The 57,082-nt window shown below is 57.0% G+C and carries 48 protein-coding genes, 1 tRNA gene, 3 rRNA genes and 5 pseudogenes (2 of these 57 running past the window's edge); 36 read left to right on the top strand and 21 right to left on the bottom strand.

Annotation, left to right across the window (positions count from 1 at the left end; genetic code table 11):
* Positions 1-1,963: pseudogene (locus AAHB66_RS19790) on the top strand (YgiQ family radical SAM protein); it begins 213 nt to the left of the window's first position.
* 101 nt (positions 1,964-2,064) lie between these two features.
* On the opposite strand, the gene dkgA reads toward AAHB66_RS19790, so the two are convergent.
* Both dkgA and yqhD read right to left on the bottom strand, forming a co-directional pair.
* Positions 2,065-2,892, bottom strand: a complete 828-nt coding sequence (gene dkgA, locus AAHB66_RS19785) for a 2,5-didehydrogluconate reductase DkgA (protein ID WP_347114201.1) — start codon at positions 2,890-2,892, stop codon at positions 2,065-2,067.
* A gap of 105 nt (positions 2,893-2,997) precedes the next feature.
* On the bottom strand, positions 2,998-4,161 hold the full coding sequence (gene yqhD, locus AAHB66_RS19780) for an alcohol dehydrogenase (protein ID WP_347114200.1): 1,164 nt from the start codon (positions 4,159-4,161) through the stop codon (positions 2,998-3,000).
* A gap of 183 nt (positions 4,162-4,344) precedes the next feature.
* On the opposite strand from yqhD, the gene AAHB66_RS19775 reads away from it, so the two are divergent.
* On the top strand, positions 4,345-5,241 hold the full coding sequence (locus AAHB66_RS19775) for an AraC family transcriptional regulator (protein WP_347114198.1): 897 nt from the start codon (positions 4,345-4,347) through the stop codon (positions 5,239-5,241).
* Between the two features lie 21 nt (positions 5,242-5,262).
* On the opposite strand, the pseudogene AAHB66_RS19770 reads toward AAHB66_RS19775, so the two are convergent.
* From AAHB66_RS19770 to metC, 3 genes and pseudogenes are all read right to left on the bottom strand, one after another.
* Positions 5,263-6,482 (bottom strand): annotated as a pseudogene (locus AAHB66_RS19770) (IS481 family transposase).
* A 145-nt stretch (positions 6,483-6,627) separates the two neighbouring features.
* Positions 6,628-7,287 (bottom strand): DedA family general envelope maintenance protein YghB, encoded by a 660-nt coding sequence (gene yghB, locus AAHB66_RS19765; protein WP_032614124.1) that lies wholly within the window; start codon positions 7,285-7,287, stop codon positions 6,628-6,630.
* Between the two features lie 141 nt (positions 7,288-7,428).
* The gene (metC, locus tag AAHB66_RS19760; RefSeq protein ID WP_347114195.1) at positions 7,429-8,616 is read right to left on the bottom strand and encodes a cystathionine beta-lyase; all 1,188 of its coding nucleotides are present in this window, start codon (positions 8,614-8,616) and stop codon (positions 7,429-7,431) included.
* A 250-nt stretch (positions 8,617-8,866) separates the two neighbouring features.
* On the opposite strand from metC, the gene exbB reads away from it, so the two are divergent.
* Positions 8,867-9,598 (top strand): tol-pal system-associated acyl-CoA thioesterase, encoded by a 732-nt coding sequence (exbB, locus tag AAHB66_RS19755; RefSeq protein WP_347114194.1) that lies wholly within the window; start codon positions 8,867-8,869, stop codon positions 9,596-9,598.
* A gap of 6 nt (positions 9,599-9,604) precedes the next feature.
* Positions 9,605-10,030, top strand: coding sequence for a TonB system transport protein ExbD (gene exbD, locus AAHB66_RS19750; protein ID WP_337017852.1), 426 nt, complete (start codon positions 9,605-9,607; stop codon positions 10,028-10,030).
* Positions 10,031-10,148: 118 nt separating this feature from the next.
* On the opposite strand, the gene AAHB66_RS19745 is transcribed toward exbD, so the two are convergent.
* The 3 genes from AAHB66_RS19745 to AAHB66_RS19735 all read right to left on the bottom strand — a co-directional run bounded on the left by AAHB66_RS19745 (position 10,149) and on the right by AAHB66_RS19735 (position 12,019).
* Positions 10,149-11,045 carry an SDR family oxidoreductase gene (locus AAHB66_RS19745; RefSeq protein ID WP_347114192.1) on the bottom strand — a complete coding sequence of 299 codons (897 nt, stop codon included), beginning with the start codon at positions 11,043-11,045 and terminating at the stop codon, positions 10,149-10,151.
* Positions 11,046-11,169: 124 nt separating this feature from the next.
* Entirely contained in the window at positions 11,170-11,622 is a 453-nt protein-coding gene (locus AAHB66_RS19740; protein ID WP_347114191.1) for a cytoplasmic protein, read from the bottom strand.
* Positions 11,615-12,019 (bottom strand): hypothetical protein, encoded by a 405-nt coding sequence (locus AAHB66_RS19735; RefSeq protein WP_347114189.1) that lies wholly within the window; start codon positions 12,017-12,019, stop codon positions 11,615-11,617. Before AAHB66_RS19735 ends, AAHB66_RS19740 begins: the two co-directional genes overlap by 8 nt.
* Before the next feature lie 105 nt (positions 12,020-12,124).
* Here AAHB66_RS19735 and AAHB66_RS19730 point away from each other — a divergent pair, with 105 nt between their 5' ends.
* On the top strand, positions 12,125-12,628 hold the full coding sequence (locus tag AAHB66_RS19730) for an RNA helicase (protein ID WP_337017859.1): 504 nt from the start codon (positions 12,125-12,127) through the stop codon (positions 12,626-12,628).
* An 81-nt stretch (positions 12,629-12,709) separates the two neighbouring features.
* Positions 12,710-13,198: a TIGR00645 family protein gene (locus tag AAHB66_RS19725; protein ID WP_333854031.1), complete on the top strand. Its 489-nt coding sequence runs from the start codon at positions 12,710-12,712 to the stop codon at positions 13,196-13,198.
* A gap of 40 nt (positions 13,199-13,238) precedes the next feature.
* Here the strand turns inward: AAHB66_RS19725 and AAHB66_RS19720 are convergent, their stop codons facing one another.
* Complete coding sequence (locus tag AAHB66_RS19720) at positions 13,239-14,279, bottom strand: aldo/keto reductase (protein WP_347114188.1); 1,041 nt, start codon at positions 14,277-14,279, stop codon at positions 13,239-13,241.
* A gap of 83 nt (positions 14,280-14,362) precedes the next feature.
* Here AAHB66_RS19720 and yghX point away from each other — a divergent pair, with 83 nt between their 5' ends.
* Entirely contained in the window at positions 14,363-15,250 is an 888-nt protein-coding gene (gene yghX / locus AAHB66_RS19715) for a YghX family hydrolase (protein WP_347114187.1), read from the top strand.
* A 393-nt stretch (positions 15,251-15,643) separates the two neighbouring features.
* A complete protein-coding gene (locus AAHB66_RS19710; RefSeq protein WP_347114185.1) occupies positions 15,644-17,191 on the top strand; it encodes a methyl-accepting chemotaxis protein in 1,548 nt (515 codons plus the stop codon).
* Here the strand turns inward: AAHB66_RS19710 and fucR are convergent.
* Together fucR and AAHB66_RS19700 are read right to left on the bottom strand one after the other, a co-directional pair.
* Positions 17,188-17,904, bottom strand: coding sequence for an L-fucose operon activator (gene fucR, locus AAHB66_RS19705; RefSeq protein WP_347114183.1), 717 nt, complete (start codon positions 17,902-17,904; stop codon positions 17,188-17,190). The two genes, AAHB66_RS19710 and fucR, sit on opposite strands and share 4 nt — an antisense overlap.
* Positions 17,901-18,885, bottom strand: a pseudogene (locus AAHB66_RS19700) (sensor domain-containing diguanylate cyclase). Before AAHB66_RS19700 ends, fucR begins: the two are co-directional and overlap by 4 nt.
* Positions 18,886-19,099: 214 nt before the next feature.
* On the opposite strand from AAHB66_RS19700, the gene AAHB66_RS19695 reads away from it, so the two are divergent.
* The 3 genes from AAHB66_RS19695 (at position 19,100) to AAHB66_RS19685 (ending at position 21,249) form a co-directional block, all read left to right on the top strand.
* The gene (locus tag AAHB66_RS19695; RefSeq protein WP_347114182.1) at positions 19,100-19,360 is read left to right on the top strand and encodes a hypothetical protein; all 261 of its coding nucleotides are present in this window, start codon (positions 19,100-19,102) and stop codon (positions 19,358-19,360) included.
* Between the two features lie 114 nt (positions 19,361-19,474).
* Positions 19,475-20,527: an ABC transporter substrate-binding protein gene (locus tag AAHB66_RS19690; RefSeq protein ID WP_347114180.1), complete on the top strand. Its 1,053-nt coding sequence runs from the start codon at positions 19,475-19,477 to the stop codon at positions 20,525-20,527.
* Entirely contained in the window at positions 20,527-21,249 is a 723-nt protein-coding gene (locus AAHB66_RS19685; RefSeq protein WP_347114179.1) for a molybdate ABC transporter substrate-binding protein, read from the top strand. The genes AAHB66_RS19690 and AAHB66_RS19685 overlap by 1 nt, the downstream gene beginning before the upstream one ends.
* 39 nt (positions 21,250-21,288) lie before the next feature.
* Here AAHB66_RS19685 and yghU read toward each other — a convergent pair whose 3' ends face one another.
* Entirely contained in the window at positions 21,289-22,158 is an 870-nt protein-coding gene (yghU, locus tag AAHB66_RS19680; RefSeq protein ID WP_347114178.1) for a glutathione-dependent disulfide-bond oxidoreductase, read from the bottom strand.
* A gap of 256 nt (positions 22,159-22,414) precedes the next feature.
* Between yghU and AAHB66_RS19675 the strand changes: the two genes are divergently transcribed.
* The 12 genes and pseudogenes from AAHB66_RS19675 to cobT all read left to right on the top strand — a co-directional run bounded on the left by AAHB66_RS19675 (position 22,415) and on the right by cobT (position 33,057).
* Positions 22,415-24,004, top strand: a complete 1,590-nt coding sequence (locus AAHB66_RS19675; protein WP_347114176.1) for an ABC transporter substrate-binding protein — start codon at positions 22,415-22,417, stop codon at positions 24,002-24,004.
* Positions 24,005-24,063: 59 nt separating this feature from the next.
* Positions 24,064-25,017: an ABC transporter permease gene (locus AAHB66_RS19670; protein WP_347114175.1), complete on the top strand. Its 954-nt coding sequence runs from the start codon at positions 24,064-24,066 to the stop codon at positions 25,015-25,017.
* 6 nt (positions 25,018-25,023) lie between these two features.
* Positions 25,024-25,731 (top strand): ABC transporter permease, encoded by a 708-nt coding sequence (locus tag AAHB66_RS19665; protein WP_347114174.1) that lies wholly within the window; start codon positions 25,024-25,026, stop codon positions 25,729-25,731.
* A complete protein-coding gene (locus AAHB66_RS19660; protein WP_347116526.1) occupies positions 25,616-25,870 on the top strand; it encodes an ABC transporter permease subunit in 255 nt (84 codons plus the stop codon). Before AAHB66_RS19665 ends, AAHB66_RS19660 begins: the two co-directional genes overlap by 116 nt.
* Positions 25,863-26,840 carry an ABC transporter ATP-binding protein gene (locus tag AAHB66_RS19655; protein WP_347114172.1) on the top strand — a complete coding sequence of 326 codons (978 nt, stop codon included), beginning with the start codon at positions 25,863-25,865 and terminating at the stop codon, positions 26,838-26,840. The genes AAHB66_RS19660 and AAHB66_RS19655 overlap by 8 nt, the downstream gene beginning before the upstream one ends.
* Positions 26,837-27,815 (top strand): annotated as a pseudogene (locus AAHB66_RS19650) (ABC transporter ATP-binding protein). The gene AAHB66_RS19655 and the pseudogene AAHB66_RS19650 overlap by 4 nt, the downstream one beginning before the upstream one ends.
* A gap of 174 nt (positions 27,816-27,989) precedes the next feature.
* Entirely contained in the window at positions 27,990-28,541 is a 552-nt protein-coding gene (locus AAHB66_RS19645; RefSeq protein WP_347114171.1) for a peroxiredoxin, read from the top strand.
* Positions 28,542-28,572: 31 nt separating this feature from the next.
* Entirely contained in the window at positions 28,573-30,096 is a 1,524-nt protein-coding gene (locus AAHB66_RS19640; protein WP_347114170.1) for a cobyric acid synthase, read from the top strand.
* Positions 30,093-30,638 (top strand): bifunctional adenosylcobinamide kinase/adenosylcobinamide-phosphate guanylyltransferase, encoded by a 546-nt coding sequence (gene cobU / locus AAHB66_RS19635; RefSeq protein WP_347114169.1) that lies wholly within the window; start codon positions 30,093-30,095, stop codon positions 30,636-30,638. The genes AAHB66_RS19640 and cobU overlap by 4 nt, the downstream gene beginning before the upstream one ends.
* On the top strand, positions 30,635-31,393 hold the full coding sequence (gene cobS, locus AAHB66_RS19630; protein ID WP_347114167.1) for an adenosylcobinamide-GDP ribazoletransferase: 759 nt from the start codon (positions 30,635-30,637) through the stop codon (positions 31,391-31,393). Before cobU ends, cobS begins: the two co-directional genes overlap by 4 nt.
* Positions 31,394-31,395: 2 nt before the next feature.
* Positions 31,396-31,905 carry a histidine phosphatase family protein gene (locus AAHB66_RS19625; protein ID WP_347114166.1) on the top strand — a complete coding sequence of 170 codons (510 nt, stop codon included), beginning with the start codon at positions 31,396-31,398 and terminating at the stop codon, positions 31,903-31,905.
* A 102-nt stretch (positions 31,906-32,007) separates the two neighbouring features.
* Positions 32,008-33,057: pseudogene (gene cobT / locus AAHB66_RS19620) on the top strand (nicotinate-nucleotide--dimethylbenzimidazole phosphoribosyltransferase).
* Here the strand turns inward: cobT and AAHB66_RS19615 are convergent.
* Both AAHB66_RS19615 and AAHB66_RS19610 read right to left on the bottom strand, forming a co-directional pair.
* Entirely contained in the window at positions 33,047-33,676 is a 630-nt protein-coding gene (locus AAHB66_RS19615; protein WP_347114165.1) for a DUF2238 domain-containing protein, read from the bottom strand. The pseudogene cobT and the gene AAHB66_RS19615 overlap by 11 nt on opposite strands.
* A 119-nt stretch (positions 33,677-33,795) precedes the next feature.
* Positions 33,796-36,777, bottom strand: a complete 2,982-nt coding sequence (locus tag AAHB66_RS19610; protein WP_347114163.1) for an autotransporter domain-containing protein — start codon at positions 36,775-36,777, stop codon at positions 33,796-33,798.
* 224 nt (positions 36,778-37,001) lie between these two features.
* Here AAHB66_RS19610 and AAHB66_RS19605 point away from each other — a divergent pair, with 224 nt between their 5' ends.
* The 3 genes from AAHB66_RS19605 to AAHB66_RS19595 all read left to right on the top strand — a co-directional run bounded on the left by AAHB66_RS19605 (position 37,002) and on the right by AAHB66_RS19595 (position 38,562).
* Positions 37,002-37,220, top strand: a complete 219-nt coding sequence (locus tag AAHB66_RS19605; RefSeq protein ID WP_347114161.1) for a hypothetical protein — start codon at positions 37,002-37,004, stop codon at positions 37,218-37,220.
* A 169-nt stretch (positions 37,221-37,389) separates the two neighbouring features.
* The gene (locus tag AAHB66_RS19600) at positions 37,390-37,806 is read left to right on the top strand and encodes a hypothetical protein (RefSeq protein ID WP_347114159.1); all 417 of its coding nucleotides are present in this window, start codon (positions 37,390-37,392) and stop codon (positions 37,804-37,806) included.
* Between the two features lie 36 nt (positions 37,807-37,842).
* Entirely contained in the window at positions 37,843-38,562 is a 720-nt protein-coding gene (locus tag AAHB66_RS19595) for a GntR family transcriptional regulator (RefSeq protein WP_347114158.1), read from the top strand.
* Here AAHB66_RS19595 and AAHB66_RS19590 read toward each other — a convergent pair.
* The gene (locus tag AAHB66_RS19590) at positions 38,550-39,749 is read right to left on the bottom strand and encodes an enolase C-terminal domain-like protein (protein ID WP_347114156.1); all 1,200 of its coding nucleotides are present in this window, start codon (positions 39,747-39,749) and stop codon (positions 38,550-38,552) included. The two genes, AAHB66_RS19595 and AAHB66_RS19590, sit on opposite strands and share 13 nt — an antisense overlap.
* Before the next feature lie 274 nt (positions 39,750-40,023).
* On the opposite strand from AAHB66_RS19590, the gene AAHB66_RS19585 reads away from it, so the two are divergent.
* The 6 genes from AAHB66_RS19585 (at position 40,024) to AAHB66_RS19560 (ending at position 48,013) form a co-directional block, all read left to right on the top strand.
* The gene (locus tag AAHB66_RS19585) at positions 40,024-41,397 is read left to right on the top strand and encodes a PTS transporter subunit EIIC (protein ID WP_347114154.1); all 1,374 of its coding nucleotides are present in this window, start codon (positions 40,024-40,026) and stop codon (positions 41,395-41,397) included.
* A gap of 442 nt (positions 41,398-41,839) precedes the next feature.
* Positions 41,840-43,381 (top strand): 16S ribosomal RNA (locus AAHB66_RS19580).
* Between the two features lie 224 nt (positions 43,382-43,605).
* Positions 43,606-46,512: ribosomal RNA gene (locus tag AAHB66_RS19575) — 23S ribosomal RNA — on the top strand.
* A 94-nt stretch (positions 46,513-46,606) separates the two neighbouring features.
* Positions 46,607-46,722: ribosomal RNA gene (rrf, locus tag AAHB66_RS19570) — 5S ribosomal RNA — on the top strand.
* The 16S, 23S and 5S rRNA genes sit together here, the layout of an rRNA operon.
* Positions 46,723-46,931: 209 nt before the next feature.
* Positions 46,932-47,273, top strand: a complete 342-nt coding sequence (locus AAHB66_RS19565) for a DUF1971 domain-containing protein (RefSeq protein ID WP_032614074.1) — start codon at positions 46,932-46,934, stop codon at positions 47,271-47,273.
* Between the two features lie 104 nt (positions 47,274-47,377).
* A complete protein-coding gene (locus AAHB66_RS19560; protein ID WP_347114152.1) occupies positions 47,378-48,013 on the top strand; it encodes a deoxynucleoside kinase in 636 nt (211 codons plus the stop codon).
* Positions 48,014-48,067: 54 nt separating this feature from the next.
* On the opposite strand, the gene AAHB66_RS19555 is transcribed toward AAHB66_RS19560, so the two are convergent.
* Positions 48,068-48,143: transfer RNA gene (locus AAHB66_RS19555), tRNA-Phe, on the bottom strand.
* A gap of 95 nt (positions 48,144-48,238) precedes the next feature.
* Complete coding sequence (locus tag AAHB66_RS19550) at positions 48,239-48,949, bottom strand: DUF554 domain-containing protein (RefSeq protein ID WP_142487062.1); 711 nt, start codon at positions 48,947-48,949, stop codon at positions 48,239-48,241.
* A 398-nt stretch (positions 48,950-49,347) separates the two neighbouring features.
* On the opposite strand from AAHB66_RS19550, the gene AAHB66_RS19545 reads away from it, so the two are divergent.
* Positions 49,348-51,483 carry an ornithine decarboxylase gene (locus tag AAHB66_RS19545; RefSeq protein WP_347114151.1) on the top strand — a complete coding sequence of 712 codons (2,136 nt, stop codon included), beginning with the start codon at positions 49,348-49,350 and terminating at the stop codon, positions 51,481-51,483.
* Positions 51,484-51,521: 38 nt separating this feature from the next.
* On the opposite strand, the gene AAHB66_RS19540 is transcribed toward AAHB66_RS19545, so the two are convergent.
* From AAHB66_RS19540 to mutY, 4 genes are all read right to left on the bottom strand, one after another.
* Positions 51,522-52,778, bottom strand: coding sequence for a nucleoside permease (locus tag AAHB66_RS19540; protein ID WP_347114150.1), 1,257 nt, complete (start codon positions 52,776-52,778; stop codon positions 51,522-51,524).
* A gap of 238 nt (positions 52,779-53,016) precedes the next feature.
* Entirely contained in the window at positions 53,017-54,096 is a 1,080-nt protein-coding gene (gene mltC / locus AAHB66_RS19535; protein WP_347114149.1) for a membrane-bound lytic murein transglycosylase MltC, read from the bottom strand.
* Between the two features lie 124 nt (positions 54,097-54,220).
* Positions 54,221-54,493, bottom strand: a complete 273-nt coding sequence (locus AAHB66_RS19530; protein WP_103176936.1) for an oxidative damage protection protein — start codon at positions 54,491-54,493, stop codon at positions 54,221-54,223.
* A 25-nt stretch (positions 54,494-54,518) separates the two neighbouring features.
* Positions 54,519-55,571, bottom strand: coding sequence for an A/G-specific adenine glycosylase (mutY, locus tag AAHB66_RS19525; RefSeq protein ID WP_347114148.1), 1,053 nt, complete (start codon positions 55,569-55,571; stop codon positions 54,519-54,521).
* A 144-nt stretch (positions 55,572-55,715) separates the two neighbouring features.
* Here mutY and trmB point away from each other — a divergent pair, with 144 nt between their 5' ends.
* The 3 genes in view from trmB to AAHB66_RS19510 are tightly spaced (at most 52 nt apart) and all read left to right on the top strand, a layout consistent with a single transcriptional unit that may run on beyond the window.
* On the top strand, positions 55,716-56,435 hold the full coding sequence (gene trmB / locus AAHB66_RS19520; protein WP_347114147.1) for a tRNA (guanosine(46)-N7)-methyltransferase TrmB: 720 nt from the start codon (positions 55,716-55,718) through the stop codon (positions 56,433-56,435).
* Complete coding sequence (locus AAHB66_RS19515) at positions 56,435-56,761, top strand: YggL family protein (RefSeq protein WP_142487055.1); 327 nt, start codon at positions 56,435-56,437, stop codon at positions 56,759-56,761. Before trmB ends, AAHB66_RS19515 begins: the two co-directional genes overlap by 1 nt.
* 52 nt (positions 56,762-56,813) lie before the next feature.
* Positions 56,814-57,082, top strand: the 5' portion of a protein-coding gene (locus AAHB66_RS19510) for a DUF2884 domain-containing protein (protein ID WP_347114146.1). It continues 451 nt past the right edge of the window; 269 of the gene's 720 nt are visible here — the first part of the coding sequence; it begins with the start codon at positions 56,814-56,816; the stop codon falls past the right edge of the window.

Genomic DNA, 57,082 nt, shown 5'->3' with positions numbered 1-57,082 from the left:
GCCCAGGGCTTCCGCGTCGGGATCATTGCCCAGCCGGACTGGAACAGCAAAGAGGACTTTATGCGCCTCGGCAAACCGAACCTGTTCTTCGGCGTCACCGCGGGCAACATGGACTCGATGATCAACCGCTACACTGCCGACCGCAAACTGCGTCACGACGATGCCTACACTGCGGATAACGTGGCGGGCAAGCGTCCGGATCGCGCCACTCTCGTTTACACCCAACGATGCAAAGAAGCATGGAAAGACGTGCCGGTCATCCTGGGGGGGCATCGAGGCGAGCCTGCGCCGTACCGCCCATTACGACTACTGGTCTGATACCGTGCGCCGTTCGGTGCTGGTGGACTCTAAAGCCGACATGCTGATCTTCGGCAACGGCGAGCGTCCGCTGGTGGAAGTGGCGCACCGTCTCTCCCAGGGCGAGCCGGTAGGCAACATCCGCGACGTGCGTAACACCGCAATCATGGTGAAAGAGGCGCTGCCGGGCTGGAGCGGGGTGGACTCCCGCATCATCGATATGCCGGGCAAAATCGACCCAATCCCGCATCCGTACGGCGAAGATCTGCCGTGTGCGGATAACAAACCTGTTGAGCCGAAGAAAGCCGAAGCCAAAGCCATCACCGTTCAGCCGCCGCGTCCAAAGCCGTGGGAAAAGACCTACGTGCTGCTGCCGTCCTTTGAGAAAGTCAAAGCCGACAAAGTGCTTTACGCTCATGCCTCCCGAATTCTGCACCACGAAACCAACCCGGGCTGCGCCCGTGCGCTGATGCAAAAGCACGGCGAGCGCTATATCTGGGTCAACCCGCCGGCGATCCCGCTCTCCACCGAAGAGATGGACAGCGTGTTTGCGCTGCCTTACAAGCGCGTGCCGCACCCTTCATACGGTGACAGCCGCATTCCGGCGTACGAGATGATCCGCTTCTCGATCAATATCATGCGCGGCTGCTTTGGCGGCTGCTCTTTCTGCTCCATTACCGAGCACGAAGGTCGCATCATTCAGAGCCGTTCCGAAGAGTCGATTGTTAACGAGATCGAAGCCATTCGCGACACGGTTCCGGGCTTTACCGGCGTGATCTCCGATCTGGGTGGCCCGACGGCCAACATGTACATGCTGCGCTGTAAGTCGCCGCGTGCGGAGCAGACCTGCCGTCGTCTCTCCTGTGTCTATCCGAGCATTTGCGAGCATATGGACACCAACCACGAGCCGACGATCAACCTGTATCGTCGCGCCCGCGACCTGAAGGGCATCAAGAAGATCCTCATCGCTTCCGGCGTGCGTTACGACATCGCGGTGGAAGATCCGCGCTACATCAAAGAGCTGGCGACCCATCACGTGGGCGGCTATCTGAAGATTGCCCCTGAGCATACCGAAGAAGGCCCACTGTCGAAGATGATGAAGCCGGGGATGGGCAGCTACGACCGCTTCAAAGAGCTGTTCGATACCTACTCCAAACAGGCCGGGAAAGAGCAGTATCTGATCCCGTACTTCATCTCCGCGCACCCGGGTACGCGCGATGAGGACATGGTGAACCTGGCCCTGTGGCTGAAACAGCGCCGCTTCCGTCTGGATCAGGTGCAGAACTTCTATCCGTCACCGCTGGCGAACTCGACCACCATGTATTACACCGGCAAGAACCCGCTGAGTAAGATTGGTTATAAGAGTGAAGATGTGGTGGTGCCGAAGGGGGACAAACAGCGTCGCCTGCATAAAGCCCTGCTGCGTTATCACGATCCGGCTAACTGGCCGCTGATCCGCCAGGCGCTGGAAGAGATGGGTAAAAAGCACCTGATCGGCTCACGTCGCGACTGCCTGGTGCCTGCGCCAACGCTGGATGAGATGCGCGAAGCGCGTCGCCAGAACCGCAATACGCGTCCGGCACTGACCAAGCACACGCCGATTGTGCACCAGCGTTCGAACGCGGGCGCGACGGCGAAGAAAAATGTAAAACGTAAGATCGGTTAAACCTGTAAAAATGCCCGGTGGCGCTGCGCTTACCGGGCCTACAACACCCTGAATCGTAGGCCGGGTAAGGCGAAGCCGCCACCCGGCTTTTTTAAACGCAATTAACCGCCAAACTGGTCCGGATCCGGGCCTAAACGCTTGCCTTTATCCAACTTCGCAATTTCACTCAGCTCATCTTTATCCAGACGGAAATCCCACACCTTGAAGTTCTCCGCGATACGCGATGGGGTGACGGATTTCGGGATCACCACCAGGCCGCAGTCCAGATGCCAGCGAATGACAATCTGTGCCGGGGTTTTGCCGTACTTATCGGCCAGGTCGCGGATAATTTTCTGATCGAAGACCCCTTCACCGCCCTGTGCCAGCGGGCTCCAGGATTCGGTCTGGATCTTGTGGGTCGCATTCCACGAGTGGAGCTGGCGCTGCTGCATCAGCGGGTGCAGTTCAATCTGGTTGATAACCGGGGCGACGCCCGTCTCATCAATCAGGCGCTGCAGATGGTGGACCTGGAAATTACAGACCCCGATGCTCTTCACCAGCCCGGCTTTTTGCAGCTCAATCATCCCTTTCCAGGCGTCGACATAGTGGTCGATGGCCGGCACCGGCCAGTGCATCAGATAGAGATCGACGAAGTCGAGTTGCAGCTTGTCCAGGCTCTCCTGAAGGGCTTCCGCCGGACGTTTCTGGTCATCGTTCCACAGCTTGGTAGTGATGAATAACTCATCGCGTGATACACCGGCGCTGGCCAACGCTTTGCCCACGCCGTCCTCATTTTTGTAGGCGGCTGCGGTATCAATGGAGCGATAGCCGACTTCCAGTGCTTTATGAATGGCGGACACGACCTCGTCGTTACCGGCTTTCCATACGCCGAGCCCCAACTGGGGCATTACGTTGCCGTCCTGAAGCTTGATTACGGTTTGGTTTGCCATTTTTCCTCCTTCATTGGACATCCACCAGGGGTACTCCTCTGGTGGCGTATGTGCATTAAGCCTGGCCTAAATGCCGAAAAACGAAAGGTAAGCGTGCAAAATCGCTTAGCGAGCGGCCTCGTAAATACGGCGGCTCACGTCGAGGGTAATGTCGTGATGCTCACCGATTTGGGTCATGCCGTGCTCTTCGAGTTTCGCCAGCAGGGCAGGGATGGAGCTCCCGTCCAGGCCGTAGCCGGAGAGGCGCGTAGGCACGCCCAGCTGCTCGAAGAAGTTGCGGGTCGCGGCGATAGCGGCATCGATACGATCGTCGTCAGAACCCTCGGTAATACCCCAGACGCGCTCAGCGTACTGCAGCAGTTTGCCGCGCTTGGTGTCGCGTTTTTCATTCCACAGCGCGGGCAGCACCACCGCCAGGGTCTGGGCATGATCGAGGCCGTGCATCGCGGTCAGCTCGTGGCCCAGCATGTGGGTGGCCCAGTCCTGCGGCACGCCAGCACCGATCAGGCCGTTCAGCGCCTGAGTCGCGGCCCACATCACGTTGGCACGCACTTCGTAGTTTTCTGGCTCTTTCAGCGCCAGCGGGCCGTCTTCGATCAGGGTCAGCAGAATGCCCTCGGCGAAACGATCCTGGATTTTGGCGTTCACCGGGTAGGTGACGTACTGCTCAACGGTATGGACAAAGGCGTCCACCACGCCGTTCGCCACCTGACGCGGCGGCAGGGTGTAGGTGTAAACCGGATCCAGTACCGCAAACACCGGCTGTACGTGCTCGTTCATAAAGGCCTGCTTGTCGCCGGTGGTTTTACGGGAGATCACCGCACCTTTGTTGGATTCGGAGCCGGTAGCAGGCAGGGTCAGAACGGAGCCCATCGGGATGGCGCTTTTGATGTCGCTGCCGCCGGTCTGCAGGATGTGCCACGGGTCGATACCGTCAGCATAGTGGGCCGCTGCGGCGATAAACTTGGTGCCGTCCAGCACGGAGCCACCGCCGACGGCCAGCAGGAAGGTGATCTTCTCGTCGCGGGCGATTTTCACCGCGTTCATCAGGGTTTCGTAAGAGGGGTTCGGCTCGATGCCGCCAAACTCACGCACGTCCAGACCGTCCAGCGCGCTGTAGACCTGATCCAGCACGCCGTTTTTCTTCACGCTGCCGCCGCCGTAGGTGATCAGCACGCGGGCGTCGGCCGGGATCTGCTCGCGCAGATCGGCGATAGCGTCTTTACCAAACAGAATGCGGGTCGGGGTATGCAGATTGAAATTGTTCATGGTTCGTTCCCTTAGGTGGGTGAAAATACCGGGCTAACTGATGGTGCCCATTGTGGCGAGCGCAGGCTCTCCTCTCAATGCACATTCCTGCCGTTGTCTTGCCCATTTCTACACCGTGCTGGAGAAACTGTGAAAAACCGCGCACACTGCAAACGTCGGAAACCCTGGACGGATTGAGCAAAGATGAACCGCGATGAAACCTGCCTGCACCTGACGGCACAAATTAAAAGACTGAAAGATAAAGCAAATAATCTCGAAGCGCTGCTGCCGGACGTGCGCCTGCTGTACGGCACCCAGCCCGGCACGCGCACGCCGGTGATGTATCAGCCGGGTATCATTTTTCTCTTTTCCGGGCATAAAATTGGCTATATCAACGAGCGGGTATTCCGTTACGACCCGCGTGAATACCTGCTACTGACAGTACCTTTACCCTTTGAATGTGAAACCTTCGCGACAGAAGCCGTGCCGCTGGCAGGGATCCGTTTAAATGTGGATATCCTGCAGCTGCAGGAGCTGCTGATGGACATTGGCGAGGACGAGCTGTTTTGCCCGTCGATGGCGGCAAGCGGGATCAACTCCGCCACGCTGACGGATGAGATCCTCTGCGCCATTGAGCGCCTGCTGGACGTGATGGAGCGCCCGCTGGACGCGCGCATCCTCGGAAAGCAGATAGTGCGTGAGATCCTCTATCACGTGCTGCTGGGGCCGGGGGGCGGGGCGCTGCTGGCGCTGGTCAGCCGTCAGACCCATTTCAGCCTGATCAGCCGGGTGCTGAAGCGCATCGAGAGCCAGTACACCGAAAACCTGAGCGTCGATCAGCTGGCGGCTGAGGCCAACATGAGCGTCTCGGCGTTCCACCATAATTTCAAATCGGTGACCAGCACCTCGCCGCTGCAATATCTCAAAAGCTATCGCCTGCACAAGGCGCGGATGATGATGATCCACGACGGTATGAAAGCCAGCGCGGCCGCGCTGCGGGTGGGGTATGAAAGCGCGTCGCAGTTCAGCCGGGAGTTCAAACGTTACTTCGGGGTCACTCCAGGGGAAGATGCGGCGCGGATCAGGATGATGCAGGGGTAGTGATGGTGCGGGCTGTTGCCCTCACCCTCTCCCTGTACGGTCCGGGGACATGGTAGACAGATGTTCGGGGACATGGTGAACACTTTTTAACATCCTTTACCCATGGTGATCGACTTTTTCTTCAGGTCGATCACCCCCACTTTCATGCTGTACCACCAGACCTCATAGCCTCCATCATCTGCCGTTTCCCGCAGACCAACCCGCTCTCCCCTGAACGCCTTGCCTGCCATCAGACTGACGCCGCGGATTGTCAGCTTCCCGCTGATATCCACCTTCCGGACCTGCACGTCCTCGTCGTATTCCGGTGGCCTTGTGTGGCCGCTGTACTGCCGTGCAGACGGCTGGTAGCGGGAGGCCGGCACCGCCATACCCAAGGCCTCATGCGGGCGTTCAAGGTTATAGACCGTCCGCCAGTGATCGAAGGCGCGCTGCAGTTCACCGCTGTCCGTGAACCACTTACCCTGCAGGACTTCCGCCTTCAGGCTGCGGTGAAAACGCTCCAGCTTGCCCTGGGTCTGCGGATGGTAAGGCCTCGAGTGGCTCACCCGGATCCCCTGACGCATCAGCCACAGCTCCAGTGCCGTCCAGATGCCGGTGGTGTCGCCCCAGGGCGCGCCGTTATCCATGGTCATCCGGTCCGGCAGGCCGTAGCGTTCAAACACCCCGACCAGCTGCTGCTGCACGGTCTCACGCCGTTCATCGGGACAGTGCATCAGGCACAGGGAAAAACGGGAGTGGTCGTCCAGCAGGGTGAGTGGATGGCAGCGTCCGCCGCCAAAGGGAAAGTGGCCCTTGAAGTCCATCTGCCAGAGCTGGTTGGGGGCCGAATGTTCGAAGCGCCCTGTTGCGGGCACTCCTGGCGCACCACCCGGCAGCAGGCCATGGCGGGCCATCAGGTTATGGACGGTGCTGAAGGCAGGCATGCGGTGGCCCTGGTCTTCCAGCCAGCGCTTGATCTTGCGCGCGCCCCAGCGTTAGTGACGGACATGTGCCATACGCAACAGGTCAGTGATGTCGTCGGACGACCGGTTCGGGGAATGATGAGGAATGCGGGGGCGGTCCTGAAGACCGGGAGCGCCTTCCTCAGCCCAGCGGCGAAGCCACTTGTAGCCGGTGGCAGGTGAGATGCCGTAGTGACGGCACAGTGCGCGGGCGTTCGCCCCGTCCTGCGAGGCGAACAATACAAACTCGGTACGTAGTGACATGGTATCTCTCGCATCCCACGGCATAAGCGACTCCACAGACGGGTTCTTATGCCTTAGTTGTAAGTGTCTACCATGTCCCCGAACAAGTGTTCATGATGTCCCCGGACCGTACATCCCAAGGGGAGAGGGAACCGTTTCTCCCTCTCCCTTTGGGAGAGGGCAGGGGTGAGGGGATTAACAATCAGGCGCTACAGTACTTCTTACGAATCACCACCACGATAGTCCCCACCAGCCCGGCCACCAGCAGGAACAGCGGCAGGATCATCAGGAAGGTCATCACCTGATCTTCGTGGCGTTTCACAAACGGGATCATGCTCAGGGCATAGCCGAAGGTGGTCACTACGCCGACCCACAGCAGCGCGCTCAGCCAGTTAAAGAACTGGAAGCGGCGGTTAGAGAGCCCGGAGATGCCCGCCATGGTTGGCAGCAGGGTGCGCACAAAGGCGAGGAAACGCCCGGCGAGCAGCGCCAGCAGACCGTGGCGATCGAACATGCAGGTCGCCCGCTGATGGTATTTATGGGGCAACTGCGCCAGCCAGCTTTTCACCACCCGCGTATTGCCCAGCCAGCGGCCCTGCAAATAGCTGAGCCAGCAGCCCAGGCTGGCGGCGGAGGTCAGGATCACCATCGTCGGCGCAAAGTCCATCACCCCTTTACCGATTAACGCGCCTGCCAGCAGCAGCAGGCTGTCGCCCGGTAAAAATGAAGCAGGGAGTAACCCATTTTCCAGAAACAGCGTGGCGAACATCACCAGATAAACAATCCCCACCACGTGCGGATCCGCCAGTGCTGCAAAATCGTGTTGCCAGAGTGCAGCGATAATATCTTGAATAACAGCCATGGGCTTTCCTGTGGAACAGCATATATAGGGCTATTGTACTCCCTATTTCGCCTGCGGGCTTTGATCGCAGGCGCAACAAATCAGACTTTTCTGCAAGTAATGTAGAGAAAAGTGTCCGCAGCGTGTTTATCTGACCTCGTGCTATTCGATACGGGCAAATCCGGCCTCTAAATCGGCAATTAAATCCTCGACGTTTTCCAGGCCGATATGCAGACGGATCAGGGTACCGGTAAAGTCCACTTCACCACCCGGACGCAGGGCGGCAATCTGCTCTGGCTGGTTCGGCAGGATCAGCGACTCAAAGCCGCCCCATGAGTAGGCCATGCTGAACAGCGAGAAGTTATCGAGGTAGTTTGCCAGCTCGTCATTGCTCAGCCGTTTGTTAAGCACAAACGAGAACAAACCGCTGCTGCCCGTAAAGTCACGTTGCCAGAACTCATGTCCGATGCTGCCCGGCAGCGCCGGATGGTTCACGCGCGCCACCTGCGGGTGCTGCGCCAGCCACCGGGCGACCTGCAGGCTGCTTTCATGATGCTGGCGCAGGCGTACGCTCAGGGTGCGCAGGCCGCGGCTGGTCATGTAGGCGGTATCCGCATCCACCATCTGCCCCATCAGATAGGCATTTTCACACAGCTGCTCCCAGCAGCGGGCGTTGGAAACCGCCGTGCCGATCATGCCGTCCGAGTGGCCAATCAGGTATTTGGTTGCCGCCTGGATAGAGATGTCGATACCAAAATCGAGAGCCTTAAACAGCACGCCTGCCGCCCAGGTGTTGTCGATCATGATGATGGCATCCGGCGCTTTGCTGCGTACCGCCTGCACAATGGCCGGGACATCATGCACTTCCATGGTAATGGAGCCCGGCGATTCCAGGAACACCACCCGGGTATTGGGCTGGATCAGATCGGCAATGTTCGCGCCGATCTGCGGATCGAACCAGCCGGTGGTCACGCCCAGCTTGCTGAGAATTTTGGTGCAGAAGTCCTGGCTGGGTTCATAGGCGGTGTTGGTCATCAGGATATGATCGCCCTGCTCGACAAAGGCCAGAATGGTATTGGCCACCGCCGCCGCGCCGCAGGGGAACAGCGCACAGCCGGCGCCGCCTTCCAGCTCGCACATCGCTTCCTGGAGTGAGAAGTGGGTCAGCGTGCCGCGACGCCCGTAAAACAGCTCGCCCTTCGCCCGGTTACGTGTGGCGTGCTTTTTCGCCTCGACGGTCTCAAACACCAGCGACGAGGCGCGCTGAATCACGCTGTTTACCGAACCGAGGGTGTATTTCTTGCTGCGTCCCGCCTGGACAAGGGTGGTATCAAGATGCTTCTCTTTCATGTCTGCCAACCTGTTTTTATACGTCTGGACGTCCAGACTACCATGAAAGTAAAAATGGTCACGAGAAGGGTGGCGCATTAAGACGAAAATTTTTTAAAATTTATGTCCGGGAAATTTTTCCTGCGTAAGCGCAAGGAAAATGAAACGAATTTACGGCACTATGTAAATACTAATGAGAACTACTATCAATTCGACGCTGTTTTGATATTATTATGCTCAGATTTTGTGATTTGCGTCCTGGAGATACCGAGTGGGTAATAATTTGATGCAGACGGATCTCTCCGTCTGGGGTATGTATCATCATGCCGACATCGTAGTGAAGATTGTGATGATCGGCTTGATTCTGGCGTCTGTCGTCACCTGGGCTATTTTCTTTAGCAAGAGCGTGGAGCTTATCTCGCACAAGCGCCGTCTTAAGCGCGAACAGCAGCAACTGGCCGAGGCCCGCACCCTGAATCAGGCGAGCGATATGACCTCTTCCTTCCAGGCCAAAAGCCTGACCACCCAGTTAATCAACGAAGCCCAGAACGAGCTTGAACTCTCGGCAGGCAGCGAAGACAACGAAGGGATTAAAGAGCGTACCGGCTTCCGCCTCGAGCGTCGCGTTGCGGCCATTGGCCGTCATATGGGCCGCGGTAACGGCTACCTGGCGACCATCGGTGCGATTTCGCCGTTCATTGGTCTGTTCGGTACGGTCTGGGGCATCATGAACAGCTTCATCGGCATCGCCCAGACCCAAACCACCAACCTCGCGGTTGTGGCCCCCGGCATCGCAGAAGCCCTGCTGGCGACGGCGATTGGTCTGGTTGCGGCTATCCCGGCGGTGGTTATCTATAACATCTTCGCCCGTATGATCGGCAGCTATAAAGCCACCCTTGGCGACGTTGCCGCTCAGGTTCTGCTGCTGCAAAGCCGCGATCTGGACCTCAGCGCCAGTGCTGCGAAGCCGGTCCGTTCTGCTCAGAAATTACACTTAGGTTGATTCGCCATGGCAATGCGTCTTAATGAAAATCTGGACGATAACGGCGAAATGCACGAAATCAACGTGACGCCGTTTATCGACGTCATGCTGGTTCTGCTGATTATCTTCATGGTTGCTGCGCCGCTGGCGACGGTGGACGTGAAGGTCAATCTGCCTGCGTCATCCAGCCAGCCGCAGCCGCGCCCGGAAAAACCGATTTATCTGTCCGTGAAAGCGGATAAATCCATGTTCCTGGGTAACGATCCGGTGACGGATGAGTCGGTGATCCCGGCGCTGAATACCCTGACCGACGGCAAGAAAGACACCACCGTCTTCTTCCGTGCCGACAAGACCGTCGACTACGAAACCATGATGAAGGTAATGGACACGCTGCATCAGGCGGGTTACCTGAAGATTGGTCTGGTAGGCGAAGAGAAGACTGTGGCTAAATAAACAAAAGCGGCACCCCTTGAGGTGCCGCTTTTGTATTTGCCCGGTGGCGCTACGCTTACCGGGCCTACGCTCAACATGTAGGCCGGGTAAGGCGAAGCCGCCACCCGGCACTGCACAACTACCCCAGATGCTCCCCGCCGCACACCCCGTGCACTTCCGCGGTCACATAGCTTGACTCCTGACTCGCCAGATAGACATACACCGGTGCCAGCTCCGCAGGCTGCCCTGCGCGCTTCATCGGGGTCTGCTGACCAAACTGCGGGATTTTCTCCTGAGTCTGACCGCCGGAAATCTGCAGCGCGGTCCAGATAGGCCCTGGGGCCACCACGTTAACGCGCACACCGCTCTCGGCCACCTGTTTCGCCAGCCCGCGGCTGTAGTTAAGGATGGCCGCTTTGGTGGAGGCATAGTCCAGCAGATGGGCGCTCGGCTGATAGGCCTGAATCGACGAGGTAGTAATGATGCTCGCCCCGGCCGGCAGCAGCGGCAGCGCCTCCTGAGTTATCCAGAACAGCGCGAATACGTTGACGGTATAGGTCTGTTTAAACTGCGCCGTCGTCAGGTCGGCAATCTTCTCTACCGCAACCTGCTTACCGGCCACCAGCGCCAGCACGTCCAGCCCGCCCAGTTCCTGATGAGCTTTATGCACCAGTGAACGGGCAAATTTTTCATCGCTCAGGTCGCCGGGGATCAGCACCGCTTTGCGTCCTGCTTCTTCTATCAGCTGCTTAACCTGCTGCGCATCCTCTTCTTCGGCGGGCAGGTAGTTAATGGCGACGTCTGCTCCTTCACGCGCGTAAGCGATGGCGGCAGCGCGTCCAATCCCTGAATCGCCCCCTGTCACCAGCGCCTTACGATCCTGTAGTCTGCCGCTGCCTTTGTAGCTCTTCTCGCCGCAGTCCGGCACCGGCTCCATCTTGCTCTGCACGCCAGGAGCGGGCTGTTTCTGCTGCGGATATTCGCCGGTATGATACTGGGTTTTAGGATTCTGAATTTTGCTCTGGGAATTTGCCATTGAGGTTCTCCTTGAGTGGGTGATCAGGCTTTAAGCTTAGGAGAATCAACCGGCAAGTGAGGATCATTCAGGATAATCCTTAAATAACAGCAACAGGCGGAGCGGTGTGAACTGGCGGGGGGGATTACGGCTTTGGCGCAGAAGGTGTTGTTTTAGCGGCCAGCACGTCTTCATTCAGCGCGACGGTAGTCACGCTGGTGGTGCGATAGCCTTCATCAGCCAGTTTACGGGTGACGCGCAGGGTGGCGGTTTCACGTGCCCGCAAATACTGATAATTGGTTTCCAGACGAGCCAGTATTTTATCTTTTAAGTCTGGTCGCTGCGCCATGATGGCGTTAATTGTCGCGCCGTAGATCTCTTCTTTAACCTGTAACGGATAAATTTCACGGCGGTTTTGCCATTTCAGGCGGACCAGACCGGCAGGGATGGAGAGCAGTTCTTTCGCAATGCGTTGTATTTCCGCATTTTTAATCTCTTTCAGCGCCGCCAGGTTTTGCTCTAAGATAAATTCATCGCTCTTTTTATCATCTAAAGCTAAATAAACGTTGTTGTTATCAACATCCTTCACGTTATTCATCCTCTAGCTTATAGAAAATAGGCGTGTTTTTTTCGCAAGTAATTAGATTGAGCCAGATGTCATTACCGGCTTCGTTAATCTCATCGGTTTTTTCCGCCAATATTTGACTTAGTGCCTGCGCATCTATTTCTCCCTCCGCCTGCAGGTCATTGAGCAGGCGGGCGAACACCTCGATTTTAACCACCCGGAATAATCGGTCCTTTATATGCCGGTCATGCTCTTCGAGCAACATATTGCGGGAGTTACCGGTACGGGTAACACCAATTAATATATCAGGCGCGTAATCCGCGAGTGTTCTTTTCCCCTTAGTGAAATTTGCATTGCTTTCTGCTTCTGGTGGTGTCGGTTCCACGGTAGAAATGTGAAACTTAGCCGGAACCAGATTGTCGGGCAACATTTTATATTTCCTTTAATTTCAACAGGGTGGGGTTGTCTGGAGTGTGAGATTCGTTGACAATAACATGAGGCAAATTTAAAATCAAAAAAAATGGAGCCTGCCTATATGAACAGCATTTTTTATACTGTCATTACTTTGTTATTGCTTACCGCCGTGGTTCTTTTATTGATGAAAGAGTTCAATAAAAGCAGCGACGCGGAGAATGCGCACAACCCTGCCCAGCCAGAGCGGATGTCAAAAGAAGAGGGCGAAGACCATTTTTCAGTGTTAATGAATGCGATTACGCCGGTTTGGTACTGGCGCGTTAATCATGAATATATTGATTTCCTCCACGCCACAATTAAACGAATGAATATGGTGGAAATAAATAGCATTCCTGACCTGTTTGAGGCGCAGCGTCGTTGCAGCGACCTTAACTCGGCGGTGTACAAATATTACGACAATATCAAGAAGCGCTGCCTTAATGGTGAGAAAGTGTCGCATTCCGATCTGGAGGTCATGAACCTGCGCCAGTGTTTTCGCGAGTTCAGTCTTGAGGCTTATCCGTCGCTGGTGGTGCTGGTTTGGCCGGAATATCAACGGCCTGTCGTTAAGCCGGAGCAGGTATAGGTTCTGTGTTGTTGAGTTGTTGCAAACACTTTGTCTCGTTGCGATATACTGTGCGCTGGTTTCGTTTGCAGACAGGACTCTATGGAACGCTTTTTTGAAAACGCAATGTATGCCTCCCGCTGGCTGTTAGCCCCGGTCTATTTTGGCCTTTCGCTGGCGCTGGTGGCCCTCTGTATTAAATTCTTCCAGGAAATTTATCACGTCCTGCCGCATATTTTCAGCGTCGCGGAATCCGACCTGATTCTGCTTCTGCTGTCGCTGGTGGATATGACCCTGGTAGGCGGCCTGCTGGTGATGGTGATGTTCTCTGGCTATGAAAACTTTGTCTCACAGCTGGATATTTCGTCCGATAAAGAGAAGCTGAGCTGGCTGGGCAAAATGGACGCCTCGTCGCTGAAAAACAAAGTGGCCGCCTCGATCGTGGCCATCTCGTCGATTCACCTGCTGCGGGTGTTTATGGACGCCAAAAACATCCCGGATAACAAGCTGATGTGGTACGTAATCATTCACCTGACGTTTGTGCTGTCGGCGTTTGTGATGGGGTATCTGGATAAGCTGAGCCGTAAGTAATAAAAAAGCCGGGTAAGCGCAGCGCCACCCGGCATTTTAACTACTTATCTGACGACGCCTGCCACAGATTCAACTGTCCGTCGGCCACGTGCTGATCGATCCGCTGCAGTTCTTCTTCGCTAAAATGCAGATTATTCAGCGCCTGCACGTTCTCCTCCAGCTGCTCGGTCCGGCTGGCACCAATCAACACTGAGGTCACGCGCTCGTCCTTCAGCAGCCAGCTCAGGGCCATCTGCGCCATTGTCTGACCGCGCGCCTGCGCCATCCTGTTCAGTAAACGCAAACTGTTGAGGTTGGCCTCGGTGAGCATATTCTCGGTCAGGCCGCGCACCTTTTTGCCTTCGCGCTGCATGCGTGAGCCGTCAGGAATGCCGTTCAGGTACTTCCCGGTCAGCAGCCCCTGCGCCAGCGGCGTAAAGGCGATACAGCCGATGCCATTGGCCTCCAGGGTATCCAGCAGGCCGCTCTTGTCCACCCAGCGGTTGAGCAGGTTGTAAGAGGGCTGATGGATAAGCAGCGGGATCTTCCACTCGCGCAGCAGCTCGGCCATTTTCCGGGTCCGTTCCGGTGAATAAGAGGAGATGCCGACGTACAGCGCCTTTCCGCTCTGCACCGCCTGCGCCAGCGCAGAGGCGGTCTCTTCCATCGGCGTGTTTTCGTCCACCCGGTGGGAATAGAAGATATCCACGTACTCCAGCCCCATGCGCTTCAGGCTCTGGTCGAGACTGGCGAGCAGATACTTACGCGAGCCGCCCGCACCGTACGGACCCGGCCACATGTCATAGCCCGCTTTGGTGGAGATAACCAGCTCATCGCGATACGCCGCGAAATCATCCCGCAGCAGGCGGCCAAAATTTTCCTCCGCGCTGCCCGGCGGTGGGCCATAGTTATTGGCGAGATCAAAATGGGTGATGCCGCAGTCAAAGGCTTTGCGCAGCAGGGCGCGCTGGGAGTCGAGGGCGTGGACATGGCCGAAGCTGTGCCACAAACCTAGTGACAGGGCGGGTAGACGCAGGCCGCTTTTCCCACAGTAACGATACTGCATCGTCTCGTAGCGGTCCGGAGAGGCGTTCCAGGGCATGATGTCTCCTTTCTTGGTGTTTGATTTTCGAAACAGCGTTTCTATTCTATCCTTAGTTCGTTCACAATTCATGGAGATATGCGATGACGCGTATGACCGCCAAAGACTTTCCTCAGGAATTGCTCGACTACTACGATTATTACGCTCACGGCAAAATCAACAAACGTGAGTTCCTCAATCTGGCTGCCCGCTACGCCGTCGGTGGCGTTACCGCGCTGGCGCTGTTCAATATGCTCAAGCCCAATTACGCCCTCGCCGAGCAGGTGAAGTTTACCGATCCCGATATTCTGCCCGAGTACATCACCTATCCCTCGCCGGACGGCCACGGCCAGGTGCGCGGCTATCTGGTGAAACCGGCCAAAGCCACGGGCAAAGTCCCGGCGGTGGTGGTGGTGCATGAAAACCGCGGGCTCAACCCCTACATTGAGGACGTGGCGCGTCGGGTGGCGAAGGCGGGCTATATCGCCCTGGCGCCGGATGGCTTAAGTTCGGTGGGGGGTTATCCCGGCAACGATGAAGAGGGGAAGGTCCTGCAGCAGAAGGTTGATCCCACGAAGCTGATGAACGACTTCTTTGCCGCCGTTGGGTTTATGCAGAAACACCCGGACGCTACGGGCAAGGTGGGGATCACCGGCTTCTGCTATGGCGGCGGGGTATCTAACGCTGCGGCGGTCGCCTGGCCGGAGCTGGCCTGCGCGGTGCCTTTCTATGGCCGCCAGCCTCCGGCGGCGGACGTCGCCAAAATCAAGGCTCCCTTGCTGCTGCATTACGCCGAGCTCGACAAGAATGTTAACGAGGGCTGGCCGGCTTATGAAGCGGCGCTTAAATCTAACGGCAAGGTGTATGAAGCATGGATCTACCCTGGCGTAAACCACGGATTCCACAACGATTCTACTCCGCGATACGATGAACCCGCTGCGGAATTAGCCTGGAAAAGAACCCTGGGATGGTTTGAAAAATATTTGAGTTAATCCGCCTGAACATGTCCGGCAGACATCCCACTGCCGGGCACATATTTATATCTGCTGATAACAATACCCCTGTTTATTTCACTGGTACTTGCCATGTAATTCCATGACACTTTTATTACGGCGTAATGGCAAAAAAAAGCGGGCTTTCGGTTCCGTTAATTATGAGGGTGCTAATTAAAAATATGCTTTATTTCTGCATCTTTATGAATTCTAAGGCCGGATTATTTTAAGGGCTATTTGACCCCGGTCTGTTTCTAATATCTCTGTTCATTAAACGGAAATGAAAAGTTTTATAAAATTAACCAATAAAAGGTACCGCTTCGCATTTTATTGCCGATAACGAGGGTAGTACTCGCCTCCGGGCGATATCTCCCTTATTGCAAGGAAATAAATATGCAAGTGTTTCGTAATTTCACGATCCGGTTCGTCATGCTGACGATTCTGGGGATTTTCTGTTTAATGTGGGCGGGGGTCGGGCTTTATGGCTCCTGGGCGCTGTCGCGCGTTGCGGATGGCAATGACGTCGATCGTCAGTTGGTCAAACAGATGACGGTGCTCAGCCAGGGTAACGATCAGTACTTCCGCTTTGTCACCCGTCTGACCCGGGCGATGGACGTACAGGCCGCAGGCGGTACGGCGGATCTTACTTCCGTGCAGCAGGCGCTGGACACCATGAGCAAAAAGCTTGATGAGATGAAAGCCATGTCACCCGGGCCGATGGATGCCCAGATCTCCTCTCAGGTGATCGCCAGCTGGCAGGCGCTGCTGGATAACGGCGTAAAGCCCCAGATGCAGCTCGCGCAGCAGGCTAACCTCGACGCCTATCGCCAGCAGGCGAATACTGTCACTCCGCCGCTAAGCCGTGCCTTTGGCGAAAGTGCCGGGCAGTTCAATAAAGCCGCGGACAGCATTCTCGACCGCACCCGCGTGACGGTGGACGGCCTCACCAGCTTCACCCGCACGGTGATCATCACCGCGACCCTTATCGGGCTGCTGATCCTGCTGTTCGCCGATCGCTACCTGGTCGCGATGCTGGTGAAACCGCTGGATCAGCTCCGCTACCACTTTCGTCAGATTGCCCAGGGCGATCTGAGCCAGCCGATTGTGCCCTTTGGCCGTAACTGCGTGGGCCAGCTGGTGCCGCTGCTGACGGCGATGCAGGACAGCCTGCGCGAAGCGGTCAGCACCATCCGCGCCGGCAGCGAGAATATCTGGCGCGGCGCCACGGAGATCTCCAGCGGCAATAACGATCTTTCGTCGCGTACCGAAGAGCAGGCGGCCGCCCTGGAAGAGACGGCCGCCAGCATGGAGCAGCTCACCGCCACGGTGAAGCTGAATGCCGATAACGCCCGTCAGGCCAGCGAGCTGGCGGATGTAGCCTCTACCACCGCCAGCCGTGGCGGGGAGCTGGTGGAAAACGTGGTCCACACCATGACCGGGATCTCCGTCAGCTCGAAGAAAATCGCCGAGATCACCAGCGTCATCAACAGCATCGCCTTCCAGACCAATATTCTGGCCCTTAACGCGGCGGTGGAAGCGGCGCGTGCGGGTGAGCAGGGGCGTGGCTTTGCAGTGGTGGCGGGTGAGGTGCGTAATCTCGCCAGCCGCAGCGCGAATGCGGCAAAAGAGATCGAAGGGCTGATCGCCGACTCCGTCTCCCGCGTGGAAGAGGGGGCCCGGCTGGTGAACGATACCGGTATTACCATGGAGGCGGTGCTGCGCGATATCACCGGCGTGACCACCATCATGAAGCAGATTGCCGCCGCCTCGGAAGAGCAGAGCAAAGGCATTTCACAGGTGGGAGTGGCGATCACCCAGATGGACGGCGTGACCCAGCAGAACGCCTCGCTGGTGGAGCAGGTGTCGGCCGCGGCCTCCGCGCTGGAGCGTCAGACCGAGGAGCTGCAACGCTCGGTGCAGAAGTTCCGCCTGGCGAGCTAACGGCGGGCGAGCTGCACGTCGCTGATCAATTGGGTCACCTGTGACAGGTGGCCTATTTTCACTTCGCTGGAGCGCTGAAACTTGCTTTTGTCGATCAGCAGCAGCGACTGGCTGGCACGGCTGAGCAGCTGCGACTTAAATCCGGCACTGTGCGGGGTGGGATCCCACATCACCCCCTGCTCATCCACTCCTTCGCACGAGAAAATAAACAGGTCGATCTCCAGCGCCTTTAGCTGCGTTACGAGGGCCGGATTCACATAGCAGCGATACTTGCGCTCCAGCGTCCCGCCCGAACAAATCAGGGTGATGCGTTCGCGCTTCGCCATCTCATGGCAGATCGGCAGGCTGTTGGTGAACACCGTCAGGGAGATATCCGGCAGCTGCCGCGCCAGGTGAAAGCAGGTTGAGCTGGCATCGAGGGCCAGGGTCATCCCCTCGCTGACCCAGTCGAGGGCGTGGCGGGCAATGTCGGCTTTATCGGCGTAATGGCTTTTCAGCCGCGCGCCAAAGGGTTCCCCGCCGTCGCGGTGGTCCGGGTGGATGGCCCGCGCCCGCCCGTGGTGGCGCACAATCTTGCCCTGCTGCTGCAGCTGTTTCAGATCGCGGCGAATCGTCTCTTTGCTGACGTTAAGCCCGGCGGCAAGGGCGTCGGTCGTCAGCCAGTCGGACGCCGCCAGCAGGCGGATAAGATCCTGATGACGGGTGCTTTTCATGGATGCGTTCCGCTGCGGGAGAGGGAGATCAGCGTCTGACCAATCGCCACGCCATTCTTGCCGGTGTGCTTAATCTGGTACATCGACCGATCCGCGCGGCGCAGGGCATTGACGAAATCATCCTGCTCCTGCACCTCATCGATCCCCACCGAGGCACCCACCTGCGCCTGGCCGTTATCCAGCTCGAACGGCGTCAGGGCCGCATTCAGGCAGTGGTGCGCGGTGCTGTTCACCAGCAGACTGGTAAGCGGGAAGGGCAGCAGCAGCACAAATTCGTCCCCGCCCAGACGCCCGACCACGGCGCCCGGCGGGCAGGTGTCGCGCAGACGCTGGCTGAGCTGGATCAGCAGCTCATCGCCGCTGCGGTGACCAAAGGTGTCGTTCACCGTTTTAAAGTCATCCAGATCGATAAAGGCAATGCACAGCGGGCCCTGGGCTTTGAGCTGTGCGAAGTGCGTGAGCAGCGCATGGCGGTTAGCGAGTCCGGTGAGCGGATCGTGGTTGGCCAACTGGGCAAGCTGCTCCTCGTACTGCTTCTCTTTGGTCATGTCGATGTGGGTGCCGGTCACCTTCAGGGGGGTTGCCTTGCTCATCCCATTCGGTAACGCGGCCGCGATCCAGCACCCAGGTGACGGTGCCATTTTTGTGCTGCATCCGGTGCAGCGCTTCGTAGAAGGGGGTTTTGCCGTGCAGATGATCGTAGAAGGCATCCAGCACGTTCTGCCTGTCATCGGGGTGCAAATGCTCGCGCCAGATCTCAAACTGCGCGCTCAGCTCCTTGGGCTGATAGCCCAGCATCGAGCCCCAGCGGCGGTTGTAGATAATCAGCTTCCCGGTCGGCACGTCGAGCTGCCATAAACAGAGACCCGTCCCGTCGAGCGCAGCGCTGAGCTTGCTGCGGGCGTCACGCGCCAGCCTGGCAAGCCGGGCATTGTGCTTTTTGAGAATCTGAATCTGGTGTTCCAGCGCCTTTTCTGACATGCGAATAATCTGAAGAAAGAAATTATTGATGCCAGTTTACCGGATGGTTGTAAATACGCTGTTGAAAAAAGAGAAAGATTTGCGTTAGGGCGGAAATATCACCGAAAAGGGTGAGCCGATAATATACCGGGTCAGGAATGGCTAAAACCGTGCGGGCAGAATATACCTGGATCGTGAATACCACGTTTGTATCATCTATACAGAGAAGGTCAACATGCGCCCTTATTTTCAAACCGTTATCGCGGTTATTTCCGCAGCGCTTCTGAGCCTGGTCTTTGCCTCTGCGGCGAATGCCACCCGGCAGTCACAGCAGCGCCAGCAGGCGAGAGATACCCGCCAGGATACCCGCGAACAGGCGCGGAGCACGAAGCAGAATTGTGTGGTGAATAATAACCAGAGTAATTCTGAATGCCGCCAGGATAAACGCCACTCGAAACAGGAAGGACGCCAGCAGGCGCGGGACATTAAATATTAATTCACAAGCTGAACGCGGGTTTTCGCCCGGCGTTTAGCCTGCCTCCAAAGCACAGCAGGACTTCACAGGCGTATCGTTATATAATCTTTTGCATAACGAAAATGTGAGGATCTTATGAAACAGCGCTTTTGGCAGGCAGTCGCGTTCAGCGGACTGATTTTACTCCCGTTATCATCTCAGGCATCCCGCCAGATCACCGACCAGATTGGCCGTCAGGTAACCATCCCTGATGAGGTTAACCGCGTGGTGGTGCTTCAGCACCAGACCCTGAACTTACTGGTGCAAATGAACGCCACCGACAAAATCGTCGGGGTGATGGCGAACTGGAAACAGCAGTTGGGCGACGGCTACGCGCGTCTGGCCCCCGCGCTTAACCAGAAAGCGGCGCTTGGCGATCTCACCCACGTCGACCCGGAAAAGCTGGTGGCCCTGAAGCCAGATGTGGTGTTTGTTACCAACTACGCGCCGCAGGAGATGATCGAAAAAATCAGCAGCCTCGGTATTCCGGTAATTGCCATCTCGCTGCGTCACGATGCCGCAGGTGAAAAAGCGAAAATGAACCCGACGTTGGCCGATGAAGAACAGGCTTACGATCTGGGGCTGCGCGAAGGGATCGCGCTGATCGGCGAGATCGTCAACAAGCAGCCGGAAGCGAAGGCGCTGATCGAAGCGACCGACAAAGGCCGCAGAATGGTCAGCGATCGTCTGAAAGCTATCCCGGCGGAAAAACGGGTTCGCGCCTACATGGCTAACCCGGAACTGACCACCTACGGCGCCGGGAAATATACCGGCCTGATGATGGCCCATGCGGGGGCGGTTAACGTGGCGGCGGCGACCCTTCAGGGCTTCAAAACCGTGGCGATGGAGCAGGTGATTGCCTGGAACCCGCAGGTGATTTTCGTCCAGGACCGGTATCCTTCCGTGGTCAACGAGATTAAAACCGGCGCGCAGTGGCAGACCATTGACGCGGTGAAAAATCAGCGCGTCTACCTGATGCCGGACTACGCCAAAGCCTGGGGCTACCCGATGCCGGAGGCGATGGGCATCGGCGAGCTGTGGATGGCGAAAAAGCTCTACCCGGAGAAATTTAAGGACGTGGATATGCGCAAAGTGGCCAACGACTGGTATCAGCGCTTCTATCGCACGACGTATCAGGGGATCGACTGATGCGCGCGCTGGCGGCAGGCAGCCTGCGCAGGGTGTGGCCGCAATTAATGGCGGACTTCCCGGAACCGGTGGAGACGCAGTTCGGCCCGGCAGGTCTGTTACGGGAGCGTATTGAATCGGGCGAGGCCTGCGATCTCTTTGCCTCGGCCAATCTTGCCCACCCGCAGGCGCTGCTGGCTGCCGGACGGGCGCAATCCGTGGCGTCGTTTGCCAGCAACAGACTCTGTCTGACCCTGCGCAGCGAGGTGCTGCGCGACGACGATGACTGGCGTTCTGTGCTGATCCGGGAAGATTTACGCGTTGCCACCTCGACGGCGGGGGCCGATCCGTCCGGGGATTACGCGCAGACGCTCTTTACCCGGATGGGTGACGCTGGCGAGGCGGTAAGAAAACGGGCGATAGCCCTGGTGGGTGGGCGAAGTTCTGCGCCCGTTCCGGCGGGCAGGCTGGCGGCCGAGTGGATTATTCAGGGCGGGCAGGCGGAGGTCTTTATCGGTTACGCCAGCTACGCGGCAACATTGCGCGAGATCGCAGGGCTGACGGTCATCGACATCCCGGAACCCTTCAACCCGCGCGCGGAGTATGGCTGCGCGGTAATGACGGCGCAGGGGCAAAGGCTGGCGGATTTTTTACAGTCAGATCGGGCAAAAGCGATCCTGCAAAATGAGGGTTTTTTGCCGGGTGGCGCTGCGCTTACCCGGCCTACAAAACCCAATCCGTAGGCCCGGCAAGCGTAGCGCCGCCGGGCATTTGCCAGCGCATTAACCCTGACGTTTGTCTTCCGTATTGTTCTCAAAATCGCTCGCTGCATGGCGCTCATGCAGCTGTTCGTTCAGCTCGCCGTTGGTGCGGTTGACGATACGCCCACGCTTCACCGCCGGACGGCTGGCGACATCTTTCGCCCAGCGCTGGACGTTCTTGTAGCTCTCCGCGTCGAGGAATTCCGCCGCGCCATAGACCTGGCCGAGCGCCACGCTGCCGAACCACGGCCAGATAGCGATATCCGCGATGCTGTACTCTTCTCCCGCCACGTAGCGGCCGCGCGCCAGCTGTTTATCCAGCACGTCGAACAGACGTTTGGCTTCCATGGTGAAGCGGTCGATTGCGTACTCAATTTTCACCGGGGCATAGTGATAGAAGTGACCAAACCCGCCGCCGAGGAACGGGGCGGAGCCCTGCAGCCAGAACAGCCAGTTCAGGGTTTCTACCCGGCCCGCCGGATCTTTTGGCAGGAAGTGACCGAATTTCTCCGCCAGATAGAGCAGGATATTGCCGGATTCAAACACGCGGGTTGGCGGCGTGGTGGAGTGGTCGCGCAGGGCCGGGATCTTGGAGTTCGGGTTAACGTCGACAAAGCCGCTGGAGAACTGATCCCCCTCGCCGATGCGGATCAGCCAGGCGTCATATTCCGCACCGGTCACGCCCAGCGCCAGCAGCTCTTCCAGCAGGATCGTCACCTTCTGGCCATTCGGCGTGCCCAGGGAGTAAAGCTGCAGCGGATGCGAACCGACCGGCAGCTCCTTGTCATGCGTGGCGCCCGAGATCGGACGGTTGATGCTGGCGAACGCGCCGCCGTTGGGGTTCTGCTTCCATTCCCAGACTTTCGCTGGCTGGTAGTTGTTGTCGGACATGTTGATCTGCCTTTTTGGGATGTGTTGAGGCAGTTTAGCAGGCATTCCGTGAACGGTTTAACGAAGTGAGCGCATAAGCATATGCACTATTCCTTCTGGCGCTTATATATATAAATTGCGCATAAGCTTAATCAAAAATGGCATTTTCATTGTTAATGCGAAAGGGCTTAAAGCTGAATATGATGCGCAAACAGATATCTGTGAAAAATAAAAATGAGCAGTTAAAAAAACTTTCAAGGCAAGGAGTTAGTGAGATATGTGTAAGCCATTAGTATCTGCTGTTCTGGTCGCGCTGGCGCTGGTTGCCGCAGGCTGTGATGATGCCAAAAATAAAGAGACTGCGTCGGCCCCGGCGGCCAAAAGCGATGCGCCGAAAGAGGGCGGTTCACTGATTATCGGCATTACTTCCGGCGACCCGCTGGCGGTTAACCCGCTGTATGCCAGCGACCGTACCACCCTGACCATCATGCAGGCGCTCTATGCTCCGCTCTACAGCTTTAACGATGGCAAAATCGAATGGGGTCTGGCCGAGAGCCTGACGCCATCCGCCGATAACCTCAGCTACACCCTGACCTTAAAACCGAATCTGAAATGGCAGGACGGCCAGCCGCTGACCGCCGATGATGTGGTCTTCACCTTTAATAAACTGCTGGAGGAGAAACAGCACAGCTTCTTCCGCAGCATGTTCACCTACGGCGGCAAGCCGGTGGCGGTGAGCAAGGTTGACGATCGCACCGTTAAGTTCACCCTGCCGCAGGTGAGCGCCGCCTTTACCGGCACCCTGGTGCAGATCTACCCGATCCCGCAGCACGTCTTCGCCAATGAAGCCGATCTGGAAAAGAGCACCAAAAACGATGCGCCGGTCGGTTCCGGGCCGTTCAAGTTTAAAGAGTACCGCGCCGGGCAGTATTACGCCTTGACCCGCTTTGACGACTACTGGAACGGCAAAGCGAAGCTCGACTCCGTGACCTACCGTTTCGCCAAAGACAGCAACTCCGCCAACCTCGCGCTGCAAAACGGCGAGATCAACCTCAAGATGGTCGATCCGCAGGATGTGTCGCGCCTGAAAAACACCAGCAAGTTTGATTTCGTGGTCTATCCGGAAGGGCGTCTGGCCTACATGACCTTCAACCAGAACGTGCCGGTGATGAAGAGCAAGGCGCTGCGCCAGGCTATCGCCTACGCCATCAATAAGGACGAGCTGACGCAGACCGCGTTCACCTCGCTGGACTACGCCAAACCGGCCACCTCGTTCCTGACCCCGGATACGCTGTACCAGACTAACGACGTCGAGCAGTACAAGTTCGACCAGCAGAAGGCCAAAGATCTGCTGAAAGCCTCCGGCGCGCCGGCAAACCTCAAGCTGCGTCTGGCCTACGTGAACACCAACAAAACCCAGGAGAGCCAGGCGCTCTACATTCAGCAGGCGCTGAAAGGGGTAGGGGTGAACGTGGAGCTGATGCCGCTTGACTCTAACGCCATGTCCCAGCGCAGCCTCGACATGAACAACACCGCCTGGGAGCTGAACCTCGGCGGCTACATCATGGGTGCCGAGCCGGATGGCTACAAATCGCTGTTCATGAGCAACGAAGCCTACAACTACGCCCACTATAAAAACCCGCAGTTCGATGCCCTGTGGGATAACGGTGCCGTGGAGACCGACGCCGGCAAACGTGCGGAGATCTACAAGCAGATCCAGCAGACCGTGGCCAACGACATGACTTACTACCCGATCGCCTACACCAACGCTACCGTGGCCGTGGATAAACGCTTTGGCGGCACCCAGGAAGCGGAACCGAAGCCGGTGTATCTGTTCCAGGACCTGTCAAAAATCTACCAAAAATAAGCTGTCGCCCCGGTCAACCGATCGGGGCTTTTTTGTTGGGTAAGTCGTAAGGGTATGTCGTGAACACATTACTGATGCGTCGGCTGCTGCAACTGGTGCCGATGCTGTTCTTTATCTCGCTGGTGGCGTTTTTGCTGGTCAAACTCGCCCCGGGCGATCCGGTGGCCGCGTACATCACCCCGCGCATGGCGCCAGAGGATATCGAGCGTATCCGCCAGAGTCTGGGGCTGGATAAGCCGCTGGTGACGCAATATTTTCTGTGGCTGAAAAACATTCTGCAGGGCGATCTGGGCTATTCGCTGATCTACCACCGCCCGGTGCTGGTGATGATTGCCGAGCGCATTCCGGCCACCCTTGGGCTGATGGGGGCCTCGCTGCTGATGGCGATTATCCTCGCCATTCCGCTGGGGCTGCTGGCCGGGGCGTTTAAGCACCGCTGGCTGGATCATGTTCTGAACCTGTTCGCCTATATTGGCATCTCGGTGCCGATCTTCTGGTTTGGTATTCTGCTGATCACCGTTTTTGCCGTGCAGCTCAACTGGTTCCCCAGCATGGGGATGCGCACCATCGGCATGGAGGATAACTGGCTGGATGTGGTGCGCCACGGCGTACTGCCGTGCATTGCGCTCACCTTCTATAACCTCTCCAGCTACGTGCGCTACATCCGCTCCAATACCATTTCGCAGCTCTCGGCCGACTACGTGCAGACCCAACTGGCCTACGGGGCCACCCGTTCCAGCATCCTGTTCCGTCATGTGCTGAAAAACGTGCTGCTGCCGGTGATCACCCTGTTTGGCCTGTCATTTGGCGAGCTGGTGGTGGGGGCGTACGTTACTGAGAGCGTCTTCTCCTGGCCGGGTATGGGATTACTGGGGATCCAGGCGATCGCCTCCCTCGACTACCCGCTGATTATGGCGATCATCATGCTCTCGTCGCTGATGCTGATTGTCGGCAACCTGATTGCCGACCTGTTATATCGCTTCGCCGATCCCCGCATACGTACCCTGAGGTAACCCCGGATGAGCAGACGCTGGCAACAGGTTCGTCACCAGCTGTGCCGCAATCGTCCGGCGCAGTTCTCACTTTTTGTCCTCTTTATTTTTATCGTCGCCGCGCTTTGTGCCGGGCTGAGTCCTTACGATCCGGATCAGATGTCGCTGGGGGCGCGCACCCTGCCGCCGGATAGTGCCCACTGGTTCGGCACCGACGAGTACGGACGCGACTACTTTACCCGCGCCCTGTACGGCGGGCAGATCTCGCTGATGGTCGGCTGCCTGGCGATGGTCTTTTCGACGCTGATCGGCACCGTGGTCGGCACGGTGAGCGGCTACTTCGGCGGCTGGCTGGATAATCTGATGATGCGCGCGGTGGATATCCTGATGGCGATTCCGGCCTTCTTCCTGCTGCTGGTGCTCAACGCCTACCTGAAGCCGGGCGTGGATAACATCATCATGATCATCAGCCTGCTGACGTGGATGAACATGTCCCGACTGGTGCGTGCCGAAACGCTCTCCGTTAAAGAGCGCGAGTATGTGCTCTATGCCCGCGCTTCGGGGGGAGCATCCGCTGCGGATTATTCTGCGCCATATCATCCCCGGCGTGCTGCCGACCATTATTGTCGCCGCCACCCTGAATATCGCTTCGGCCATTCTGATGGAGTCGACCCTCAGCTTCCTCGGACTTGGGGTGCAGGCGCCTGCCGCGTCCTGGGGCAGCATGCTCAATAACGCCCAGTCGTATATCGGCGAGGCCTCCTGGCTGGCGATGTTCCCCGGCATTCTGATCCTGCTGACGGTGTTCAGCTTTAACGTGTTAGGCGACGTGTTCCGCACCGCCTTTGAGCCGGGAGCGAACCGCGATGAATAACTTACTTGAACTCGACAACCTGCAAACTACCTTCCGCACCCGGGATGGTGATGTCCACGCGGTGCGCGGGGTGAGCTTTCACGTTCAGCCGGGCGAGCTGGTGGGCATTGTCGGAGAGTCCGGCTGCGGCAAGAGCGTCACCTGCAAATCCATTATCCAGCTGCTGGGCAGCAACGGGCGCATTACCGGGGGACAGATCCGTTTCGACAATGACGATCTGGCGCAGAAAACCCCGGAGCAGATGCGCGCCATTCGCGGAAATGAGATCGCGATGATTTTTCAGGATCCGATGACCGCGCTTAATCCGGTGGTGACTATCGGCAGGCAGATGTCCGAGATCCTGATGCGTAATAAAGGTCTGAATAAAAAAGCGGCCCGCGCGGCGAGCATCACCATGCTGGAGCAGGTGGGCATTGCCGAAGCGGAGCGCCGTTACGACCAGTACCCGCACGAGTTCAGCGGCGGGATGCGCCAGCGGGTGATGATCGCCATCGCGCTCTCCTGCGATCCCAAACTGCTGATCGCCGATGAACCCACCACCGCGCTGGACGTCACCATTCAGGCGCAGATCCTGCGGCTGCTGAAAAGCCTGCAGCAGAAAACCCATACCGCCATTCTGCTGATCACCCACGATCTGGGGGTCGTAGCCCAGGTGTGCAGCCGGGTGGTGGTGATGTACGGCGGGCTGGTGATGGAAGAGGGCAGCGTGGAGGATATCTTTTATCGTCCGGCACACCCCTACACCCAGGGGCTGCTGGCGTCCCTGCCGCACCCGGAGCAGAGCAGCCATCGCCTGTCGCCCATCGAAGGATCGCCGCCGGGCCTGCTCAATCCTCCCCCGGGCTGCCCCTTTGCCGAACGCTGTCCGCATCGGTTGCCCCAGTGCGAGCGTCAGCCGGCGTTTTACCGCCCCGAACCGGGGCACCGCGCGGCCTGCTGGCTGCTGGCCGATAAGGAGGCTCAGGCATGAGCGAACAACATTCCCCCCTGGTCAGCGTGCGGGACCTGCATAAGCATTTCACCCTCAACGGCGGCCTGCTGCGCAAAGGGGTAGCGGTGAAAGCGGTGGACGGCGTCAGCTTTGATATCCGCCAGGGGGAGACCTTTGGCCTGGTGGGCGAATCCGGCTGCGGCAAATCGACCCTCGGGCGCGCCATTCTGCGCCTGTTTGATATCACCTCCGGCGAGATTGATTTTGCCGGGCAGGCGATTGCTCAGGCCAGAGAAAAGCAGCTCAAGCCGCTGCGCAAGCGGATGCAGGCCATTTTCCAGGATCCCTATTCATCGCTGAATCCGGGTATGACCGTCCAGCAGCTGGTGGCGGAACCGATGCAGATCCACGGCTACAGCCGCGAGGAGCAGCGGGAGCGTACCGAAACCCTGCTCTACAAAGTGGGGCTCAAGCAGGAACATCTTCAGCGCTTCCCGCACGAGTTCAGCGGCGGCCAGCGCCAGCGCATCAGCATTGCCCGGGCGCTGTCGGTGCGTCCGGAGTTTGTCCTGTGCGATGAGCCGCTGTCGGCGCTGGACGTCTCGGTGCAGGCGCAGGTGGTGAACATTCTCCAGGATCTGCAGCAGGAGCTGGGGCTGACCTACCTGTTTATCGCCCACGATCTGTCGATGGTGCGCCATATCTCGACCCGCATTGGGGTGATGTACCTCGGCAAGCTGGTGGAGGTGGCGCCTGCCGACACGCTGTATCAGCATCCGGCACACCCCTATACCCGGGCCCTGTTAGCCTCGGTGCCACAGCCCGATCCGCGGATCCGCAACCTGGAGCAGGCGACCCTGCGCGGGGAGATCCCCGGCCCGACCTCGGTGCTGCCGGGCTGTAAGTTCTGCAGCCGCTGCCCGCACGTGATGCCGGTATGCCGACGCGAAACCCCCCGCAATGCAGGAGATCGCCCCGGGTCATTTCACGGCCTGTTGGTTGTTTAAGGTGTGAGAGACAGGTGCCAACATCCGCCGGGTGGCGGCTTTGCCTTACCCGGCCTACAAAACCTGTAACCCGGTGCAAAATCGTAGGCCCGTGCAAGCGCAGCGCCGCCGGGCAATGGCCGCCGGGCCAGCCGTTTCGGGCTATCCTTCAGAGAGCCCCTTCATTCTGCCGGAGTTGACCATGAAACCTCTCTCGATCCTGTCCGTGGCCGTCGTGCTTTCCCTCTCTCTGTTTACCACCCACGCTGGCGCTGCCCTCGAGGCGGGCAGCAAAGCGCCCAATTTCACGCTGCAGGGGGCGCTGGCGGGAAAACCCCTGACCTTCTCCCTGCAACAGGCGCTGCAAAAAGGGCCGGTGGTGCTCTACTTCTTCCCGGCGGCATTCAGCAAGGGCTGCAACATCGAAGCCAACGCCTTTGCTGACGCCACCGACGAATTTAACAAGCTCGGTGCCAGCGTGGTGGGCGTCACCGCCGGGAACGTCGAACAGGTGGATGAGTTTTCCAAAAAAGAGTGCCGGGATAAATTCACCGTCGCCGCCGATCCCGGGGCGAAGGTGGCTGCACAGTACCAGACGCTGATGCAGCTGAACGGCAAAACCCTCTCCGAACGCACGTCGTTTGTCATTGCGCCCGATGGTAAAATCCTGCTGAGCTACACCGACCGTAGCCCCGAAGCGCACATTCAGAAAACGATGGCGGCCGTTAAGCAGTACGCCGATTCGCATTCGTAGCGCCGTGGGGGTGTCATAAACAGGAGAGGGCATGACCCAGGCAATAATGCTGCAGGGAACCGCGTCCGATGTGGGAAAAAGCGTACTGGCCGCCGGCCTGTGCCGCATTTTTTATCAGGATGGCTGGCGCACCGCGCCGTTTAAATCACAGAACATGGCGCTCAATTCTGGCATCACGCCGGACGGCAAAGAGATGGGCCGGGCGCAAATTATGCAGGCCGAAGCGGCCGGCATTGCGCCGGATGTACGGATGAATCCGGTCCTGCTCAAACCCTCCGCGGGCAGCCAGGCCCAGGTGGTGCTGATGGGGGAGGTGGTAAGCCAGATGGATGCGGCCCGCTACCACGACCTCAAGCCGCGCCTGCGGGAGCAGATTACCGGGGTGTATCAGAGCCTGGCCCGGGAGTATCAGATCCTGGTCCTGGAAGGCGCCGGGAGCCCGGCGGAGATCAACCTGCGCGATCGCGATATCGCCAACATGGGGATGGCGGAGATCGCCGGCTGCCCGGTGATCCTGGTGGCCGATATCGATCGCGGCGGGGTGTTTGCCGCCATCTATGGCACCCTGGCGCTGCTGCAGGATCATGAGCGCTGGCGGGTCAAAGGGGTGATCATCAATAAGTTTCGCGGCGATGTGGCGCTGCTCTACTCCGGGTTACAGCAGATTGAGTCCTTAACCGGCGTGCCGGTGCTGGGGGTGATGCCGTGGCTGGATCTCGATCTGGAGGAGGAGGATGGCGTGGCGCTCCAGCGGGGCAATGCGCGCCCTCGTCAGGCGCGCGATATCGACATCGCCGTGGTGCACCTACCGCATATCGCCAACTTCACCGATTTTAACGCCCTGTCGGCGCAGCCGGACGTGCGCGTGCGTTACGTCAGCCAGCCGCACGAGCTGGACGGTGCCGATCTGCTGATCCTGCCGGGGAGCAAAAACACCCTTCACGATCTGAGCTGGCTACGGGACAGCGCGATGGCGCACGCCCTGCTGCAGCTAAACCGCGACGGCGTGCCGCTGCTCGGGATCTGCGGCGGGTATCAGATGCTGGGCGACACCCTGATTGATGAGGTCGAATCCGGTCTCGGGCGCATGCCCGGTCTGGGGCTGCTCGATACCGTGACGCAGTTTGCCCGCCACAAAACCACTACCCAGGTCAGCGCCCGGATGGCGTCGTCGTTGCCCGGCTGGCTGGCGCCCCTCGCCGGTATGGCGGTGCGCGGGTATGAGATCCACATGGGGCAAACCGCGCGGGCCGACGGGGCGCAGCCGGCGCTGTGGCTGGAAAAAGAGCAGGCGCAGGTTGCCGATGGCGCGGTGAGCGACGACGGCCTGGTGTGGGGCACCTATCTGCACGGCCTGTTCGACAGCGATGCCTTTACCCGCGCGCTGGTCGACAGCCTGCGGGCACGTAAAGGGTTACTTCCTCTCGAAAACGCGCCAGACTACGCCAGCTACAAAGCCCGGCAGTTTGACCAGCTGGCGCAGGCGATGCGCCAGCATATTGATATCGCCAGAATCTATCAGATCATGCGTGAGCATCAGGAGTGCAAGGAATGATTGTCGTGACCGGAGGGGCGCGCAGCGGTAAGAGCGCCCACGTTGAGGGGCTGGTCGCCCGCCACTATCCGCAGGTTTTATATATCGCCACCTCCACCGTCACCGACGATGAGATGGCGGCGCGTATTGCCCGGCATCGCGCCCAGCGGCCCGCCCACTGGCGTACCCTGGAGCGTTATCGCGATCTGGGGGAGGCTATCCACCAGCAGGTTCAACCCGGGGAAGCGGTGGTGATCGAGTGCATCACCACCCTGCTGGCGAACCTGCTGTACGACGCCTCGGGCGGGGCCGATCCCGATACGCTGGACTTTGCGGCGCTGGAGTCTGGATTGCAGCAGCAGATCGACGATCTGATTGCCGCCTGCCTGGCGACCCGCGCCCCGGTGTACATCGTGACTAACGAGCTGGGGATGAGCATCACTCCGGAAAATCGTCTGGCGCGGCATTTTGTCGATATCGCCGGGCGGGCAAATCAGAAACTGGCTCAGGCGGCAGAAGAGGTCTGGCTGGTGGTGTCAGGGATTGGAGTCAAAATTAAATGAGCTTAGCGATGTTATGGGCGACGCTGCGCCTGATGTCACGTATTCCGGTGCCGGAAAAATGGGCCGATGGGGTGGAGTTCCGCCAGCTGGCCCGCGGGGTGCCGTGGTTTGTGCTGGTTGGTGCGACGATCGGCGCGCTGGCCGGGCTGCTGGCGCTGGTGGTGAGCCAGACCGGCGGCGGGATTTATATCGGCGCTGCCGCCTACGTGCTGGCGCTGGTGCTGCTGACCGGCGGCTTCCATCTTGACGGGCTGGCCGACACCTGCGACGGCATCTTCTCGGCCCGCAGCCGGGAGCGGATGCTGGAGATCATGAAGGACAGCCGGCTGGGCACCTTTGGTGGTCTGGCACTGGTGTTCGCCATTTTGCTTAAAGTCCTGGCGGTGATTGGCCTGGCGCATCTTCCCGCCAAAGAGTGGTTTGCGCTGCTGGTGTGTGCCCCCATTGCCGGACGCGCCGCGCTGGTGCTGGGGATGTACGGTCAGCGCTACGCCCGCGAAGGTGAAGGGATGGGCAGCCTCTATATCGGCCAGGTGAGCTTCCGTAATGCGGCGCTGACCCTGCTGGGCGGGGCGCTGGTGGTGGCGCTCATCGCCGGCCTGCACGGGCTGGCGGCGATGCTGGTCACTTACGTCGTGATTTATGGTCTGGTGCACTATCTCCGCCGTCGTCTCGGCGGGCATACCGGGGATACCCTGGGGGCGCTGGCCGAAACCGCAGAGATCGTCTTTCTGCTGGCACTATTGTGGGTCTGAACATGCGATTTTTTCTGGTTCGTCACGGACAAACCGCAGCCAACGCCAGCGGCCTGTTCTACGGCAGCACCGATGTGCCCCTGACGCCGTTGGGGATTGAGCAAAGCACGCGGGTGGGCGCTTTACTGGCGGAGGTGTCGTTCAGCGAGGCGATTGCCAGCCAGCTGCTGCGCGCGCAGCAGACCGCGGAGCTGATCGTCCCGGTCACCGGATACGATGCGCGACTCAACGAGATGGATTTTGGCCGCTGGGAGATGCGCCATTTCAGCAGCATTGCCGAAGAGGAGCCCGAAGCCTGGCAGACCTGGCTGGATGACTGGCAAAACGCCACCCCCAGCGGCGGCGAGCCCTTCCCGCACTTTGCCGGGCGGGTGAAGGCCGTGGCCGACGAGTTAGCCCTGCGCCAGGAGCCGGGCGACATGCTGATCGTGGCGCACCAGGGGGGTACTCAGCCTGCTGCTGGCCCACTGGTTAAAGATGCCGACAGGCTCCTTGTGGCATTTTCCCTTTAAGCAGGATGCTTACACCATGGTGGAAAATCGCGGCGGATTTATGCTGTTACGCGCCTTTAACGACCGGAGCCCGTTCCGGGAAGAAGAATGAGAACCATACCGATGCAGACAATACAGGAACTGCTGGCCGCTATTCAGCCGCTGGATAAGAACAAACAGGCGCAGGCGGCGCAGCATATCGACGGCCTGGTGAAGCCGCTTAACAGCCTGGGACGGCTGGAAACGCTGGCCATCCAGCTGGCGGGGATGCCGGGCTTAACCCGGCTCGACGAGCTGCAAAAAGAGATCATCGTGATGTGCGCCGATCACGGCGTCTACGAAGAGGGAGTGGCCATCAGCCCGCAGCAGGTGACGCACCTGCAGGCGCTCAACATGTTGAAAGGCACCTCCGGCGTCTGTGTGCTGGCGAAAAACAATGGCGCTTCGGTGCTGCCGGTGGATATCGGCATCGACTGCGAGCCCATCGAGACCATGCTGAGCCTGAAGGTGGGGCGCGGCAGCGGCAACATCGCCCGCGGCCCGGCGATGAGCCGTTTTGATGCCGAGGCATTGCTGCTGCGCAGCGCCCGGCTGGTGCAACAGCGTGCCGCAGAGGGGATCGCGGTGTTTGGCACCGGCGAGTTGGGTATCGCCAACACCACACCCGCCTCGGCGATTATCAGCGTCCTCAGCGGCTGCGATCCGCACGAGGTCGTGGGGATCGGCGCTAACCTGCCGGCGGATCGGATCCAGCATAAAGAGGCGATTGTCCGTCAGGCGATTGCCGTCAATCAGCCCGATTCCGCTGATGCCATCGATGTGCTGGCGAAAGTGGGCGGCTACGATCTGGTGGGAATGACCGGGGTGATCCTTGGGGCGGGGGCGTGCGGACTGCCGGTGGTGCTGGACGGTTTCCTCTCCTATGCCGCGGCGATGGCCGCCTGCCAGCTGGCGCCTGAGGTGAAAAATTACTGCATCCCGTCGCATTTCTCGGCGGAGAAAGGATCCTAGCGGGCGCTGGAATATCTCGGCTTAACCCCGTATCTGTACCTGGATCTGCGCCTGGGCGAGGGGAGCGGGGCAGCGCTGGCGATGTCGATCGTCAGCGCCGCCGGGGCGATGTATTGCCAGATGGGCGTCCTGGCAGAGAGTGGGATCAGCCTTAAAGCGTAATCTGGCGCAGGCGTCCCAGCTGGCGCTGATGGGGTCGTCCCAGCAGCAGTACCGTGGTGAGCGCGCCGAGCAGGGCGCAGAACATATCGGACTGCGTATCCCAGGGATCGCCCTGAGTGCCGAGGAAATCGTCCGCCCCCTGGCCCATCGCCAGCGCCGCCCACCACTCGATCAGCTCATAGGTGGCGCTGATCGCCAGCGCAATACAGCACACCACAAAGGCCGTCATCTTGCGGCCGGTGACGTAGCCGCCGCGCACCAGGATCTCCCGGGCCGCCAGCGCAGGCACCAGCCCCTGGAAAAAGTGCCCCAGCTTGTCGTACGGGTTGCGGCTCAGGTGGAACATCTCCTGAACGTCAAAGCCGATGGGCACTTTGGCGTAGGTGTACATTCCGCCCACCATCAGGATGATGGCATGCCAGAAGATTAGCGTGTAGAGCAGGGGAGTTAGCGGGTAGCGCCGTTGGGTGGCGAGCAGCAGCGGCACGATGATGATGACCGGCGTCACCTCCATCAGCCAGGTGGTGTGGTCCGAGGTACAGAAACCGGTATAAATCAGGATCAGCAGTAAAAGCAGCGCGCCGACCTTTAATCCAGAGGAGAGTGCAGTTTGCGTCATGTGAGTTAACTGTTGAGTAAAAACAGACACTATCGACCGACGCGGCGGAAAACACAATGTTTGGCAGCGGAGCATAAAAAAACGGGGCCATTCGCGGCCCCGTTGATCGTTCGTAACAATCAGAACGACTTGCGTAAGCGCAGACTGAAGGTGTGCGCTTGGTAGCGGTCGCCGGCCTGCAGGTCATAACGCGCGTCGAGGCTCAGATCGTTGGCGTCATACAGGGTAGTGCCCACGGCCACGCCCGCCATATCTTCCACCGGAGAGGCCCCTTTGGTGATAAAGCTGGTTTCACCGATAGCATCGGCGGCGTAGGTCGCATGGCTGCTGACCTGACGATTATCGTACTGGTGGATCCAGGAGACCTGGGCGAACGGCGTCAGGTTACCCAGGCCGGTGGCGAAGGTCTTCTCGATGCGGGCACCGATATCGCTCACCACAGACTGCGCGTGGGTGCTGCTGACATCCAGCGCCATGCCGTTGCCGCCGGTTTCGCTGTAACCATCCACATGCTGATAGCCATAGGTCAGGCCTGCCAGCGGCGTCAGTACCACGTCAGCCGGCAGGGCAATTGGATAGCCAAGCTCGCTTTGCAGGGTAATGGACTGGCCGTTGAACTTGCCGTGGGCAGCGCCGGAGAAGCCGGTGAAATCAGCGCGACGCACGGAGCTGTAGTTCTGACGGTTCAGACCCGCAGAGAGGTTCAGGTACCACGGATTACCGGTGTAACCTGCGTAACCAATCACCCCGTAGTTATCGGCGGTAGAGTTGTTGCCGCTCAGGTTGTCTTTACCGTGTACGGAGGTGTTGCTGTAGTTCAGGGCTGCGCCCAGACGCCAGTCGTCACCCAGCGCGCGGTCGGCACCGATGATCAGGCCGCCAAATTTCGCGGTATAGCCGCTGACGTTGTCGGTGCTGTCCTGACGAGCATAACCGCCGAACGGCTGACCCCAGACGATCCAGTTGTTGGCGTAGTCATCGCCGGTTGCCACGCCGCTGGTGCCGGAGGCCTGCGGGTTACGCACGGCATCGATGTGAGCACCCACTACTGCCTGAGCGGTAGAGGTCGCAACGGTGGCCGCAGAGCTGGTGTTCAGGTTCTGGCTGGTGGAGAGACGCTCGCCAGCGCGGTTTGCTTCCTGCTTACCTTCAATTGCCAGAGAGGCGTTGTACAGATTCAGCAGCTGTGGGGAGGCGATACCGGAGTAGTGCGCCAGCCCGCCGAGTGATGCCGTGGCGCTCGGAATAGTGGCATAACCCCGTTTGGTCGGCTGAGCAGGTGCGGGTTCCGCTGGTGCAGGCTGCGTTGGCGTTGGCGTTGGTACCGTGACGACCGGCGTGGTGACGTCGGGCTCTGCCACGACCGGCGGGGTGACTTCTGGTGTTGGCTCAGGCTGAGGCTCTACCGGCTCGATGATGACCGGCTCTGCGCCCAGGGTTAACACCAGGGCCTTGCCTTCAGCCTCTTCATAGACGGAGCCATTGACCGTACCACGGTAGCCGAGGGCTTTGTATTTCAGCTGGTCGGCGTGGTAATCGGTCTCTGCGCCTGCGGCATTGATCACCACATAACGCTGGCCTTCGGCGAACTGGTAAGTGCTGCCGGTGCGCAGCAGATTAACGCTGGAACCCGCATCGATAATGGCATTGCCGGTGACGTTGAGGCGGCCATAGCCGGAATCGGCAAGCAGATCGCCGCGGGCATCCGCCAGATCGGAAACGCCGGAAATCAGCGTCGCGGCGGCTTTCTGATGGTAATCCCCGGCGATATTGATGCTGTTGTTCACCTGCAGGGAGGCCGCTTCGTTCACCACGGTGCCATTTGATACAGGCTGTTCATCGCTCATCTGCAGTGACATCAGACCGTATTCAGGCATGCTGGTAACGATATTATCGTTCAGCAGCAGCGAGCCGGTGTTGAATACCACGTCGGAGCCCATAATCGTGCCTGTCGCGCCGTCGATGCCGCTCAGCGTGCCCGTGGTGGTGGTGCCGCCATTGATGATTAATGGTGTCGCATTTAAGGCGTAAATATCACCGGCAATATCGCCCGTGTTGGTCAGGGTCACGCCATCGCTGTTATTGCTCCCAACCAGCAGAGCATAACTGCCGCCAGTTAACAGACCATTGTTAACAATCTGCGTCGCTGCGCTCTGGTTGGCGTAGTTCCAGAGATAGATACCCGTCGTGTTACCTGACAACTCACCATTGTTAACGATCGACGAAAGTGTGCCGTAACTATAGATTGCGGCGTAATTTCCGCTGATTTGGCCGTTATTTTCAATGGCATCGATGGTGCCATAGGTATAAATACCGGCGAAGCTGCCATTAATTTTATTATCATTAACGATAGAATTAATGGTGCTCTGGTTATATATCCCGGAACTGCCGTAATTATCGGCCGCACCACCGTCAATCGTACCGATATTGTGCAACGTGCCAATCGTACCGTTATTAAAAATGGCGCTGTTTTGGCCGTTGTTGACGTTATTTTCCGCTGGGATGAAGGAGATCAGGCCCGCATTGGTTAAGTTATCAATGGTTCCCTGGTTACTGATGGCGCGGGAGCCATAGATCTTACCCTCGGCGGTATTGCTTAAGGTGTTAATGGTCCCGGCATTGTCTATCGTGCCATTGTTATAAGAATTGAAGTCGTAGTTATAGTTATAAGTGTTCTGAACGCCCTTAATGGTGCCGCTGTTGGTGAAGGTGTTAATCACCCCCGATGCGCTCACCGCAACCACTTTGCCATTCTGGTACTGATTGAGGCTGGAAATGGTTCCGTTATTGTTAAGCTCACCCACGGTTCCATCAATCTGCACAACATTGCTGCTCAAAAATAATGGAACATCGACAACGTCGCTGATGGTGCCGTCATTAGTCAGCGTTGTTACCGTCACACCCGAATTAACGGTTAATGCCGATCCTGGGGCGCCCGTTACGCTCCCCGCCTGGGTGATATGCACTAACTCTTTGGCGTCAGCAATCTGAACGCTGCTTGCCGGGGTGTCGATAATTAATTCAGGAGATGTGGCGTAGGCCTGCGCGGTCGTTGATGCCACCAGCAGAGAGATCAGCTGGCTAAGACGTTTCTTTTCCATGGTGTACCATCATAAAGTTGCGATGTTTGTGCAAAATGCAGTTGTGATTTCTTCGGATTAATCCGATATCTTCGGGCGCAGAATATACAATTTGTTGCCGAAAACAATAAGCGTTGCTTAATTATTTCTGCTTGAATTCATTTCACATATTTCGTCATGTTGATAATTTGAGTTAAGGCTGGTGCGGTATGAGGATATATCCTCACTTTTTGCAGGGAACCGTATTGATTAGTTTATCTTTATTATTGGCAGGGTGTATTTCCGCCAACCCGCACAGGTCTGCGCAAAAAATAGTCAGTGAAAGTGGTCTGATCAGTGAGAAATTTGACACAGATCCGTTCCCGATTATCGGCTGGCATCGCCTGACGCCGCCGGTTCATTCCCTGCGGGTCTACATCGAAGGGGATGGATTTGCCTGGAAGAGCCGCACAACCCCCCTCTGATAATCCGACGCCGCGTAATCCGACCGGCCTGATGCTGGCCGCAGCGGATAGGCTGACAAACGTGTTTTATCTTGCCCGGCCCTGCCAGTTCATCGGGCCGCCCCTTCCGGCTAACTGCCAAGTAAATGTCTGGACGCAGGATCGCTTTTCGCCTGCGGTAATAGATGCTATGAACGAGGCGCTTAGCCAGATGGTGCTGCGCTATCCGGGAGTGACGCTCGATTTGGTGGGTTACTCCGGGGGCGGCAATATCGCCGCGCTGATGGCGGAACGCCGGGATGATGTGCGCTCCCTGCGAACGGTGGCAGGTAATCTCGACGTGGCGTATGTCAATGCCGTGCATCATGTCACCCCGATGCCTGCCGCTGAGAGCGCCATCGATCGTGCTCCTGCGCTTCGCACCCTGCCGCAGATCCACTACAGTGGGGAAGCCGACACCACCGTGCCGCCCGCCGTCGCCCGTCGTTTTCAGCATGCGGTGGGAGGAAGGTGTGTGCAAACGGAGGTAATTAGCGGGATGGAGCATGGGTCAGACTGGGCGGCAGTCTGGCCGCGATTGCTGGCGCAGGGGTTACCGGACTGCTGAGGTGTGATCAACGTTAAGTGACGTCAGGACCTAACAATGAAAAAGAAAGAGTTTGTGACCCAGGATCTACTGAGCAAAATCTACCAGGACACCACGGCGGGGCCACGTAAACTCCCACCTGAAAGGCAACTGGCAGAAGAGTATGGCGTCTCGCGTTTCACCATCCGCCAGGCGCTGGAAAAACTGGTCAGTATTGGCGTGGTGCGGATCGTGCAGGGCTCGGGGATCTGGATCAACGAGCATGCGCGTAATAATCCGCTGATCTACAACTCGATCACGGAGAAGCGATTCGATCAGATGCGCTACCGGATGATCAGCCTGCATAAAACAAGGCCCGATCGCGCGGCGCAGCAGATTTTCGGCATCGATGAAGAGAGTTTTATCTGGCACTTTTGCCGCTTGCGCTACGTCGATGACCAGCCCGTACAGCTGGAGGTGTCCAGCATGCCGGCTGCCGATTTCCCCGATCTTAATCAGCAGGCGATTGAGCGTTCCATTCAGCAGTACGTATTAAGTAAAGGGATGAACATTTCCCATATGCTGACCACCTACCGGGCGGTCAGCGTCAGCCGCGAGCAGGCGGTAATACTGGGCTGCAAAAAGGGCAGCCCGGCAATGCATATTAATAATCGCGGGATACTGGAAGGGGGCCGGGTCTTTGAGGTGAGCGATATTATCGATATCAACTACACCTGCACCTGGGTCAGCCCGTATAACCGCGATAATTTAGCCTGGCGACAAAATCAGGGCGTATGAAGGGTGCCATCCGGCAGGCGGCTTTGCGTCCACTCATGCGGGCGATAGACCACCGGATACGCCAGGGCCAACTCTTCATTAAAGCCTGTGCCGATGCCGGGCGCTGTCGGAGGATAAACAAATCCGTCCTTCACCTCAGGCGCGCCGGGGAACACGCTGTCGGTGGCTTTGGAGCGCGGAATAAATTCCTGGATAGCCGCATTATGCAGGTGAATGTTCAGGTGCGTATTTACCGCCACGCCGATAGGGGTCATATCCCCGGGGCCATGCCAGGCGAGACGCACGCCAAAGGCCTGACACAGGTGCGCCAGCTTCAGCGCCGGGGTAATGCCGCCGATCTGCGAGATATGGCAGCGAATAAAGTCGATGCGGCGATTGACGATCAGGTCGTGCCACTCAGCGGGGTTATTGAAAAGCTCGCCCATCGCCAGCGGCACGCAGCTCTGCTGGCGAACCTGCTCCAGCCAGGCGCTCTGCTGTGGCGGCAGGATATCCTCGATAAAGTAGGGCTGGTAAGGCTCAAGCTGTTTTGCCAGCTGCACAGCCTGCTGCGGGAATAAACGCTCGTGAACATCGTGTAAGAAATGGAGCTTCCAGCCATATTTTTCGCGCAGGGCGCGGAACATCTCCACGGTATTCGCCATGTATTCGTGCTGATCGAACCAGGCACCCGCGGTCGGGTTCTCTGGCGCATGCAGCGCCGATGGCGTGCCGCCGTAAAAACCCAGCTGACAGCGGATATGACGATAGCCTTGCGCCACCAGCTTATCGACGGAGGCAAAGAGTTGTTCCAGCGTCTCGCCGCTGGCGTGGCTGTAAGCCGGGATCGCATCGCGGGATTTTCCGCCCAGCAGCTGATACAGCGGCATGCCGGCCAGCTGGCCTTTAATATCCCACAGGGCCATATCCACGCCGGAGATGGCGTTATTCATCGCCGGCCCGTTACGCCAGTAGGCGTTAACGTTCATCATTTGCCACAGATCTTCGATGTTATTGGCATCCCGGCCGATCAGCAGCGGTTTGAGATACTCATCCACCAGGGTTTTAACCGCCAGCGGGCGCTGCTGAAAAGTGGCACAGCCGTGTCCGACGAGTCCTTGCCCGGTGGTAACGCGAACGGTCACCAGGTTATGTCGGTCCGGACGGGTAATAAAACACTCGATATTAGTGATAATCACAGGCGTCACGAGAAACTCCTTTGCGGCTCTGTGGAAATACGGAATAGGAATATCATCGCCCTAAAAATGTTTGCCGGTAAACCGTTTTTTTATTATTTATTTTGGTCAGTTATTTGATTCTATTTTAATTAAAAACCGTACCAATTATGGATTGATGACGGTTTTATTGCTCTTTGGATGGCTAAGTGTGAGCAGTATCAACTTTTATTGGTTTGTTTTGTAGGGTGGGTTTATCTATCCTCGTGGCATCAATAAAACAACAACCCTACCGGCAGGAGTCTTTATGGGGACGCAAGAAGCCATCAATAATATTATTCGTCTGGTCGGCGGCCAGGGGAATATTAATAAAGTCTGGCACTGTATGACGCGACTACGGTTTGATTTAATCGACGATAATAAAGTCGATCAGACCGCGATCAAAAATCTGCCGGGCGTGCTGGGCGCACAGCTCCAGAGCGATCAGTTTCAGGTGATCATCGGGCCGAAGGTGAACAGCTGGTATGAGCAAATGCTTAATGTGCTCGGTCAGGGAACAGATAACGCGCCGACGGCAACAAAGGGGCGTAAAAGCCTGGTCTCCCTCTTTATGGATACCGTCTCGGGGGTGTTTGGTCCGATTGTCCCGGCCATTGCCGGTGCCGGGATGATAAAAGGCTTGCTGGCCGGGCTGATCGCATTGAAGGTGGTGTCGGCGAAAAGCGATACCGTCATGGTTATCGACCTGATTGCCAGCGGCGTCTTCTATTTCCTGCCGTTCTTCCTCGCCGTGTCGGCGGCGAAGATCTTCAAAACCAATGAGTATCTTGCCGCGGCGGTTGCCGCCTGTCTGATGTATCCCTCCTTAATAGAAGCAGCGAAAGCGCTGGCGACGCATCAGGAAGGGGCGGTCAGCGCCCTCTGGTTAATGAATGCCATCCCGGTCTCCGTCTTTAACTATGCCTCGAGCGTCATTCCGGTGATCTTCTCGGTGCTGGCATTGAGTTATATCCATCGCTGGGTAGACAGCATCATGCCGGATGTCCTGAAAACCGTATTCACGCCGACGCTTACCCTCTTTATAGGTGCCCTGGCGGCGCTGGTGGTGATCGGCCCGATTGGCATCTGGCTAGGTAAAGGACTCGCCTTCTTTATAGAAGGGCTGTTTGGCGTGTCGGCCAGCTTTGCCGGGCTTATCGTCGGGGCTATCCGTCCGGTGGCGATCCTGACCGGTATGCATCACGCAATGACGCCGATTGCCCTGCAGAACTTCAGCGACCGTGGCTACGACATGCTGATGCCGATGATGTTTATGGCCAATATGGCGATTGCCGGGGCGACGTTTGCTATCTGGCGCCTGAGCCGGGACCGTCAGGAGAGAACCGTTACGCTGTCGGCGGCCATCTCTGCACTGCTGGGGATTACCGAACCGGCACTCTTTGGTGTCCTGACGCGCTATAAGAAAGCCTTTATCGCCGCCACGGTGGCCAGCTCGCTGGCATCAGCCTTTATTGCCTTCTTCGGCGTGCGTCTTTATGGCTACATTCTTTCGAGCATCTTCAGCTTGCCTGCTTATATAGGTCCATACTTCGTCTTTGCTCTGGCGGGTGTGGCGATATCTCTGGTGCTCTCCTTTACGCTGACCACCGTTCTGGTGAAGAAAGAGCAGGCCGCAGAGTGATTCTGGAACCCGTCTTAGCGTATGTGTAGCAGGGAATATCAGCACGTTTGTGGATAACTCTGTGGGCAAATGCGTATAAGGCGGGGTTTTGCTGGGGAATGCAGCAGTCAGTCATTTTTCTGTCATTTAAGGGTTGCGGCCCCGGGAGAACTCCCTATAATGCGCCTCCATCGACACGGAACAACGGCAAACAGGCCGCCGGGTCAGCAGGGAAAAGCGTGAAATAATCGCTTGACTCTGAATGAGGAAAGCGTAATATACGCCACCTCGCAACGGTGAGCGAAAGCCGCGTTGCACTGCTCTTTAACAATTTATCAGACAATCTGTGTGGGCACTCAAAGTGACATGGATTCTTAACGTCGCAAGACGATAAATGAATACCAAAGTCTCTGAGTGAACATACGTAATTCATTACGAAGTTTAATTCACGAGCATCAAACTTAAATTGAAGAGTTTGATCATGGCTCAGATTGAACGCTGGCGGCAGGCCTAACACATGCAAGTCGAACGGTAGCACAGAGAGCTTGCTCTCGGGTGACGAGTGGCGGACGGGTGAGTAATGTCTGGGAAACTGCCTGATGGAGGGGGATAACTACTGGAAACGGTAGCTAATACCGCATAACGTCGCAAGACCAAAGAGGGGGACCTTCGGGCCTCTTGCCATCAGATGTGCCCAGATGGGATTAGCTAGTAGGTGGGGTAACGGCTCACCTAGGCGACGATCCCTAGCTGGTCTGAGAGGATGACCAGCCACACTGGAACTGAGACACGGTCCAGACTCCTACGGGAGGCAGCAGTGGGGAATATTGCACAATGGGCGCAAGCCTGATGCAGCCATGCCGCGTGTATGAAGAAGGCCTTCGGGTTGTAAAGTACTTTCAGCGGGGAGGAAGGTGCTGAGGTTAATAACCTCAGCAATTGACGTTACCCGCAGAAGAAGCACCGGCTAACTCCGTGCCAGCAGCCGCGGTAATACGGAGGGTGCAAGCGTTAATCGGAATTACTGGGCGTAAAGCGCACGCAGGCGGTCTGTCAAGTCGGATGTGAAATCCCCGGGCTCAACCTGGGAACTGCATTCGAAACTGGCAGGCTAGAGTCTTGTAGAGGGGGGGTAGAATTCCAGGTGTAGCGGTGAAATGCGTAGAGATCTGGAGGAATACCGGTGGCGAAGGCGGCCCCCCTGGACAAAGACTGACGCTCAGGTGCGAAAGCGTGGGGAGCAAACAGGATTAGATACCCTGGTAGTCCACGCCGTAAACGATGTCGACTTGGAGGTTGTTCCCTTGAGGAGTGGCTTCCGGAGCTAACGCGTTAAGTCGACCGCCTGGGGAGTACGGCCGCAAGGTTAAAACTCAAATGAATTGACGGGGGCCCGCACAAGCGGTGGAGCATGTGGTTTAATTCGATGCAACGCGAAGAACCTTACCTACTCTTGACATCCAGAGAACTTTCCAGAGATGGATTGGTGCCTTCGGGAACTCTGAGACAGGTGCTGCATGGCTGTCGTCAGCTCGTGTTGTGAAATGTTGGGTTAAGTCCCGCAACGAGCGCAACCCTTATCCTTTGTTGCCAGCGGTCCGGCCGGGAACTCAAAGGAGACTGCCAGTGATAAACTGGAGGAAGGTGGGGATGACGTCAAGTCATCATGGCCCTTACGAGTAGGGCTACACACGTGCTACAATGGCGCATACAAAGAGAAGCGACCTCGCGAGAGCAAGCGGACCTCATAAAGTGCGTCGTAGTCCGGATTGGAGTCTGCAACTCGACTCCATGAAGTCGGAATCGCTAGTAATCGTAGATCAGAATGCTACGGTGAATACGTTCCCGGGCCTTGTACACACCGCCCGTCACACCATGGGAGTGGGTTGCAAAAGAAGTAGGTAGCTTAACCTTCGGGAGGGCGCTTACCACTTTGTGATTCATGACTGGGGTGAAGTCGTAACAAGGTAACCGTAGGGGAACCTGCGGTTGGATCACCTCCTTACCTTAAAGAACCTGCCTTTGCAGTGCTCACACAGATTGTCTGATGAATGATGAACTTCTGAATGTACTCTTGAGTGCATTAAGAAGTTTTGCTCTTTAAAAATCTGGATCAAGCTGAAAATTGAAACGACACGCCGTGTCTGCTCTCCGTAATAAGAGCAGATGAAGGTGTGTTCGGGTCTCTCAAATTTTCGCAATCAGAAGTGAAACATCTTCGGGTTGTGAGGTTAAGCGACCAAGCGTACACGGTGGATGCCTAGGCAGTCAGAGGCGATGAAGGACGTGCTAATCTGCGATAAGCGTCGGTAAGGTGATATGAACCGTTATAACCGACGATTTCCGAATGGGGAAACCCAGTGCAATCCGTTGCACTATCGTTAAGTGAATACATAGCTTAACGAAGCGAACCAGGGGAACTGAAACATCTAAGTACCCTGAGGAAAAGAAATCAACCGAGATTCCCCCAGTAGCGGCGAGCGAACGGGGAACAGCCCAGAGTCTGAATCAGCATGTGTGTCAGTGGAAGCGTCTGGAAAGTCGCAGGGTACAGGGTGATACTCCCGTACACGAAGATACACTTGCTGTGAACTCGAAGAGTAGGGCGGGACACGTGGTATCCTGTCTGAATATGGGGGGACCATCCTCCAAGGCTAAATACTCCTGACTGACCGATAGTGAACCAGTACCGTGAGGGAAAGGCGAAAAGAACCCCGGCGAGGGGAGTGAAAAAGAACCTGAAACCGTGTACGTACAAGCAGTGGGAGCACCCTTGTGGTGTGACTGCGTACCTTTTGTATAATGGGTCAGCGACTTATATTCTGTAGCAAGGTTAACCGTATAGGGGAGCCGAAGGGAAACCGAGTCTTAACTGGGCGTTAAGTTGCAGGGTATAGACCCGAAACCCGGTGATCTAGCCATGGGCAGGTTGAAGGTTGGGTAACACTAACTGGAGGACCGAACCGACTAATGTTGAAAAATTAGCGGATGACTTGTGGCTGGGGGTGAAAGGCCAATCAAACCGGGAGATAGCTGGTTCTCCCCGAAAGCTATTTAGGTAGCGCCTCGTGAATTCATCTCCGGGGGTAGAGCACTGTTTCGGCTAGGGGGCCATCCCGGCTTACCAACCCGATGCAAACTGCGAATACCGGAGAATGTTATCACGGGAGACACACGGCGGGTGCTAACGTCCGTCGTGAAGAGGGAAACAACCCAGACCGCCAGCTAAGGTCCCAAAGTCATGGTTAAGTGGGAAACGATGTGGGAAGGCACAGACAGCCAGGATGTTGGCTTAGAAGCAGCCATCATTTAAAGAAAGCGTAATAGCTCACTGGTCGAGTCGGCCTGCGCGGAAGATGTAACGGGGCTAAACCATGCACCGAAGCTGCGGCAGCGACACTATGTGTTGTTGGGTAGGGGAGCGTTCTGTAAGCCGTCGAAGGTGGACTGTGAGGTCTGCTGGAGGTATCAGAAGTGCGAATGCTGACATAAGTAACGATAAAGCGGGTGAAAAGCCCGCTCGCCGGAAGACCAAGGGTTCCTGTCCAACGTTAATCGGGGCAGGGTGAGTCGACCCCTAAGGCGAGGCCGAAAGGCGTAGTCGATGGGAAACAGGTTAATATTCCTGTACTCGGTGTTACTGCGAAGGGGGGACGGAGAAGGCTATGTTGGCCGGGCGACGGTTGTCCCGGTTTAAGCATGTAGGCGGAGGTTCCAGGTAAATCCGGTACCTTTTCAACGCTGAGGTGTGATGACGAGGCACTACGGTGCTGAAGCAACAAATGCCCTGCTTCCAGGAAAAGCCTCTAAGCATCAGGTAACATCAAATCGTACCCCAAACCGACACAGGTGGTCAGGTAGAGAATACCAAGGCGCTTGAGAGAACTCGGGTGAAGGAACTAGGCAAAATGGTGCCGTAACTTCGGGAGAAGGCACGCTGATATGTAGGTGAAGCCCCTGCGGGTGGAGCTGAAATCAGTCGAAGATACCAGCTGGCTGCAACTGTTTATTAAAAACACAGCACTGTGCAAACACGAAAGTGGACGTATACGGTGTGACGCCTGCCCGGTGCCGGAAGGTTAATTGATGGGGTTAGCGGCAACGCGAAGCTCTTGATCGAAGCCCCGGTAAACGGCGGCCGTAACTATAACGGTCCTAAGGTAGCGAAATTCCTTGTCGGGTAAGTTCCGACCTGCACGAATGGCGTAATGATGGCCAGGCTGTCTCCACCCGAGACTCAGTGAAATTGAAATCGCTGTGAAGATGCAGTGTACCCGCGGCAAGACGGAAAGACCCCGTGAACCTTTACTATAGCTTGACACTGAACACTGGTCCTTGATGTGTAGGATAGGTGGGAGGCTTTGAAGCGTGGACGCCAGTCTGCGTGGAGCCAACCTTGAAATACCACCCTTTAATGGCTGGTGTTCTAACGTGGACCCGTTACCCGGGTTGCGGACAGTGTCTGGTGGGTAGTTTGACTGGGGCGGTCTCCTCCTAAAGAGTAACGGAGGAGCACGAAGGTTAGCTAATCCTGGTCGGACATCAGGAGGTTAGTGCAATGGCATAAGCTAGCTTGACTGCGAGAGTGACGGCTCGAGCAGGTGCGAAAGCAGGTCATAGTGATCCGGTGGTTCTGTATGGAAGGGCCATCGCTCAACGGATAAAAGGTACTCCGGGGATAACAGGCTGATACCGCCCAAGAGTTCATATCGACGGCGGTGTTTGGCACCTCGATGTCGGCTCATCACATCCTGGGGCTGAAGTAGGTCCCAAGGGTACGGCTGTTCGCCGTTTAAAGTGGTACGCGAGCTGGGTTTAGAACGTCGTGAGACAGTTCGGTCCCTATCTGCCGTGGGCGCTGGAGAATTGAGGGGGGGCTGCTCCTAGTACGAGAGGACCGGAGTGGACGCATCACTGGTGTTCGGGTTGTCATGCCAATGGCACTGCCCGGTAGCTAAATGCGGAAGAGATAAGTGCTGAAAGCATCTAAGCACGAAACTTGCCCCGAGATGAGTTCTCCCTGAGCCTTTAAGGCTCCTGAAGGAACGTTGAAGACGACGACGTTGATAGGTCGGGTGTGTAAGCGCAGCGATGCGTTGAGCTAACCGATACTAATGAACCGTGAGGCTTAACCTTACAACGCCGAAGCTGTTTCGGCGGTATTTGAGACGATTTTCAGCTGATACAGATTAACTGACAGGCCCGAAGGGCGTGTCGGAGACAGAATTTGCCTGGCGGCTGTAGCGCGGTGGTCCCACCTGACCCCATGCCGAACTCAGAAGTGAAACGCCGTAGCGCCGATGGTAGTGTGGGGTCTCCCCATGCGAGAGTAGGGAACTGCCAGGCATCAATTAAGGAAACCCCGTACCGTAAGGTACGGGGTTTTTTGCCGTCTGCGTGATAAAGCCGGTCGCAATGCGTTTACCCATCCAAGAGACTATTATCCTTTCAGCATCACAGTCACCTTTTATGTAAATGATATTTATTATCAATAGTGCTTTACAGGCGAAACATAAAGATGTATTTTAAATGCATGTTTAAAGCCGGAGGTATTTATGAGCCATCACAGAATTCCCAAAAACTGGACCATCAAACGTTCAACTCCCTTTTTTACTAAAGACAATGTTCCCGCAGCGCTTCTGAGCCATCACAACACCGCAGCCGGTATTTTTGGCCAGCTCTGTGTAATGGAAGGGACAGTGACCTACTACGGCTTCGCCAATGAAGAGGCAACAGAGCCAGAAGTAAAAGTCGTGATTAACGCAGGTACCTTTGCGACCAGCCCACCGCAGTACTGGCACCGTATTGAGATGACCGACGATGCACAGTTTAATATCAATTTCTGGGCCGAACCGGCGTTCTCTGGTGATGAAGTTTACAGCGCGAAAAAGGCATAATCCCGATGCTCCCTTATCCTTAATAAGGGAGCCCCTTCATACTGTATGAAAGCCCCTAATCATTTTCTTCAGCCGTAAGTAAATCCATTCACCGGGATATCGCTATGAAGATCGTCTCTATTGAGGCCAATATTGCTGCGGGAAAAAGCACCCTGCTGGAACCTCTGGCGGCGGCGTTATCAGAAAAAACAGGCGCATACTGGAGTGTAATGAAGGAGCCCGTGGATGAAGATCCGGTGTTTCTAGATCTGCTTCAGGTGTTCATTGAGAACCCACACGACGCAGACGCCCGGGTAGCCTTTCAGCTCTATATCACCGCATCCCGACAGCGCCTGTTAAAGGACATCCCCGAAGGCAACTACGTTATCGAACGTTCCCTGTTCAGCGATATTGTGTTCTGCCATGTGAATTTCCTGATGACTGAACAGCCATCGGCCCGCTATATGTCTTATTTCTACCAGATTAAGGATTACCTGAAGCGCTATCCGCATATCGATCTGGTGGTCTATATCGATCGCGACGCGGACGCCTGTTTTAACGACTGTATGGCGCGAGGACGGCCTGGAGAGGATAAATACACGCTGGACTATTTTGAGGACGTTAAAGCCTTCCACGACGCTTGTCTGCCGCAAATTGCCCGTCAGTATGGCTCAACGCTGCTGACGCACCAGGTTCGGTCGGGATTTGCATGCCCGGAAGCGCTGGCAGATGCGGTGATAGGGAAGCTGGAGAAGGTATAAGATTCTGTTTCGCCAAAAGCAAAAACCCGCCTTTTGGGCGGGTTCTTTAAATAGTGGTGCCCGGACTCGGAATCGAACCAAGGACACGGGGATTTTCAATCCCCTGCTCTACCGACTGAGCTATCCGGGCAACGGGGCGAATTAAACCCGATCCGCCTCGTGGCGTCAACGGAATTTGTTGATTTCGCTACTGACCGCACACTCTGTCGCCAGTTTGCTGCGATCTCAGGCAAAAAACGCGGTCCACAGGGCGGAAAGCGGCATGGCGATCACCAGCGCAGGCAGCATATTTACCACCGCAAACATCTTAATGCCGCAGATCCGCAGCCCGGTTGCCAGCAGCAGCAGACCGCCGACGGCGGTAAAGTCCGCCATCATCGCCGGCGTGGTCAGCGGTAAGATTAACGTGGCGCAGGTGGCGAGGGCGAGCTGGATAAGCAGCATCGGCACGCAAATCGCGGCAACCGCGATACCCAGCGTGGTCGCAAAAATTGTCGCGGTAAAGAAATCCAGGAAGGCTTTAGCGATAAGGATGCTGGGGTCGCCGGTCATTCCCTCCTGCATCGAGCCAAAAATCCCCGTGCCGCTGGCGCAAAACAGAATGATGATGGCGACATAGTTCTGAATAAACGCGTCGTGACCACCACCTTTCTGTTTACCGCGGGAGAGCAGATTTTTCGCTTTACTGACGGCGCCGTTGATCCCTTTCTCCAGATAGCAGAATTCCCCGATTAGCGCTCCGAGCAGCGTTGCCAGCACCATCACCGGCAGGTTGGCGCACTTGATGACCAGCAGAATACCGATTCCCAGCGAGGCCAGACCAAATATCGAGGGCATGGAGGAGCGAATACGCTCCGGTAATCGCTGGCTGAGCACGGCGCCAAGTACGCCGCCCAGCAGCACGGCTCCCGCATTAATGAACGGTCCAATAACCACTGTGAACTCCTGTTATTTACTCATTGATATTGCATTATTATTACTCTTTTCAGTGAGTAATCGCCAAATGTAATCCCGTTTTTTGCATAATGATTCCTTCTTGCGCCCCCTGGCGAAAGGTGACATTATTGCGCGAATTTTCTCCTCTCAGATACGGGGCCGCCAATGAACCGACTCTCTTTTGCTGCGCGCATGGCTGGCCGTATCGACACATCTTATTCTACGCTCACCATGCGGTGAGGGTAACGCAGGCTCACTGCAGGACAACAGTAAAACCAGACGCGTTCTGCTTTTACTGATGTCTGGCGGTCGGAGCTGAACTCCGGTCAGACACATTCGTTGGGCAGGGGGACTCCCTGTCCGGGGCTTTTTCTCGCCTTGCACGGGTATTTGCGCTTATGAAATCAATGAAAATTGCCGTCAGCCGCGAGCTGGCGTCCGCCTTGTCCACGCACCGGGAAGTGGTGACGCTGGATAACACAGATTTTACGGATGTGGCGGCAGTCGTCATTACCGTCGCTGACAGTCACAGCGGCATCCTCGCGTTGCTGAAACGCACCGGCTTTAATCTGCCTGTATTGATGTTCTCGCCGCAGCCTGTGGAAACCCCTGCGGGTGTCGATGCGGTCATCGACGGCAAAGCGCAGGAGTGGTTAGAGCTGGAAGCCGCGGCCTGTCGCTATGAAGAGAACCTGCTGCCGCCGTTTTTCGACACGCTCAGCCAGTACGTGGCGATGGACAACAGCACCTTTGCCTGTCCGGGGCACCAGCACGGAGCGTTCTTTAAGAAACACCCCGCAGGCCGCCAGTTCTTCGATTTCTTCGGCGAGAACGTCTTTCGGGCCGACATGTGCAACGCCGACGTGAAGCTCGGCGATCTGCTGATCCATGAAGGGTCCGCCAAACACGCGCAAAAGTTCGCTGCAAAGGTGTTTAACGCCGACAAGACCTATTTCGTGCTCAACGGCACCTCGGCCGCCAACAAGGTGGTGACCAATGCGCTGCTGACCCGCGGCGATCTGGTGCTCTTTGACCGCAACAACCATAAATCCAACCATCATGGCGCGCTGATCCAGGCCGGTGCCACGCCGGTGTATCTCGAAGCGGCGCGTAACCCGTTTGGCTTTATTGGCGGCATTGATGACCGCTGCTTTGACGAGGCGTACCTGCGGGAGCTGATCCGCGAAGTGGCCCCGGAAAAAGCCGGTGAAGCGCGTCCGTTCCGCCTGGCAGTGATCCAGCTCGGCACCTATGACGGCACCATTTATAACGCCCGCCAGGTGATCGACAAAATTGGCCAGCTGTGCGACTACATCCTGTTTGACTCTGCATGGGTGGGTTACGAGCAGTTTATCCCGATGATGGCGGACAGCTCGCCGCTGCTGCTGGATCTCAATGAGAAGGATCCGGGGATCTTTGTCACCCAGTCGGTGCATAAACAGCAGGCCGGGTTCTCCCAGACCTCGCAGATCCACAAGAAGGATAACCATATCCGCGGCCAGGCGCGTTTCTGCCCACATAAGCGTCTCAACAACGCCTTTATGCTGCACGCCTCCACCAGCCCGTTCTATCCGCTCTTTGCGGCTCTCGACGTTAACGCCAAGATCCATGAAGGGGAGAGCGGACGTCGGCTGTGGGCCGAGTGCGTTGAGCTGGGTATCGAGGCGCGCAAGGCGATTATCGCCAATTGCAAAATGATTAAGCCGTTTATCCCGCCGGTGGTGGCCGGGCGTCCGTGGCAGGATCATCCAACCCATGCGATTGCCAGCGAGCTGCGCTTCTTCAGCTTTGAGCCGGGTGCGAAATGGCACGGCTTCGAGGGCTATGCCGAGGAGCAATATTTTGTCGATCCGTGCAAGCTGCTGCTGACCACGCCGGGCATCGATGCTGAAAGCGGGGAGTACACCGACTTTGGCATCCCGGCGACCATTCTGGCGCACTACCTGCGCGAGAAGGGCATTGTCCCGGAGAAGTGCGATCTTAACTCTATTCTCTTCCTGCTCACCCCTGCGGAGAGCGCCGAGAAGATGGCGCAACTGGTGGCAATGCTGGGCCAGTTTGAGCAGCACATTGAAGACGACACCCCGTTGGCGGATGTCCTGCCGACCATCTGGAAGAAATACCCGGTGCGCTATCGCGACTACACCCTGCGTCAGCTCTGTCAGGAGATGCACGATCTGTACGTCAGTTTCGACGTGAAGGATCTGCAGAAAGCGATGTTCCGCAAAGAGAGCCTGCCCACCGTGGCGATGAACCCGCAGGACGCTAACCAGGCCTTTATTCGCGGTAACGTCGAGCTGGTGCGCATCAGCGAAGCCGAAGGACGTATCGCGGCTGAAGGGGCGCTACCATACCCGCCGGGCGTACTGTGCGTGGTGCCAGGCGAACTCTGGGGTGGGGCGGTGCAGCGTTACTTCCTGGCGCTGGAAGAGGGCGTCAATCTGCTGCCCGGTTTTTCACCGGAACTGCAGGGCGTTTACAGCGAGAAGGATGCAGACGGGATTAAGCGCTTGTACGGGTATGTACTGAAGTAAAAAATTCCCCCCCTCGCAGGAGGGGGGAACTTAAGAGATTAATGCGCGACGGTCTGCGCACCTGTTGGCGTACGAACATGTTTGTACTTGAACAGCGCCATGAAGGCGAAGGCCAGTACCAGGGAGTAGGCTGCGAAGATCAGCCACACCGGCTGCCAGTCAGTAATACCGTTAGTGGTATACATCTCCACAACCTTACCGCTCACCACGCCGCCGAGAATACAGCCGAAGCCGTTGGTCATCATCAGGAACATGCCCTGGGCGCTGGCGCGGATTTCCGGACGAACCTCTTTTTCCACGAACACGGAGCCGGAGATGTTGAAGAAGTCGAAGGCGCAGCCGTAGACGATCATCGACAGGACCAGCAGCACGGTACCGAAGGCAGACGGGTCACCGTAGGCAAACAGACCGAAGCGCAGCATCCACGCGAAGATACTGATCATCATGACGTTCTTAATGCCGTAGCGGCTCAGGAAGAACGGGATGGTCAGGATGAACAGCGTTTCGGAGATCTGCGAAATCGACATCATCACCGACGCATGCTCAACGATAAAGCTGCCGGAGAACAGCGGGTCGTTATCGAAGCTGTGCAGGAAGGTGTTGCCGAACATGTTGGTGATCTGCAGCTCCGCGCCCAGCAGCATGGAGAAGATAAAGAAGATCGCCATGCGTTTGTTTTTAAACAGCGCGAAGGCATCCAGGCCGAGCATGGCGCTCCAGCTCTGGTTTTTCTGCTGGTTAGAGACCGGAATGTGCGGCAGGGTCAGGGTGAACAGCGCCAGCACCACGGAGAGGACCGCACCGATATAGAGCTGCATGTGGCTCAGTTCGAAGCCTGCGAAGCTCACGCCCCACATCGCCATGATAAAGCCGATGGTGCCCCAGATACGGATCGGTGGGAAGTCGGTCACGATATCCATACCGGCTTCTTTCAGACGGTAGTAGGAGATGGTGTTAATCAGGCCCAGCGTTGGCATATAGGCCAGCGAGTTAAGCAGGATCACCATGAACATCGCCCCTGGCGTGGTGACCTCGGCCGCCATAAACAGCGTACCTGCCCCAACCAGATGGCAAAGCGCATATACCCACTTGGCGCTTATCCACTTATCCGCCACGATCCCGAGCAGGGTCGGCATAAAGACGGCAGCGATACCCAAAGAGCTGTAGACCGCGCCGATAGAGGCACCGTCGAATTTGAGCGTGACAAACATGTAGGAGCCGAGCGTGGTTAGCCAGCTCCCCCACAGACAGAACTGCAGAAACGACAAGATTTTAAGCTGCAGCTTAAGGTTCATGTTACTTTCCTCACAAGAGAGCGGGCTGTATGTTGGTGTAGAAACATTTCAGTTTTGTATTTGATGCAATTCTATCAGCGAGTGGCGTGATGTTTTGTTACCTCCCGCAAAAAAATGCAATCAACATTAATTTGCAGTTTGGATTGTGATGCAAATAACACTTTCCTATGGATGAGGTATAGACAGCGGCAGGGAGGCTTCTACCCTCTCCACAGCGGAGAGGGTAAAAGAGACAACATTACTTTCTACGATAGTTCTTTTGCGCCGTATTGACCTTGTAAAGGTAGCGGCGGGACTCTGCGGAGGGGTGACGGCTGGTCAGGGTCTGATAAACATCTCCCGGGGACATGCTGTTGATGATGTTTGCCGCCTGGACTTTATCGCTGGAGAAGACCCGCAGCACGCTGCCTGCACCACCGTTATAAGCGGTAATGACCGCATAGCGGCGCGAGGTCGGGTTATCAATGCCGCTCAGGTAGACGTTGTTCAGCATCGCCAGATAGGCGGTGCCGGTGTCAATATTACTGGCCGGATCAAACAGATAGCTGCGGTCCGGCATGCCCGATCTTCCCTGCGCGCGGAACACGTCTTTTCCGGCGCTGTGCTGAACAACCTGCATCAGGCCCAGGGCGTCGGAACGGCTCACCGCGTACGGGTTAAACGAGGACTCGGTCTGCATGATCGCCAGGATAAGCGACTCATCAACACCGTATTTACGTGAGGCCTGGCGTACCATCCCGACATATTTGTGCGCACGTTTATCGAGGTGGTTTGGCACCAGGTTGATGGTCACGCTGTAGATAACGCGCAGGCCATTGCTGCGGCTTTTCAGACGCGTCTGCAGCAGGTAGTTGGCAAAGTTATTGGCGCGACCTTCCCAGCGAATCGACTGGCCGGTCTGATCCACCACCTGGCCATAGAGGAACGGCTCTTTCGAGATGGTGATGTCGTCGGCATCGGAGTAAAGATCGATAGAGCCCGGATCGTCTCCCATCAGCAAGGTTTTGACGATCGCCTCACGTAAACGTGCCGCAGGATCGGTCCCGGCGATGGTTTCGACGGTGATAGTACCCTCGTCAAAGTTGATGTGGCTACGGGTCTGGTAAGCGTCGGTATACTTAACGTAGTCTTTCGGCCCGGCGATCAGAACTTCGTTAAATCCCCATATGTTTTCGATGTTGTGGGCAAACTGCCCCATCAGAATGTCAAAACCGTTGGTGTCCTTTACCCAGGCTTCGTTATAGCTATCGCCTTTATTTTTGGAGGAACACGAAACAAGTAACGGTGCAACAAGAGCAAGCGCTAAAAATTTTTTCATCATTCCGGGAGTGCGTGTTGTGTTTGCTTTGGCGCTACCTTTGCCGGGTGGCGCTACGCTTACCCGGCCTACTTATCGTAGGCCCGTGCAAGCGTAGCGCCGCCGGGCATCAGTCCGCAGAATATTATTTTTCTGGCGGCGTATAACCTTCGATGTGAACGTCTTTCCCTTCAAACAGGAAGTTCACCATCTCCTCTTCGAGCTGCTTGCGGTGTTCAACGTTCATCATGTTGAGCTTGCGCTCGTTAATCAGCATGGTTTGTTTGTGTTGCCACTGCGCCCACGCCTCTTTGGAGATCTCGTTATAGATGCGCTTACCCAGATCGCCCGGATAGAGCTGGAAGTCCTGGCCTTCTGCTTCACGTTGCAGGAAGGTGCAAAAAATTGTTCTGGCCATACTGAATCCTCTTTGTCGCCCGGAGCTAAACCGTTGCTCCGACACGTAATTGCTGTAACAGGCGCTCTACGGGAGCTGCCAGCCCCACTGACGGCGGTTGCGCTAAGTTATACCAGAGAGCGGTGCCTTCATCCATGCACGAGGTGAATGAGGACACGGGAAGCCACATCGGAACAATATCCAGATGGAAGTGGCTGAAGGTATGGCGAAACGCGTTGAGCTGCACAAGAGTATCGGCAGGGATGCCGCGTTGCGCCAGCCAGCCGCGAAGACTCTCTTCATCCTCAAACTGCGGGAAGCAGAATAAGCCGCCCCACAAACCGCTTGGCGGACGCTGGGCGAGCCAGACCGTCTCCTCGTGCTGCATCAGCAGAAAATAGCCGGTGCGCTCGGGCAGCGTCTGCTTCGGCTTTTTACCGGGATACTGCGCCCAGCTGTGGTTGGCATAGGCCACACACAGATTATTCAGCGGGCAGAGTTCGCATTTTGGCTTCGAGCGGGTGCAGACCATCGCCCCCAGATCCATCATCGCCTGGTTAAAGCGTTCAACGCCGTTAGCAGGGGTGACCGCTTCACTGATCTCCCACAGGCGTTTCTCCACCTCTTTCTTGCCCGGCCAGCCGCCAACGGCATAGCAGCGTGCCAGCACGCGCTTCACGTTGCCGTCGAGAATGGGGAAGTGTTTTCCCAGCGAGAGAGAAAGGACAGCCCCGGCGGTAGAGCGCCCGACGCCCGGCAGGGCGGCCACTTCATCGAAGGTTTCCGGGAATTTACCCCCGTGCAGCGACACCACCTGCTGGGCGGCTTTGTGCAGATTGCGGGCGCGGGCGTAATAGCCGAGCCCGGTCCACAGATGCAGCACCTCATCAAGCGGGGCGTTTGCCAGATCGGTCACGGTGGGAAAACGCGCCATAAAGCGCTCAAAATAAGGGATAACGGTAGCGACCTGCGTTTGTTGCAACATCACCTCAGAGAGCCATACTTTGTAGGGTGTTTTTTCAGTTTGCCAGGGCAGGGTTTTACGCCCGTATTTGTCGTACCAGTCCAGCACCTGGGCTGAAAATTGAGAGGCTTGCATGGTCTTCGCTTCGCGATATCAGGGACGCAGATTGCAGCACAGAGGCATGCGGCTGTAAACCGGATCTTTCCCATGCTTGCATCCCATCATTAACTTTGGATAATGCCCGTTTCCCGAACATTCTCACAAGCAGACTACTCTTTTATGAAAAACGACGTCATATCACCGGAATTTGATGAAAACGGCCGCCCGCTGCGCCGTATTCGCAGCTTTGTCCGCCGTCAGGGCCGCCTGACAAAGGGGCAGCAACACGCGCTGGATAACTACTGGCCGGTGATGGGCGTGGAGTTCACCGAACAGCCGCTCGATTTTGTTGCGCTGTTTGGCCGCGACGCGCCGATTACGCTGGAGATCGGTTTCGGCATGGGCGCTTCGCTGGTGACAATGGCAAAAGCGCGTCCGGAGCAGAATTTCCTCGGTATTGAGGTTCACTCCCCGGGCGTGGGTGCTTGTCTGGCGACGGCCCATGAAGAGGGCGTGGAGAATCTGCGGGTGATGTGTCATGACGCGGTGGAAGTGCTGCACAAGATGATCCCTGACAATTCTCTGAACATGGTTCAGCTCTTTTTCCCTGACCCATGGCACAAAGCGCGTCATAATAAACGCCGTATCGTTCAGGCACCTTTTGCTGAGCTGGTAAAAAGTAAACTGAAGCTGGGTGGCGTTTTCCACATGGCCACCGACTGGGAACAGTATGCGGAGCATATGCTGGAAGTGATGTCAGGCCTCGACGGGTATAAAAACCAGTCGGCGAGCAATGATTATGTGCCGCGTCCTGATTCACGTCCGGTAACGAAATTTGAACAGCGTGGCCATCGTCTTGGTCACGGCGTATGGGACTTAATGTTCGAGAGGGTGAAATAATGGCAAAGAACCGTAGCCGTCGTCTGCGTAAGAAAATGCACATCGAAGAATTCCAGGAGATTGGTTTTTCGGTGGCATGGCGTTTCCCGGAAGGCACCAGTGTAGAAAAAATTGATGAAGACGTGGATGCGTTCATCAATGAAGTTATCGAGCCGAACAAGCTGGCGTTTGACGGCAGCGGCTACCTGGCATGGGAAGGTTTGATCTGCAAACAAGAGATCGGCCAGTGCACCGAAGAGCATCAGGCTATCGTGCGTAAGTGGCTGGAAGACCACAAATTCGAAGACGTACGCATCAGCGAACTTTTCGATATTTGGTGGGACTAATAGAGCATCAGGGGCCAGCAATAGCTGGCCCGTTTTGTATGAGGGAGAATATATGATGCGCAAAAGGCTGCTCGCCGCGGCTTTAATGACCACGGCTCTGACCGCTCACGCAGATTACAAATGCGAAGTCACGCCGCGTGACGACGTGATCCTGAGCCCGCAAACCGTGCAGGTAAAAGGTGAGAACGGCAATCTGGTGATCACCCCGGATGGCAACGTCATGTTTAACGGCAAGCAGTACCAGCTGAGCGCCGCGCAACGTGAACAGGCAAAAGATTACCAGGCCGATCTGCGCAGCGCGCTGCCGTGGATCGATGAAGG

The sequence above is a fragment of the Leclercia sp. S52 genome (genome assembly GCF_039727615.1).
Lineage (GTDB): Bacteria > Pseudomonadota > Gammaproteobacteria > Enterobacterales > Enterobacteriaceae > Enterobacter > Enterobacter adecarboxylatus_B.
The sequence above is the reverse complement of the archived record's forward strand: the minus strand, read 5'-3'. Positions and strand labels throughout refer to the sequence as shown.

What these genes read in the sequence shown, in the direction of transcription:
- AAHB66_RS19725 (WP_333854031.1), top strand. Translation starts at nt 12,710, where the DNA reads ATGGAACGCTTTTTTGAAAACGCAATGTATGCCTCCCGCTGGCTGTTA.
- AAHB66_RS19640 (WP_347114170.1), top strand. Translation starts at nt 28,573, where the DNA reads ATGACCCAGGCAATAATGCTGCAGGGAACCGCGTCCGATGTGGGAAAA.
- dkgA (WP_347114201.1), bottom strand. Translation starts at nt 2,892, where the DNA reads ATGGCAAACCAAACCGTAATCAAGCTTCAGGACGGCAACGTAATGCCC.
- AAHB66_RS19695 (WP_347114182.1), top strand. Translation starts at nt 19,100, where the DNA reads ATGCGCCCTTATTTTCAAACCGTTATCGCGGTTATTTCCGCAGCGCTT.
- yqhD (WP_347114200.1), bottom strand. Translation starts at nt 4,161, where the DNA reads ATGAACAATTTCAATCTGCATACCCCGACCCGCATTCTGTTTGGTAAA.
- exbD (WP_337017852.1), top strand. Translation starts at nt 9,605, where the DNA reads ATGGCAATGCGTCTTAATGAAAATCTGGACGATAACGGCGAAATGCAC.
- AAHB66_RS19720 (WP_347114188.1), bottom strand. Translation starts at nt 14,279, where the DNA reads ATGCCCTGGAACGCCTCTCCGGACCGCTACGAGACGATGCAGTATCGT.
- mutY (WP_347114148.1), bottom strand. Translation starts at nt 55,571, where the DNA reads ATGCAAGCCTCTCAATTTTCAGCCCAGGTGCTGGACTGGTACGACAAA.
- AAHB66_RS19615 (WP_347114165.1), bottom strand. Translation starts at nt 33,676, where the DNA reads ATGACGCAAACTGCACTCTCCTCTGGATTAAAGGTCGGCGCGCTGCTT.
- yghX (WP_347114187.1), top strand. Translation starts at nt 14,363, where the DNA reads ATGACGCGTATGACCGCCAAAGACTTTCCTCAGGAATTGCTCGACTAC.
- AAHB66_RS19685 (WP_347114179.1), top strand. Translation starts at nt 20,527, where the DNA reads ATGCGCGCGCTGGCGGCAGGCAGCCTGCGCAGGGTGTGGCCGCAATTA.
- cobS (WP_347114167.1), top strand. Translation starts at nt 30,635, where the DNA reads ATGAGCTTAGCGATGTTATGGGCGACGCTGCGCCTGATGTCACGTATT.
- yghU (WP_347114178.1), bottom strand. Translation starts at nt 22,158, where the DNA reads ATGTCCGACAACAACTACCAGCCAGCGAAAGTCTGGGAATGGAAGCAG.
- AAHB66_RS19775 (WP_347114198.1), top strand. Translation starts at nt 4,345, where the DNA reads ATGAACCGCGATGAAACCTGCCTGCACCTGACGGCACAAATTAAAAGA.
- AAHB66_RS19690 (WP_347114180.1), top strand. Translation starts at nt 19,475, where the DNA reads ATGAAACAGCGCTTTTGGCAGGCAGTCGCGTTCAGCGGACTGATTTTA.
- mltC (WP_347114149.1), bottom strand. Translation starts at nt 54,096, where the DNA reads ATGAAAAAATTTTTAGCGCTTGCTCTTGTTGCACCGTTACTTGTTTCG.
- AAHB66_RS19740 (WP_347114191.1), bottom strand. Translation starts at nt 11,622, where the DNA reads ATGAATAACGTGAAGGATGTTGATAACAACAACGTTTATTTAGCTTTA.
- AAHB66_RS19585 (WP_347114154.1), top strand. Translation starts at nt 40,024, where the DNA reads ATGGGGACGCAAGAAGCCATCAATAATATTATTCGTCTGGTCGGCGGC.
- metC (WP_347114195.1), bottom strand. Translation starts at nt 8,616, where the DNA reads ATGAAAGAGAAGCATCTTGATACCACCCTTGTCCAGGCGGGACGCAGC.
- AAHB66_RS19565 (WP_032614074.1), top strand. Translation starts at nt 46,932, where the DNA reads ATGAGCCATCACAGAATTCCCAAAAACTGGACCATCAAACGTTCAACT.
- AAHB66_RS19655 (WP_347114172.1), top strand. Translation starts at nt 25,863, where the DNA reads ATGAATAACTTACTTGAACTCGACAACCTGCAAACTACCTTCCGCACC.
- AAHB66_RS19675 (WP_347114176.1), top strand. Translation starts at nt 22,415, where the DNA reads ATGTGTAAGCCATTAGTATCTGCTGTTCTGGTCGCGCTGGCGCTGGTT.
- cobU (WP_347114169.1), top strand. Translation starts at nt 30,093, where the DNA reads ATGATTGTCGTGACCGGAGGGGCGCGCAGCGGTAAGAGCGCCCACGTT.
- trmB (WP_347114147.1), top strand. Translation starts at nt 55,716, where the DNA reads ATGAAAAACGACGTCATATCACCGGAATTTGATGAAAACGGCCGCCCG.
- fucR (WP_347114183.1), bottom strand. Translation starts at nt 17,904, where the DNA reads ATGAAAAGCACCCGTCATCAGGATCTTATCCGCCTGCTGGCGGCGTCC.
- AAHB66_RS19645 (WP_347114171.1), top strand. Translation starts at nt 27,990, where the DNA reads ATGAAACCTCTCTCGATCCTGTCCGTGGCCGTCGTGCTTTCCCTCTCT.
- AAHB66_RS19515 (WP_142487055.1), top strand. Translation starts at nt 56,435, where the DNA reads ATGGCAAAGAACCGTAGCCGTCGTCTGCGTAAGAAAATGCACATCGAA.
- AAHB66_RS19710 (WP_347114185.1), top strand. Translation starts at nt 15,644, where the DNA reads ATGCAAGTGTTTCGTAATTTCACGATCCGGTTCGTCATGCTGACGATT.
- AAHB66_RS19530 (WP_103176936.1), bottom strand. Translation starts at nt 54,493, where the DNA reads ATGGCCAGAACAATTTTTTGCACCTTCCTGCAACGTGAAGCAGAAGGC.
- AAHB66_RS19730 (WP_337017859.1), top strand. Translation starts at nt 12,125, where the DNA reads ATGAACAGCATTTTTTATACTGTCATTACTTTGTTATTGCTTACCGCC.
- AAHB66_RS19665 (WP_347114174.1), top strand. Translation starts at nt 25,024, where the DNA reads ATGAGCAGACGCTGGCAACAGGTTCGTCACCAGCTGTGCCGCAATCGT.
- AAHB66_RS19540 (WP_347114150.1), bottom strand. Translation starts at nt 52,778, where the DNA reads ATGAACCTTAAGCTGCAGCTTAAAATCTTGTCGTTTCTGCAGTTCTGT.
- AAHB66_RS19625 (WP_347114166.1), top strand. Translation starts at nt 31,396, where the DNA reads ATGCGATTTTTTCTGGTTCGTCACGGACAAACCGCAGCCAACGCCAGC.
- AAHB66_RS19600 (WP_347114159.1), top strand. Translation starts at nt 37,390, where the DNA reads ATGAACGAGGCGCTTAGCCAGATGGTGCTGCGCTATCCGGGAGTGACG.
- yghB (WP_032614124.1), bottom strand. Translation starts at nt 7,287, where the DNA reads ATGGCTGTTATTCAAGATATTATCGCTGCACTCTGGCAACACGATTTT.
- AAHB66_RS19735 (WP_347114189.1), bottom strand. Translation starts at nt 12,019, where the DNA reads ATGTTGCCCGACAATCTGGTTCCGGCTAAGTTTCACATTTCTACCGTG.
- AAHB66_RS19560 (WP_347114152.1), top strand. Translation starts at nt 47,378, where the DNA reads ATGAAGATCGTCTCTATTGAGGCCAATATTGCTGCGGGAAAAAGCACC.
- AAHB66_RS19745 (WP_347114192.1), bottom strand. Translation starts at nt 11,045, where the DNA reads ATGGCAAATTCCCAGAGCAAAATTCAGAATCCTAAAACCCAGTATCAT.
- AAHB66_RS19595 (WP_347114158.1), top strand. Translation starts at nt 37,843, where the DNA reads ATGAAAAAGAAAGAGTTTGTGACCCAGGATCTACTGAGCAAAATCTAC.
- AAHB66_RS19545 (WP_347114151.1), top strand. Translation starts at nt 49,348, where the DNA reads ATGAAATCAATGAAAATTGCCGTCAGCCGCGAGCTGGCGTCCGCCTTG.
- AAHB66_RS19610 (WP_347114163.1), bottom strand. Translation starts at nt 36,777, where the DNA reads ATGGAAAAGAAACGTCTTAGCCAGCTGATCTCTCTGCTGGTGGCATCA.